Annotated in this window: 47 protein-coding genes, 3 tRNA genes and 1 pseudogene (2 of these 51 running past the window's edge); 14 read left to right on the plus strand and 37 right to left on the minus strand. The window is 68.6% G+C overall.

Going from position 1 to position 57,671, the window contains the following annotated elements; all coding sequences use genetic code 11:
- The 4 genes from clpP2 to BST44_RS00680 form a co-directional block, all read right to left on the minus strand.
- Positions 1-62: the start of an ATP-dependent CLP protease proteolytic subunit ClpP2 gene (clpP2, locus tag BST44_RS00665; RefSeq protein WP_065445937.1), read on the minus strand. The gene continues 583 nt to the left of window position 1, outside the view; 62 of the gene's 645 nt are visible here — the first part of the coding sequence; its start codon is at positions 60-62; the stop codon falls past the left edge of the window.
- Positions 59-649 (minus strand): ATP-dependent CLP protease proteolytic subunit ClpP1, encoded by a 591-nt coding sequence (gene clpP1 / locus BST44_RS00670; protein ID WP_066958374.1) that lies wholly within the window; start codon positions 647-649, stop codon positions 59-61. Before clpP1 ends, clpP2 begins: the two co-directional genes overlap by 4 nt.
- Positions 650-766: 117 nt before the next feature.
- The gene (gene tig / locus BST44_RS00675; RefSeq protein WP_083174355.1) at positions 767-2,158 is read right to left on the minus strand and encodes a trigger factor; all 1,392 of its coding nucleotides are present in this window, start codon (positions 2,156-2,158) and stop codon (positions 767-769) included.
- Positions 2,159-2,224: 66 nt separating this feature from the next.
- Positions 2,225-2,301 (minus strand) — tRNA-Pro (locus BST44_RS00680).
- A 148-nt stretch (positions 2,302-2,449) separates the two neighbouring features.
- On the opposite strand from BST44_RS00680, the gene BST44_RS00685 reads away from it, so the two are divergent.
- A tRNA-Gly gene (locus tag BST44_RS00685) sits at positions 2,450-2,520 on the plus strand.
- Between the two features lie 32 nt (positions 2,521-2,552).
- Positions 2,553-3,731: a serine hydrolase domain-containing protein gene (locus BST44_RS00690; RefSeq protein WP_083174357.1), complete on the plus strand. Its 1,179-nt coding sequence runs from the start codon at positions 2,553-2,555 to the stop codon at positions 3,729-3,731.
- Positions 3,732-3,788: 57 nt separating this feature from the next.
- Here the strand turns inward: BST44_RS00690 and BST44_RS31775 are convergent, their stop codons facing one another.
- The 4 genes from BST44_RS31775 to BST44_RS00710 all read right to left on the minus strand — a co-directional run bounded on the left by BST44_RS31775 (position 3,789) and on the right by BST44_RS00710 (position 6,200).
- Positions 3,789-4,088, minus strand: a complete 300-nt coding sequence (locus tag BST44_RS31775; protein WP_500684505.1) for an Mtp family mycobacterial-type pilin — start codon at positions 4,086-4,088, stop codon at positions 3,789-3,791.
- Positions 4,089-4,175: 87 nt separating this feature from the next.
- On the minus strand, positions 4,176-4,976 hold the full coding sequence (locus BST44_RS00700) for an Fpg/Nei family DNA glycosylase (protein WP_083174360.1): 801 nt from the start codon (positions 4,974-4,976) through the stop codon (positions 4,176-4,178).
- A 6-nt stretch (positions 4,977-4,982) separates the two neighbouring features.
- A complete protein-coding gene (locus tag BST44_RS00705; protein WP_083174727.1) occupies positions 4,983-5,462 on the minus strand; it encodes a ribose-5-phosphate isomerase in 480 nt (159 codons plus the stop codon).
- Positions 5,463-5,576: 114 nt separating this feature from the next.
- Positions 5,577-6,200: a mycothiol-dependent nitroreductase Rv2466c family protein gene (locus tag BST44_RS00710; RefSeq protein WP_083174361.1), complete on the minus strand. Its 624-nt coding sequence runs from the start codon at positions 6,198-6,200 to the stop codon at positions 5,577-5,579.
- 105 nt (positions 6,201-6,305) lie between these two features.
- Between BST44_RS00710 and pepN the strand changes: the two genes are divergently transcribed.
- On the plus strand, positions 6,306-8,882 hold the full coding sequence (gene pepN, locus BST44_RS00715; protein ID WP_083174363.1) for an aminopeptidase N: 2,577 nt from the start codon (positions 6,306-6,308) through the stop codon (positions 8,880-8,882).
- Between the two features lie 97 nt (positions 8,883-8,979).
- Here pepN and BST44_RS00720 read toward each other — a convergent pair whose 3' ends face one another.
- From BST44_RS00720 to BST44_RS00730, 3 genes are all read right to left on the minus strand, one after another.
- Complete coding sequence (locus tag BST44_RS00720) at positions 8,980-9,447, minus strand: DUF5130 domain-containing protein (RefSeq protein ID WP_083174365.1); 468 nt, start codon at positions 9,445-9,447, stop codon at positions 8,980-8,982.
- A complete protein-coding gene (gene ctaJ, locus BST44_RS00725) occupies positions 9,434-9,661 on the minus strand; it encodes an aa3-type cytochrome oxidase subunit CtaJ (RefSeq protein WP_083174729.1) in 228 nt (75 codons plus the stop codon). Before ctaJ ends, BST44_RS00720 begins: the two co-directional genes overlap by 14 nt.
- Positions 9,662-9,725: 64 nt before the next feature.
- On the minus strand, positions 9,726-10,373 hold the full coding sequence (locus BST44_RS00730; RefSeq protein ID WP_083174366.1) for an HNH endonuclease: 648 nt from the start codon (positions 10,371-10,373) through the stop codon (positions 9,726-9,728).
- 142 nt (positions 10,374-10,515) lie between these two features.
- On the opposite strand from BST44_RS00730, the gene BST44_RS00735 reads away from it, so the two are divergent.
- From BST44_RS00735 to BST44_RS00750, 4 genes are all read left to right on the plus strand, one after another.
- Positions 10,516-10,911, plus strand: a complete 396-nt coding sequence (locus tag BST44_RS00735) for a globin (RefSeq protein ID WP_083174730.1) — start codon at positions 10,516-10,518, stop codon at positions 10,909-10,911.
- Entirely contained in the window at positions 10,898-12,502 is a 1,605-nt protein-coding gene (locus tag BST44_RS00740) for a glycoside hydrolase family 13 protein (RefSeq protein ID WP_244184694.1), read from the plus strand. The genes BST44_RS00735 and BST44_RS00740 overlap by 14 nt, the downstream gene beginning before the upstream one ends.
- A gap of 128 nt (positions 12,503-12,630) precedes the next feature.
- Positions 12,631-13,263: a DUF5134 domain-containing protein gene (locus tag BST44_RS00745; protein ID WP_083174369.1), complete on the plus strand. Its 633-nt coding sequence runs from the start codon at positions 12,631-12,633 to the stop codon at positions 13,261-13,263.
- 91 nt (positions 13,264-13,354) lie between these two features.
- Complete coding sequence (locus tag BST44_RS00750; RefSeq protein ID WP_083174732.1) at positions 13,355-14,368, plus strand: NAD(P)/FAD-dependent oxidoreductase; 1,014 nt, start codon at positions 13,355-13,357, stop codon at positions 14,366-14,368.
- Positions 14,369-14,377: 9 nt separating this feature from the next.
- Here BST44_RS00750 and BST44_RS00755 read toward each other — a convergent pair whose 3' ends face one another.
- The 10 genes from BST44_RS00755 to lipQ all read right to left on the minus strand — a co-directional run bounded on the left by BST44_RS00755 (position 14,378) and on the right by lipQ (position 31,905).
- Positions 14,378-15,052 (minus strand): DUF8185 domain-containing protein, encoded by a 675-nt coding sequence (locus BST44_RS00755; RefSeq protein WP_083174371.1) that lies wholly within the window; start codon positions 15,050-15,052, stop codon positions 14,378-14,380.
- Positions 15,040-15,453: an acyl-CoA thioesterase gene (locus BST44_RS00760; RefSeq protein WP_083174372.1), complete on the minus strand. Its 414-nt coding sequence runs from the start codon at positions 15,451-15,453 to the stop codon at positions 15,040-15,042. The genes BST44_RS00755 and BST44_RS00760 overlap by 13 nt, the downstream gene beginning before the upstream one ends.
- Positions 15,450-20,303, minus strand: a complete 4,854-nt coding sequence (locus BST44_RS00765; protein ID WP_083174374.1) for an NAD-glutamate dehydrogenase — start codon at positions 20,301-20,303, stop codon at positions 15,450-15,452. The genes BST44_RS00760 and BST44_RS00765 overlap by 4 nt, the downstream gene beginning before the upstream one ends.
- 121 nt (positions 20,304-20,424) lie before the next feature.
- On the minus strand, positions 20,425-22,101 hold the full coding sequence (ettA, locus tag BST44_RS00770; RefSeq protein WP_083174375.1) for an energy-dependent translational throttle protein EttA: 1,677 nt from the start codon (positions 22,099-22,101) through the stop codon (positions 20,425-20,427).
- 118 nt (positions 22,102-22,219) lie between these two features.
- Positions 22,220-22,699 carry a single-stranded DNA-binding protein gene (locus BST44_RS00775; RefSeq protein WP_083174377.1) on the minus strand — a complete coding sequence of 160 codons (480 nt, stop codon included), beginning with the start codon at positions 22,697-22,699 and terminating at the stop codon, positions 22,220-22,222.
- A 154-nt stretch (positions 22,700-22,853) separates the two neighbouring features.
- Positions 22,854-24,890 carry a bifunctional copper resistance protein CopD/cytochrome c oxidase assembly protein gene (locus BST44_RS00780; RefSeq protein ID WP_083174378.1) on the minus strand — a complete coding sequence of 679 codons (2,037 nt, stop codon included), beginning with the start codon at positions 24,888-24,890 and terminating at the stop codon, positions 22,854-22,856.
- A 30-nt stretch (positions 24,891-24,920) separates the two neighbouring features.
- On the minus strand, positions 24,921-27,278 hold the full coding sequence (locus BST44_RS00785; RefSeq protein ID WP_083174380.1) for a glycerol-3-phosphate 1-O-acyltransferase: 2,358 nt from the start codon (positions 27,276-27,278) through the stop codon (positions 24,921-24,923).
- Positions 27,275-29,041, minus strand: coding sequence for an HAD-IB family hydrolase/lysophospholipid acyltransferase family protein (locus BST44_RS00790; protein ID WP_083174381.1), 1,767 nt, complete (start codon positions 29,039-29,041; stop codon positions 27,275-27,277). Before BST44_RS00790 ends, BST44_RS00785 begins: the two co-directional genes overlap by 4 nt.
- Positions 29,038-30,507 carry a WS/DGAT/MGAT family O-acyltransferase gene (locus tag BST44_RS00795; RefSeq protein ID WP_083174383.1) on the minus strand — a complete coding sequence of 490 codons (1,470 nt, stop codon included), beginning with the start codon at positions 30,505-30,507 and terminating at the stop codon, positions 29,038-29,040. Before BST44_RS00795 ends, BST44_RS00790 begins: the two co-directional genes overlap by 4 nt.
- Before the next feature lie 150 nt (positions 30,508-30,657).
- Positions 30,658-31,905 carry an esterase LipQ gene (gene lipQ / locus BST44_RS00800; protein ID WP_083174385.1) on the minus strand — a complete coding sequence of 416 codons (1,248 nt, stop codon included), beginning with the start codon at positions 31,903-31,905 and terminating at the stop codon, positions 30,658-30,660.
- 187 nt (positions 31,906-32,092) lie between these two features.
- On the opposite strand from lipQ, the gene BST44_RS00805 reads away from it, so the two are divergent.
- A tRNA-Arg gene (locus BST44_RS00805) sits at positions 32,093-32,169 on the plus strand.
- 104 nt (positions 32,170-32,273) lie between these two features.
- Here BST44_RS00805 and BST44_RS00810 read toward each other — a convergent pair.
- The 4 genes from BST44_RS00810 to BST44_RS00825 form a co-directional block, all read right to left on the minus strand.
- Positions 32,274-35,459, minus strand: a complete 3,186-nt coding sequence (locus BST44_RS00810) for an ATP-binding protein (RefSeq protein WP_083174386.1) — start codon at positions 35,457-35,459, stop codon at positions 32,274-32,276.
- 189 nt (positions 35,460-35,648) lie between these two features.
- On the minus strand, positions 35,649-36,827 hold the full coding sequence (locus tag BST44_RS00815; protein ID WP_083174388.1) for a serine hydrolase domain-containing protein: 1,179 nt from the start codon (positions 36,825-36,827) through the stop codon (positions 35,649-35,651).
- The gene (locus tag BST44_RS00820) at positions 36,824-38,305 is read right to left on the minus strand and encodes a biotin carboxylase (RefSeq protein ID WP_208619703.1); all 1,482 of its coding nucleotides are present in this window, start codon (positions 38,303-38,305) and stop codon (positions 36,824-36,826) included. Before BST44_RS00820 ends, BST44_RS00815 begins: the two co-directional genes overlap by 4 nt.
- Positions 38,306-38,406: 101 nt before the next feature.
- Positions 38,407-39,099 (minus strand): type 1 glutamine amidotransferase domain-containing protein, encoded by a 693-nt coding sequence (locus BST44_RS00825; protein WP_083174389.1) that lies wholly within the window; start codon positions 39,097-39,099, stop codon positions 38,407-38,409.
- 307 nt (positions 39,100-39,406) lie between these two features.
- Here BST44_RS00825 and BST44_RS00830 point away from each other — a divergent pair, with 307 nt between their 5' ends.
- The 3 genes from BST44_RS00830 (at position 39,407) to BST44_RS00840 (ending at position 41,500) form a co-directional block, all read left to right on the plus strand.
- Entirely contained in the window at positions 39,407-39,820 is a 414-nt protein-coding gene (locus BST44_RS00830) for a hypothetical protein (RefSeq protein WP_083174391.1), read from the plus strand.
- A gap of 516 nt (positions 39,821-40,336) precedes the next feature.
- Positions 40,337-41,107 (plus strand): enoyl-CoA hydratase, encoded by a 771-nt coding sequence (locus tag BST44_RS00835; RefSeq protein ID WP_083174392.1) that lies wholly within the window; start codon positions 40,337-40,339, stop codon positions 41,105-41,107.
- A 102-nt stretch (positions 41,108-41,209) separates the two neighbouring features.
- Positions 41,210-41,500, plus strand: coding sequence for an Mtp family mycobacterial-type pilin (locus tag BST44_RS00840; RefSeq protein ID WP_083174394.1), 291 nt, complete (start codon positions 41,210-41,212; stop codon positions 41,498-41,500).
- 4 nt (positions 41,501-41,504) lie between these two features.
- Here the strand turns inward: BST44_RS00840 and BST44_RS00845 are convergent, their stop codons facing one another.
- From BST44_RS00845 to BST44_RS00890, 10 genes and pseudogenes are all read right to left on the minus strand, one after another.
- Positions 41,505-42,668 (minus strand): dihydrolipoamide acetyltransferase family protein, encoded by a 1,164-nt coding sequence (locus BST44_RS00845; RefSeq protein WP_083174395.1) that lies wholly within the window; start codon positions 42,666-42,668, stop codon positions 41,505-41,507.
- Entirely contained in the window at positions 42,665-43,720 is a 1,056-nt protein-coding gene (gene bkdB / locus BST44_RS00850) for a 3-methyl-2-oxobutanoate dehydrogenase subunit beta (RefSeq protein WP_083174397.1), read from the minus strand. The genes BST44_RS00845 and bkdB overlap by 4 nt, the downstream gene beginning before the upstream one ends.
- A pseudogene (gene pdhA / locus BST44_RS00855) lies at positions 43,721-44,821 on the minus strand (pyruvate dehydrogenase (acetyl-transferring) E1 component subunit alpha).
- Positions 44,822-45,060: 239 nt separating this feature from the next.
- On the minus strand, positions 45,061-45,882 hold the full coding sequence (locus BST44_RS00860) for an HpcH/HpaI aldolase/citrate lyase family protein (protein WP_083174398.1): 822 nt from the start codon (positions 45,880-45,882) through the stop codon (positions 45,061-45,063).
- Positions 45,879-46,376, minus strand: coding sequence for a MaoC family dehydratase (locus tag BST44_RS00865; RefSeq protein WP_083174400.1), 498 nt, complete (start codon positions 46,374-46,376; stop codon positions 45,879-45,881). Before BST44_RS00865 ends, BST44_RS00860 begins: the two co-directional genes overlap by 4 nt.
- Positions 46,373-47,536, minus strand: a complete 1,164-nt coding sequence (locus BST44_RS00870; RefSeq protein ID WP_083174401.1) for an acyl-CoA dehydrogenase family protein — start codon at positions 47,534-47,536, stop codon at positions 46,373-46,375. Before BST44_RS00870 ends, BST44_RS00865 begins: the two co-directional genes overlap by 4 nt.
- Entirely contained in the window at positions 47,533-49,539 is a 2,007-nt protein-coding gene (locus tag BST44_RS00875; protein WP_083174735.1) for an acetyl/propionyl/methylcrotonyl-CoA carboxylase subunit alpha, read from the minus strand. Before BST44_RS00875 ends, BST44_RS00870 begins: the two co-directional genes overlap by 4 nt.
- A 5-nt stretch (positions 49,540-49,544) precedes the next feature.
- Positions 49,545-51,116: a carboxyl transferase domain-containing protein gene (locus BST44_RS00880; RefSeq protein WP_083174403.1), complete on the minus strand. Its 1,572-nt coding sequence runs from the start codon at positions 51,114-51,116 to the stop codon at positions 49,545-49,547.
- Between the two features lie 11 nt (positions 51,117-51,127).
- The gene (locus BST44_RS00885) at positions 51,128-51,778 is read right to left on the minus strand and encodes a CoA transferase subunit B (RefSeq protein WP_083174404.1); all 651 of its coding nucleotides are present in this window, start codon (positions 51,776-51,778) and stop codon (positions 51,128-51,130) included.
- A 48-nt stretch (positions 51,779-51,826) separates the two neighbouring features.
- Complete coding sequence (locus tag BST44_RS00890) at positions 51,827-52,570, minus strand: CoA transferase subunit A (protein WP_083174406.1); 744 nt, start codon at positions 52,568-52,570, stop codon at positions 51,827-51,829.
- Positions 52,571-52,763: 193 nt separating this feature from the next.
- Here BST44_RS00890 and BST44_RS00895 point away from each other — a divergent pair, with 193 nt between their 5' ends.
- Both BST44_RS00895 and BST44_RS00900 read left to right on the plus strand, forming a co-directional pair.
- Positions 52,764-53,423: an SACE_7040 family transcriptional regulator gene (locus BST44_RS00895; protein WP_083174407.1), complete on the plus strand. Its 660-nt coding sequence runs from the start codon at positions 52,764-52,766 to the stop codon at positions 53,421-53,423.
- Between the two features lie 68 nt (positions 53,424-53,491).
- Positions 53,492-54,265 (plus strand): MmpS family transport accessory protein, encoded by a 774-nt coding sequence (locus BST44_RS00900; protein ID WP_142274311.1) that lies wholly within the window; start codon positions 53,492-53,494, stop codon positions 54,263-54,265.
- A gap of 4 nt (positions 54,266-54,269) precedes the next feature.
- Here the strand turns inward: BST44_RS00900 and BST44_RS00905 are convergent, their stop codons facing one another.
- On the minus strand, positions 54,270-55,607 hold the full coding sequence (locus BST44_RS00905) for an MFS transporter (protein ID WP_083174410.1): 1,338 nt from the start codon (positions 55,605-55,607) through the stop codon (positions 54,270-54,272).
- 298 nt (positions 55,608-55,905) lie between these two features.
- Here BST44_RS00905 and cmrA point away from each other — a divergent pair, with 298 nt between their 5' ends.
- Positions 55,906-56,712 (plus strand): mycolate reductase, encoded by an 807-nt coding sequence (cmrA, locus tag BST44_RS00915; RefSeq protein WP_083174738.1) that lies wholly within the window; start codon positions 55,906-55,908, stop codon positions 56,710-56,712.
- 3 nt (positions 56,713-56,715) lie between these two features.
- Here cmrA and BST44_RS00920 read toward each other — a convergent pair whose 3' ends face one another.
- Positions 56,716-57,671 carry the 3' portion of a helicase HerA-like domain-containing protein gene (locus tag BST44_RS00920; protein ID WP_083174412.1) on the minus strand. The gene runs 610 nt beyond the window's last position, so 956 of the gene's 1,566 nt are visible here — the last part of the coding sequence; the start codon falls outside the window, past its right edge; the stop codon is at positions 56,716-56,718.

Consider the following 57,671-nt stretch of genomic DNA (forward strand, 5'->3'; position numbering starts at 1 on the left):
TCGATGAACGACGGCAGGATGTAGCGCGCCTGCGGCTGGATGTTGGGGTGCTGGGTGCTCACTGGGCTTCTCCGTTGGTGATGTGGGCGGCGCGGGTGATGATGTGGTCGACGAACCCGTATTCGAGGGCCTCCGGGGCGGTGAACCAGCGGTCGCGGTCGGAATCCGCCTCGATGCGTTCGATCGACTGCCCGGTGAACTCGGCGTTGAGCCGGAACATCTCCTTCTTGATGACGTGGAACTGCTCGGCCTGGATGGCGATGTCGGCCGCGCTTCCGGTCACCCCACCCAGCGGCTGGTGCATCAGGATGCGGGCGTGTGGCAGCGCGTAGCGCTTGCCCTTGGTTCCCGCGGCCAACAAGAACTCACCCATGGACGCGGCCATGCCCATCGCGTACGTGGCGATGTCGCAGGGCGCCAGCACCATGGTGTCGTAGATCGCCATCCCGGCGCTGATCGATCCGCCTGGCGAGTTGATGTAGAGGGAGATGTCCTTGTCCGCGTCCTCGGCGGCGAGCAGCAGGATCTGCGCGCACAGCCGATTGGCGACCTCGTCGTTGACCTCCGAACCCAGGAAGATGATGCGCTCGGAGAGCAAGCGCTCATAGACCGAGTCCGTGAGGTTGAGACCCTGCGAGGGCGAACGCATGTCAGACACGACTGGGTTACCTGCTTTCTCGAGTTCTTCTATGCACCGACACTAACCAACCGAGCCCACCGTTTCGCGTCCACGCTCCCCCTCAATTGGGCGCTTTCGCTTACAGCGTCACTCGGCTTCGTCGTCGGGGGCCTCGGCGTCGTCGGCGTCGTCGGCGTCTTCGGCTGCGCTTTCGTCCGCACGCTTGCCGAAGAACTCGCCGGTGTCGATGGTGTTCCCGGCGGTATCGGTGACCGTCGCCGCCCGCACCACCTCGGCGATCGCCAGACCGCGCCGCACGTCGGCGAACATCGCCGGTAGCTGGTTGTTCTCCTGCAGGTAGCCCAGCAGCTGCTGGGGCTCGATGCCGTATTGGCGAGACGTCGCCACCAGTCGCTCGGTCAGGTCGTCCTGGCCGACCTGGACCTCCAGCTGGTCGGCGAGCGTATCCAGCAGCAGCTGCCGCTTGACGTCCGTCTCCGCGGCGGCGCGGGTCTCGGTCTCGAACTCCTCGCGCGTCTTGCCCTGCCCCGCGAGCGCCTCGTCGAGCTTGGCGTCGTCGTGGTCGAGGCCGTGCAGCGCGCCGTGCATGGTGCTGTCGTACTGGGCCTGGACGATCGCCTCCGGCAGCGGCACGTCGACCTGTTCGAGCAGGGTGTCCAGGGCGGCGTTACGGATCTGGTCGGCCTGCTGAGCGCGCTTGACCTGGCCCACCTGGTCGCGCAGGTTGGACCGCAGTTCCTCGATGGTGTCGAACTCGCTGGCCAGTTGGGCGAATTCGTCGTCGGGCTCGGGCAGTTCGCGTTGCTTGATCGACCTGACCGTGACGGTCACCTGGGCGTCTTGACCGGCGTGGTCGCCGGCGGCCAGCTGCGCGGTGAACTCCCGGGACTCGTCGACGGACAGACCGACCAGCGCGTCGTCCAGGCCCGCGATGAGCCGGCCCGAACCGACCTCGTGGGACAGTCCCTCCGCGGCCGCCCCGGGCACCTCTTCGCCGTCGATGGTGGCCGAGAGGTCTATCGAGACGAAGTCGCCCGTGGCCACGGGCCGGTCGACCCCGGTCAGCGTGCCGAACCGCGCCCGCAACGACTCCAGTTCGGCGTCGACGTCCTCATCGCTGACCTCGACGGGCTCCACCGAAATCTTCAGCGCGCCCAGATCCGGAAGCTCGATCTTGGGGCGGACGTCGACCTCGGCGGTGAACGCCAGCCCCTGGCCGTACTCCTTCTTGGTCACCTCGATGTCGGGCTGACCGAGGGGCTGCACTTCCGAATCCACGACCGCCTGCCCGTACCGCGCGGGCAGCGCCTCGTTGACGACCTGGTCGAGCAGCGCTTCCCGGCCGAACCGCGCCTCCAGCAACTTCGCCGGCGCCTTGCCCGGCCGGAATCCGGGCAACCGCACCTGCTTGGCCAGCTCCCGGTAGGCGCGCTGGAAGTCGGGCTCGAGTTCGGCGAACGGCACCTCCACGTTGATGCGGACCCGGGTGGGGCTCAGCTGCTCGACGGTGCTCTTCACGGGGGTGCTCCTCGGTGGTCGTTCCTGGCGTTCGGTGGGCCGCATGCATGCGGCACGGGGTCGTGCTGGTCGGGGTGACAGGATTTGAACCTGCGGCCTTCCGCTCCCAAAGCGGATGCGCTACCAAGCTGCGCTACACCCCGCGCTGACCTCGATGATCCTAAGGCCCCGCGGGGCGGGGTTGACCACAGGCTTCGCGGCGGCCTCGGAGACCCTCACGGAGCGATCACAAGACCGCGTCGATTAGATTTGATCTTCGTCGACAGCTACAGTCACGCTCGACTAACACATGCGGGCGTAGCTCAATGGTAGAGCCCTAGTCTTCCAAACTAGCTACGCGGGTTCGATTCCCGTCGCCCGCTCGGGGTGAGGATCTGCTCCACAGAGAGGCGCCATGAGCGACGTCAAAATCCTCGGCTCATGCGCGTCGGACTTCGCCGGAGTGCGCGACGCGTTCGAGCGGAACTTCACGCTGGGCGACGAGGTCGGCGCTGCCGTCGCGGTGTGGGTGGACGGGACCCTCGCCGTCAATCTCTGGGGCGGCTGGGCCGACGCCGCCCACACCCGGCCCTGGCAGCAGAACACCCTGACCACGGTGTTGTCCGGCACCAAGGGACTGTCGGCCACCTGCGTCCACCACCTCGCCGACCGCGGCGAGCTGGACCTGCAGGCCCCGGTGGCCCACTACTGGCCGCAGTTCGCGCAGGCGGGCAAAGAGGACATCACGCTGGCGATGGTGATGAGCCACCGGTCCGGCGTGATCGGTCCCCGCACCCGGATGCGCTGGGAGGACGTCGCCGACTGGGACTTCGTCTGCACGCAGCTCGCCGCCGCCGAACCCTATTGGGCGCCGGGCACCGCCCAGGGCTACCACATGACCACCTTCGGATTCATCCTCGGCGAGGTGTTCCGCCGCGTCACGGGCCGGACGATCGGCCAGTACCTGCGCACCGAGATCGCCGAGCCGTTCGGGGCCGACGTGCACATCGGGCTGTCCCTGGCCGAACAACAGCGCTGCGCCGATCGGGTGAACAAGCCGCACGCCCGCGACCTGCTGGCCGACGCTCAAGCCCCCGGCTGGCCGGCCAGCCTGGCCGAGCACCCCAAGGCGGGGCTGTCGATCTCGATGGGCTTCGCCCCCGACGACGAGCTCGGCTCGCACGACCTGCAGCTGTGGCGCCAGCTCGAGTTCCCCGGCACCAACGGGCAGGTATCGGCGTTGGGGCTGGCCACCTTCTACAACGCGCTCGCCCAGGAGAAGGTGCTCAGTCGCGAACACATGGACCTGGTGCGGGAGTGCCAGGGCGGCTTGGAGACCGACTTGGTGTTGGGCCCACGGGTCGCCGATCACGGGTGGGGCCTTGGCTACATGCTCAACCAACGATGCGTCAACGGGCCCAACCCGCGGATCTTCGGCCACGGCGGCCTGGGCGGCTCGTTCGGGTTCGTCGACCTGGAACACCGGATCGGCTACGCGTACGTGATGAACCGCTTCGACGCCACCAAAGCCAATGCGGACCCGCGCAGCCTCGCCCTCAGCAACGAGGTCTACGCCGCGCTGGGCGTCATCTAGTCCGCACGCACAACGCGCCCCGCCGGAGGTTCCGGCAGGGCGCGTCGCGGTTGTCCATCAGGGGTGCCAGCCGGGCGGGGGCGGCGGCCCCGGGGGCCCCGGCGGGCCCCACGGACCACCGGGCGGAGGCGGCGGTCCCGGATGTCCCCACCCCTGAGGGCCGGGCGGCCCCCCGCGCCAGTCATGGCAGCTGTTCCAGTCCCAGTTGTTGCCCCAGCCCGGGTCCCAATACTGACCCGGACACCATTGCGGGAAGGGCCCGGGGTGCGCCTGCGCCTCAGCGGCGACGCCCAAGCCCGCCAATCCCAACCCGCCGATCGTGAGAGCCGTTGCGGCCAAACGAGGAATTGCTTTCATAACCTAACCAATACCCGCCCGGCGGTCGCTTCTAAACAGTAGACGCGAGCGTTTACTGCCAGAAATCTCCCGCCGATCGGGACGGCATCATCTCTGGCAGGTCGGACACCAGAACACGTTGCGGCCCTCGAGCACCGTCGTGCGGATGGTGTCCCCGCACACCCGGCAGGCCTCCCCTGCGCGCCGGTACACGTACGTCCGGGGTCGCCCGGCCCGGTACGACGGCGGCCCGTGGTCGTGCTCGGGACGCACGACGATGATCTTGCCGCGACGGAAGCCCACCTTCATCAGCGCCACCAGGTCGGTCCACGCCGCGTCGAACTCGTCCCGGCCGACGTCGCGGCCGAGCCGGAACGGGTCGATGCGGTGGCGGTACAGCAGTTCGTTGCGGTACACGTTGCCCACGCCGGCGACGACGGTCTGGTCCATCAGCAGTGCGCCGATGGGCCTGCGGGACTTGGCGATTCGGCTCCACGCCCAGGACGGATCGGCGTCGTTGCGCAGCGGGTCGGGACCGAGCCTGGCCAGCACGCCGGAGACCTGACCCTCGTCGATCACCTCGCACACCGTGGGCCCGCGCAAGTCGGCGCCGTATTCGGAGCCGACCATCCGCATTCGCACCTGCCCGACCGGCTCCGGCAGCACGGCGTCGTCGCGCCGCCATTCGGTGAAGGCGCCGTAGAGGCCCAGATGCACATGCACGATCGGGCCGCCGTCGTAGTGATGGAACAGGTGCTTGCCCCAGACGCTGGTGCGGCGCAACACGCGGCCATTTACTACGGCCGAATCGGCGAAGCGCCCCTGCGGGCTCGACACCGCGACGGGCGCCCCGCCGAAGCGGCGCTGGTGCAGCCGGGCCAGCCGGTGCAGGGTATGCCCTTCGGGCATACCTCCTCAGCCCTGCGAGCCGGGCACCAACGGCGCCTGGTGAGTGCGTTCGTATTCGGTGAGAATGTCGATACGTCGTTGGTGGCGTTCGGCTTTCGACCATTGCGCCGTCAGGAAGGCGTCGACGATGGCCAGCGCCTCTTCGACGGTGTGCATGCGTCCACCGATCCCGATCAACTGGGCGTTGTTGTGTTCGCGGGCCAACGTCGCGGTTTCGACGCTCCACGCCAGCGCGCAGCGGGCTCCCGGCACCTTGTTGGCCGCGATCTGCTCGCCATTCCCCGACCCGCCCAGCACGATGCCCAAGCTCTCGGGGTCGGCCACCGTGCGCGCCGCGGCGGCGATGCAGAACGCCGGGTAGTCGTCCTCGGCGTCGTACGTGTAGGCGCCGCAGTCGACGGGCTCGTGCCCGGACGCTTCGAGGTGCTCGATGATCCGTTGCTTGAGCTCGAATCCGGCATGGTCAGAGCCGAGGTAGACGCGCATGCCCGCCATCCTTGCACAGCGCCCGGCCGCGGCGAGCGGCGATCGCGAGCGCAGCGAAACCGGACGCTGTGGGCGCCCCCCGCGGAGCCGGGGGGCGAATCGCCGCCCGACGATCTAGTCGAATTCGGGCTTCTCGGTGCGGGTCCGCTTGAGCTCGAAGAAGTGCGGGTAGGACGCGAAGGTCACCGATGCGTCCCACAGCTTGCCGGCCTCCTCGCCGCGCGGAATCTTCGAGATCACCGGCCCGAAGAACGCCACACCGTTGACGTGAATGGTCGGCGTGCCGACGTCGTCACCGACCGCGTCCATGCCGGCGTGGTGGCTCTTGCGCAGGGCGTCGTCGTAGGCCTCGCTGTTCGCGGCCTCGGCGAGTTCCGCGGGCAGGCCGGCGTCGGCCAGGGACAGCTTGATGACCTCCTCGAGGTTCTTGTTGTCCTCGTTGTGAATCCGCGTGCCCATGGCCGTGTACAGCGGGTCGAGCACGCCGGCGCCGTGGGCTTGCTCGGCGGCGATCGCCACGCGCACCGGCCCCCACGCGTGCTTCATCATTTCGCGGTATTTGTCGTTCAGGCCTTCGCGGTTCTCGTTGAGGATCGCCAGGCTCATGACGTGGAAGTGCACCTCGATGTCGCGGACCTTCTCCACCTCGAGGATCCAGCGCGACGTGATCCAGCACCACGGGCACAGCGGATCGAACCAGAAATCGGCTTGGTCTTTCTCGGCAGCCTTCGCGGGCATAGCGCAATCCTCTCGTCGGTCGACACACCGTTCAGCACAACCGTAGGCGCCCCACCCCTGTTCCCGCAGTGCCCGAGATGGGAGCGGGACACGTAAGTTGGACGCGTGGCCCTTCCTAATCTCACCCGGGACCAGGCCGTCGAACGCGCCGCCCTGGTCACCGTCGACAGCTACCAGATCGACCTCGATGTCACCGACGGCAAGGGAGGCCCGGGCGAACGCACGTTCCGGTCCACGACCCGGGTGGTGTTCGACGCGCTGCCCGGCGCCGACACCTACATCGACCTCGCCGCCGAGACGGTGCGCGGCGCCACCCTCAACGGCCGCGAACTGGATGTGTCCGGGTACGACGAATCGACCGGCATCCCGCTGGCCGGCCTGCAGAAGCACAACGTTCTGGTGGTCGACGCGGACTGCCGATACTCCAACACCGGCGAGGGGCTGCATCGCTTCGTCGACCCGGTCGACGACGAAACGTACCTGTACTCACAATTCGAAACCGCGGACGCCAAGCGCATGTTCGCCTGCTTCGACCAACCCGACCTCAAGGCGACGTTCGACCTGCGCGTGACGGCGCCGCGGCACTGGAAGGTGATCTCCAACGGTGCCACGGTGTCGAACGAGGACGGAGTGCACACCTTCGCCACCACCCCACGGATGAGCACCTACCTGGTGGCCCTGATCGCCGGCCCGTACGCCGAGTGGACGGACTCCTACACCGACGAGCACGGGGAGATTCCGCTGGGCATCTTCTGCCGCGAATCGTTGGCACGCCACATGGACGCCGAGCGGCTGTTCACCCAGACGAAACAGGGATTTGGCTTCTACCACAAGAACTTTGGGCTGCCCTATGCGTTCGGGAAATACGATCAACTCTTCGTCCCCGAATTCAACGCGGGCGCAATGGAAAACGCGGGCGCGGTGACCTTCCTGGAGGACTACGTCTTCCGCAGCAAGGTCACCCGGGCCTCCTACGAGCGGCGCGCCGAGACGGTGCTGCACGAGATGGCGCACATGTGGTTCGGGGACCTGGTCACCATGACCTGGTGGGACGACCTATGGCTCAACGAGTCGTTCGCGACGTTCGCCTCGGTGCTGTGCCAGGCGGAGGCAACCGAATTCACCGAGGCGTGGACCACATTCGCGACGGTCGAGAAGTCGTGGGCGTATCGCCAGGACCAATTGCCGTCGACACACCCGATCGCCGCGGACATCCCCGACCTGGCCGCCGTCGAGGTGAACTTCGACGGCATCACCTACGCCAAGGGGGCGTCGGTCCTCAAACAGCTCGTCGCCTACGTCGGGCTGGAGCACTTCCTCGCCGGGCTGCGCGACTACTTCCGCACCCACGCGTTCGGCAACGCCACGTTCGACGACCTGGTCGCCGCGCTGGAGCAGGCGTCGGGCCGTGACCTGTCCGACTGGGGTCAGCAGTGGTTGAAGACGACCGGGTTGAACACGCTGCGCCCGGATTTCGACGTCGACGCCGACGGCCGGTTCACCCGGTTCGCCGTGACACAGAGCGGCGCCGCCCCGGGAGCCGGCGAGACTCGCGTGCACCGGTTGGCGATCGGGATCTACGACGACGACGGCGCAGGCAAGCTGGTGCGGGTGCGCCGGGAAGAGCTCGACGTCGAGGGTCCTGTCACGGAAGTGCCCGCGCTGGTTGGCGTTCCGCTCGGCAAGTTGGTCCTGGTCAACGACGACGACCTGACCTACTGCTCGCTGCGGCTGGACGGCGAGTCGCTGCGGACGGCGCTGACGCGAATCGCCGACATCGCCGAGCCGCTGCCGCGGTCGCTGGTGTGGTCGGCGGCGTGGGAGATGACGCGCGAGGCCGAGCTGCGGGCCCGCGACTTCGTGGCCCTGGTCTCGGGCGGCGTCCAGGCCGAAACCGAGGTCGGGGTGGCGCAGCGGCTGCTGATGCAGGCACAGACGGCGCTGGCCTCCTACGCCGAGCCGGGCTGGGCGCACGAGCATGGCTGGCCGCAGTTCGCCGACCGGCTGCTGGAGCTGGCGCGCGCCGCGGAGCCGGGGTCGGATCACCAGCTCGCGTTCGTCAACACCCTGTGCTCGTCGGTGCTCTCGACCCGGCACGTCGTGACGCTGGCGGACCTGCTCGACCACCACCCGGCCGAATTGGGCCTGGCCGGCCTCGAGATCGACACCGACTTGCGGTGGCGCATCGTGACCGCGCTCGCCAGCGCCGGGGAAATCGATGCCGACGGACCCGCGACACCTTTCATCGACGCGGAGGTGCAACGCGACCCGACCGCGGCCGGCAAACGGCACGGCGCCCAGGCGGCGACGGCGCGCCCGCAGCCACAGGTCAAGGAGGAAGCGTGGACGACGGTGATCGAGGACGACGCACTGGCCAACATCACCGCGCGCTCCATCATCGCGGGCTTCGCCCCACCGGGGCAGCACGAACTGCTTAAGCCCTTCACGGACCGCTATTTCGAGGCGATCCCGGGCGTGTGGGCACGGCGTTCCAGCGAGGTCGCCCAAACGGTGGTGATCGGCCTGTATCCGCACTGGAACATCAGCGAGGCCGGCATCGCGGCCGCCGACACTTTCCTGTCCGACCCGGAGGTGCCGCCGGCGCTGCGGCGGCTGGTGCTGGAGGGTCAGGCCGGCGTGAAGCGGGCCCTGCGGGCCCGCACCTTCGACGCGGCGGTCTGATAGCGCCTTCCGCGAGCGCGCGTGTTTGTACGGCGACACGCCGCGTCCGGCGTACATTTGCGCACCCTCGCGCGCGCTGGGCGGAACTAGGCCGCCACTAAGCCGGGGAGATCCCGGCGCTGAGGACGCGGATCGCGCTGACCAGCCCGTCCACCAGGTCGTTGCGCTCGAACGCCGACGACGCGGCGGCGACGCCCAGCGGTGCCGACGACTCGGCGCCGCGTCCGCGGAGCTGGGAGCCGTAAACCACCTCGATGACCTTCTGGTCGGGCGAGACCGCCAGGAGCACGGCGTTGTCCGGCGTGGGCACCTTGGCCAGGATCTCGCGGGCCCGGGCGGCAGTGTCGCTGCCCAGGTCACCGAGGTAGATCGCGAACCGCGCCTTCGATGCCCGCGACCCGAACTTCAGCGCGTCGTCGATGGCGACGAGGTCCTTGATCGGGAACGGGAAATGAACGGACAACTCGCCCGGCTCGGTGACCCCTGAGATCCGTCCACTGGTGGTGATCACCCAGCCGTTGGGGAGCTCGGCGGGCTCGATCGTCGCTACCTCACCACGTGCCACTGGCGCCACCTCCGACTGAGAACTCGTGTCCGCCGTGCCCGCCATGCTCGTGGCCGACGTCTTCGTCCGTGGCCGCCCACAAGATCGGCGGGTGCGTCCACTTGTCCGGCAATTTGTAGGTCGCCGGGTGCGGTCCCTTGTGGGACCAGATCATCACCGCCAGCACCACCATCAGCAGCAACGGGATCCCGATGAAGTACAGGTGAATCTGCAAAAGGCTCACGCCCAAGACCGTATCCCACGGGGTGCTCCACCGGCACACTCGGACACGAGATTGGTCAGGCCGCGCCTTCGCCGAGGTAGCGCGCCCATGCCGGGTCGAGCTCCTTCACCGTCGACAGCAGCCGCCAGTGCTGGCCCGTCGGCGGCACCGGCGGCCGGCGCAGCACCCAGCCGAGCTCGGTGAGCAGTTTGTCGCCCTTGCGGTGGTTGCAGGTCGAGCAACAGGCGACGCAGTTTTCCCAGGAATGGTCGCCACCGCGGCTGCGGGGCACGACGTGGTCGACGGTGTCGGCCTTCGCCCCGCAGTAGGCGCACGAGAACCGGTCCCGGTGCATCAGCGCGGCCCGGGTCATCGGCACCCGAGCCCGGTAGGGAACGCGGACGTACGAACGCAGCTGGATGACCGAGGGCACCACGATCGAGCTGGTGGCCGAGTGGATCACCGGCCCGGCCGGGTCGTGGTGGACCACGTCGGCCTTGCCGCAGATCACCATCACGATGGCCCGCCGCATCGGCAGCGCGGTCAGCGGTTCGTAGGTCGAGTTCAGCAGCAACACCCGCCGGCGACTCCACAAGGACGCGCCGTCCTGGCGGGTGGGCGGATGGGTATCGACGCTATGCAGGCACGACGCGGTTGGGGGCCCGGTTAACCCTGCCGCGGCACCAGAACTGCGGTGGCTGCGGCGTCTTTTGCCCTGCGCCATAGATCCTCCGCGGATAGTCCACCATGATTCGCCGCCAATCGCACCCCTATTGCAGGTGAACGGCATGTCGTCCGGGTGAACAGGGGGATCGACGTCGGCCCGGCTCGGCCGGACGCCGCCGCGATGGACCACAATGGAGGCGATGGATTCCGAGCCCCAGTCGTTCTATGACGCCGTCGGCGGTGCCGACACCTTCCATGCGATCGTGTCCCGCTTCTATGCCGAGGTGGCCGAGGACGAGATCCTGCGCCAGCTGTACCCCGAAGACGACCTCGCGGATGCCGAGGAACGCTTGCGCATGTTCCTCGAGCAGTACTGGGGCGGTCCGCGCACGTACTCCGACCGGCGAGGCCATCCCCGATTGCGGATGCGCCACGTCCCCTTCCGGATCACTCCCATCGAGCGCGACGCCTGGCTGCGCTGCATGCACGTCGCCGTCGCCTCGATCGACTCTGAGACCCTCGACGACGAGCACCGACGCCAGTTGCTCGATTACCTGGAGATGGCCGCCCACTCACTGGTCAATGCCCCTATCTGATACCCGGCGAACTGAACGGAGCAGGATGAGCCCCGGAGCATGGTGGTCTAACGCGGTCTTCTATCAGGTCTACCCCCGGTCTTTCGCCGACAGCGACGGCGACGGCGTGGGCGACATCGACGGGCTGCTGGCGCACCTGGATCACCTCGAGCGCCTCGGGGTCGACGCGATCTGGCTCAACCCGGTCACCGTGTCGCCGATGGCCGATCACGGCTACGACGTCGCCGACCCCCGCGACATCGACCCGTTGTTCGGCGGGATGGCCGCCATCGAGCGGCTGATCCCGGCGGCGCACGCCCGGGGCATCAAGGTCACCATGGACGTGGTGCCCAACCACACCAGCTCGGCGCACCCGTGGTTCCAGGCCGCGCTGGCCGCCGGGCCGGGCACCGAAGCGCGGGACCGCTACTACTTTCGCGACGGCCGCGGTTCGGCGGGGGAGCTCCCGCCGAACAACTGGACCTCGGTGTTCGGCGGGTCCGCCTGGACGCGGGTGGTAGAGCCGGACGGCAACCCTGGCCAGTACTACCTGCACCTTTTCGACACCGAGCAGCCGGACCTGAACTGGGAACACCCGGACGTCTTCGACGATTTCGAGAAGACGCTGCGTTTCTGGCTGGAGCGCGGCGTGGACGGTTTCCGCATCGACGTGGCGCACGGGATGGCCAAGCCGGCCGACCTGCCCGACGCGCGGGACGACGTCAAGGTGCTGAGCCACAGCGACGACGACCCGCGTTTCAACCACCCGAGCGTGCACGAGATTCACCGTGGGATCCGCAAGATCGTCGACGACTATCCCGACGCGGTGACCATCGGCGAGGTATGGGTGCTGGACAACCTGCTGTGGGCCGAATATCTGCGGCCCGACGAACTGCACCTCGGGTTCAACTTCCGGCTGACCAAGATCGACTTCGACGCCCGGGAAATCCAGGACGCCATCCAGAATTCGATGGAGGCGATCGCGATCGAAAACGCGATCCCGACCTGGACGCTTTCCAACCACGACGTGGGCCGCGAGGTCACTCGCTACGGCGGCGGCGAGACCGGGCTGCGGCGGGCACGCGCGATGGCGATGGTGATGCTGGCGCTGCCCGGGGCGGTGTTCGTCTACAACGGCGAGGAGCTGGGGCTGCCGGACGTGGAGCTGCCCGATGACGTGCTGCAGGACCCGACGTGGGAACGCTCCGGGCACACCGAACGCGGCCGCGACAAGTGCCGGGTCCCCATCCCGTGGTCTGGCGACGCTCCCCCGTTCGGCTTCTCCTCGTCGCCCGAAACGTGGCTGCCGATGCCGCCGGAATGGGCGGCGCTGACCGTCGAGCGCCAGATCGCCGACCCGGAATCGACCTTCGCGTTCTTCCAGCACATCATCAAGGTGCGCAAGGGGCGCGCGGAATTCGACGGTGATGGGATCGACTGGTTGGACGCGCCGCGCGGCGCGCTGATCTTCCGGCGCCGCGGCGGCGGGGCGGTGTGCGCGGTGAATGCCGGAAGCCGGCCGATCCCGCTGCCGCCGGGAGAGCTTCTCATGGCCAGCGCCCCACTGGTCGACGGCAAGCTACCGCCGGACGCCGCGGCCTGGCTGGCTTGAGCACCCAAAGACACCGCGGAGCAAGCGTTTCCGCATGGCTTGCCGGGGTGTCACTTGCCGGCGCCATACCCGGCGGGGGTACTGTCGTGCCATGGCCGACATGGAGAAACCCGGCGGAGGGCGGGTAGGTGGATAACACCTTGCGCTGGGTGGTGACGGCGCTGTTCGCCGTCAGCTTCGCCGCCTACGCGTATTTCCTTGTCGCTCAACGCCGCTGCTGGACAAGCATGGTCAGCCAGCTGCTGCACCTGGCGATGTCGGCCGTGATGATCTTGATGGCCTGGGGCGTGGGAATGACTCTGCCGACGGCCGCGGCCACGTTGGGCTTCCTGCTGGGCGGCGCCTGGTTCGTCGGCATCGCCCGCCGCGCGCCGCGGGCCGGCGACGGCCCGCTGACGAGCTATTACTACGCCGCGATGATGGCGGCGATGGCCTGGATGTACGTGGCGATGACCGGCAGCCTGCCGGGCCGGTCCGAGCACCCGGGCGGCGACGCGATGGGCATGGCCGCCCATGGCGCCGCGCCGGGATCGCCGCACGCGGCCCACCACATGTCCCAGGGCACGCCGGGCTGGGTCAGCGTCGTGAACTGGACCGCGGCCGTGGGGTTCGCCGCGGTGGCGATCTACTGGGCGTACCGCTGGATGGCGCGGCGCTGGACGCGCCTGATGCCGCGGGCGGTTCCCCTCGCCTACGCCCAAATCGCAGCTCAGACGGTCACCGCCGCCGGCACGGCGTTGATGTTCGGCGCCATTGTATGAGCCCGGGCGGGGTCGGCTCGCCCCGCCTTCCGCCTCGGCGCGTGGCTCGGCGCTCCTCTATACCTAGTACATGGCGACCTACGCGTGGACAGTGATCGGAGCCGGGCCCGCGGGAATTGCCGCGGTGGGAAAACTGCTCGATCAGGGCATCCCGCCCGACAAGATCGCCTGGGTCGACCCGGCCTTCGCCGCGGGAGATTTGGGCGGCAAGTGGAGGTCGGTGTCCAGCAACACCATCGCCGGGACATTCATGAGTTTCTTGAATAGCTCTGCGGCCTTTCGGTTCTCACAGGCCCCGCCATGGCCGCTCGCCGAAGTCGACCCGGAGGAAACCTGCGCCCTGGCCCTGGTCGCCGATCCGTTGGTGTGGGTGACCGGCCAGCTGCGCGAACGGGTACGGGTGTTCGAAACGACGGCCACCAGCCTGACCCTGCGGCGCCGGCAGTGGTACATCGAGACGCGGGACCCGGAACTGACTTCAGACAACGTCATCCTCGCCGTCGGCGCGGTACCCCGCAGGCTCGACTATCCAATCGATGAGATTCCGGTCGAGGTCGCCCTGGATGCAGAGCAACTCGCCGAGGTACCGCTCGAGGGCGCGACGGTCGCCGTCTTCGGCTCGTCGCACTCGTCGATGATCGCCTTGCCGCACCTGCTGCGGCACCCGGTCCGCAAGGTGATCAATTTCTACCGCAGCCCACTCAAATACGCTGTCTATCTGAGGGATTGGATCCTTTTCGACGACACCGGCCTCAAGGGGCGAGCCGCCGTGTGGGCCCGCGAGAACATCGACGGCGTGTACCCGGAGCGGTTGGAGCGCTGCCTGGTTTCCGGCCCGCAATTCGACGAGAAGGTGGCCGAATGCGACCGCGTCGTCTACACCGTCGGTTTCGAGCAACGGAAGCTGCCCGAGACGCCGCAGTGGGGCCCGCTGCCGTACAACCGGATGAACGGGATCCTGGCCCCCGGATTGTTCGGGCTGGGCATCGCGTTCCCGGAGTACGCCGAGGATCCTTACGGTTACGGCCAATACCGCGTCGGCCTCCAGAAGTTCGTGGATTACCTGGACGCGGTTCTTCCGCTCTGGATGGCCTACGGGACGTGAAGGTATCCGTCAGCGCAACACCAGCGCCGGGTCGCCGCGACGGCGATACACCGAACCGAAACGGGCGTCGATACGCAGCCAGGTCGGCAGGATCCGGACCCGGATCATCTCGTCGGCGCCGACGGCGTCCGGCGACTGCGGCAGGAAACCCATCGCCGTCAGGGCGAACACACACCGCATGGGCAGCCCGACGCTGCCGTCCGGGGAGCTGACCTGGATGACCTCCTGGTCGAGCAGCGACACCGGCGGGCCGTGAGAACTGCCGTGTTCCTTGGCAAGTCGCGCGCCACGCTGCGCCAGGTCGAGCATCACGCGGGCGGGGATGTCATCGAGGTGGGTGAAACCGGAGTCCGGCGGCAGGGCGCCTCGCCACGCGGAATCCATCGCGAAGCCGGGATCGACATAGCCGGAGTCGTCCATCGCGGACAGCCCGCGCCCCAACGCATCCGCACCCACCGAGAGATCCTCGGGCCGCACCTGGCCACCCACCACCCGGCTGGCCAGCACGTCGAAACCCGTTGCCATCCAAGCCGTCAGCAGTCCGGGCGACCGGGTGCGCAGTCGAATGATCGCGGCGTCATCGAGTCGCAGCGCGCGATCGACGAACGCGGCCAGCTCCCTGCGTTGGGCGGCCGGGTCGGCCGGCCCCAGCCAAAGCCCGCGGTCAACTACTACCGGATCCACCGTTGCAGATACTCCCGATGATGTGGGGAGAGGCGCACCAGGCGCTCCTCCTCGATATGGACGGCGGCCAGCTGCGACTCGGCGACGACGGCGGGCTTGGACTCGGGATCGGCATTGATTGAACGCACTTCGTAGCCCAGCGTGAAGTCCACCGCCCGCAACCGCTTGGTCCACATCGTCACCTGCAGCGGCGAATCGACCAGCCGCAGTTGACCTTTGTAGGTCACCTTGACTTCGGCGATCAGCAACCCGATGGTCAAGATATCGACCTCGAACGCTTCACGCAGAAACTGGACCCGCGCCTCCTCCAGGATCGTGACCATGGTGGCGTGGTTGACGTGCTGGTACATGTCGATGTCCGACCACCGTACCGGGACGGGGGCCACGAAGCCGACGCTCAACTCGACGACCCTCTTCCGCTGGTGCGGGTCATGCGCCGGATCTGCCGCGCGGCCACCGACAACGTCGCAAGGTCCTTCTCCCCGCTTTCCTGGATTTCGATCAGGGTGCGGCGGGCCCGCTCGACCCGCGATGCCGACAGGTGCTCCCACTCGGCGATCTTCTCCTCGCCGCTTTCGTCCGGCTCACCCACCGCGAGCACGTCGAAGCACAACGACCGCAGCGAGGCGTAAATGTCGTCGCGAATCGCCAACCGCGCCAGGGAATGCCAGCGATCGTTGCGGGGCAGCTCGGAAACGGCCGTCAGCAAACCGTCGGTGCCCAGCCGGTCCATCAGGGCGAAGTAGGTGTCCGCGACCTCGGCGGCGTCGATGTCGTTGATGTCGCCGATGTCGATGATGTCGAGCAGGCTGAACCGGTACAGACCGGCGGCGATCATGTACGCCAGGTCCTCGGGCGCTCCCTGCGAGGCGAACTCGGCGGCCTCCTTCTCGACGATCGCCTTGTCGTCGCCCCGTAGCCACTCCGACATCCGCGGGGTGAGGTCCTTGACCTTCGCGGCGAACCGGTTGATCTCGGCGCCGACGGCCAGCGGCTGGGGACGGTAGTTGAGCAGCCACCGGCTGGCGCGGTCGATCAACCGCCGGGTGTCCAGTGTGAGCCGGTCCGACAGCGCGACCGGCAGATTCGCCGCGCGGATCCGTCGCCAGATGTCCCCGACGCCGAAGATCGCGTCGGTGGCCACGTAGGTCCGCACCGCGTCGACCGGCCCGACACCGACGTCCTCGACGATCCGGAAGGCGTAGCTGATGCCGGCGGTGTCGACCAGATCGTTGATCAGCATGGTGGTGACGATCTCCCGGCGCAGCTGGTGGGTGCGGATCTCCGGGGTGAACCGGTCCCGCAACGGCGTCGGAAAGTATTGGGGCAACCGGGATGCGAACACGTCCTGCTCGGTCAGCTCGGTGTTCAGCATCTCCTCTTTGAGCCCGAGCTTGACGTGCGCCATCAGGGTGCACAGCTCGGGCGACGTCAGACCGATGCCGGCCTCACACCGCCGGTCGATCTCCTTCTCCGAGGGCAGCGCTTCCAGTTCGCGGTTGAGCCCCCGCTCGTCGACCAGGTACTGAATCTGCCTGCCGTGCACGGGCAGCAGGCTGGCCGCGTTGGCGCGGCTGGTGCCGATCAGGTCGTTCTGATCCTCGTTGTCGGTGAGCACCAGCTGCGCGACCTCGTCGGTCATCGACTCCAGCAGTTCTTTGCGCTCGTCGGGATCGACCCTGCCGGCGGTGACCAGCGAGTCGATCAGGATCTTGATGTTGACCTCGTGGTCCGAACAGTCCACGCCGGCGGAGTTGTCCATCGCGTCGGTGTTGATGCGACCGCCGGACAGGTCGAATTCGACCCGGCCCAGGGCGGTGACCCCCAGGTTCCCACCTTCGCCGATCACCTTGGCGCGCACCTGACTTGCGTTGACCCGCACCGGATCGTTGGCGCGGTCGCCGACGTCGGCGTCGGACTCCGACTCGGCCTTGATGTAGGTGCCGATGCCGCCGTTGAACAGCAGGTCCACCGGCGCCTGCAGGATCGCCTTGATCAGGTTGGGCGGGGTCATCTCGGTGACCTCGCCGTCGATGCCCAAGGCGTCGCGCACCTGCGGGCTGACCGGGATGGACTTGTGCTCGCGGCTGTACACCCCGCCGCCCTCGCTGATCAACGACTCGTCGTAGTCCTCCCAGCTGGACCGCGGCAGGTCGAACATCCGCCGGCGTTCCTCCCACGAGGCCGCCGGGTCGGGGTCGGGATCGAGGAAGACGTGCCGATGGTCGAAGGCGGCGATCAACCTGATGTGTTTGGACAGCAGCATGCCGTTGCCGAACACGTCGCCGCTCATGTCGCCGATGCCGACCACGGTGAAGTCCTCGGTCTGGGTGTCCACGCCCATCTCCCGGAAGTGGCGTTTGACGGCCTCCCATGCGCCCCTGGCGGTGATGCCCATGGCCTTGTGGTCGTAGCCCACCGATCCGCCGGACGCGAACGCGTCGCCCAGCCAGAACCCGTAGGACTTCGCGACGTCGTTGGCGATGTCGGAGAAGGTGGCGGTGCCCTTGTCCGCGGCCACCACCAGGTAGGCGTCGTCGCCGTCTCGTCGGAGCACCTCGGGCGGCGGACTGACCTTCTTCGTTTTGTGGTCGACGTTGTCGGTGACGTCGAGCAGCCCGGAGATGAACAGCTGATAGCAGGCGACGCCTTCGGTGCGGGCCGCCTCCCGGTCCTGGGCCTGGTCGCCGGTGGCCATCGGTGGCCGCTTGACGACGAAGCCGCCCTTGGCCCCGACCGGCACGATGACGGCGTTCTTCACTGCCTGCGCCTTGACGAGGCCGAGGATCTCGGTGCGGAAATCGTCGCGGCGATCCGACCAGCGCAGCCCGCCGCGCGCCACCGGACCGAACCGCAGGTGCACGCCCTCGACGCGGGGCGAGTAGACGAAGATCTCGTATTTGGGACGCGGCAGCGGCAGCTCGTCGATCAGCTGGGCATCGAGCTTGAGCGCCAGCACATTTCGCGCGCGGGCCGAACCCTCCCGGGTCACGAAGTAATTGGTGCGCAGCGTCGCCTGAACCAGGGAGGCGAAGGCCCGCAGGATGCGGTCGGTGTCCAGGCTCATCAGCGCGTCGATGTCGGCGGCGACCGCGGCCGCCGCGGCCTGGGCGTCGCGGTTCGCCGAGGGACCCGAGGGCCGGGGATCGAACAGCGCCTCGAACAGGGCGACCAGGGAACGCGCGGTGGACGGGTGCTCGCCCAGCACCGATTCGATGTAGGACTGACTGTAGGGAAAACCGGCCTGCCGCAGGTATTTCGCGTAGGCGCGCAGCAGCACGACCTGCTGCCAGGTCAGCCGCGCGCGCATGACCAGCTCGTTGAACCGGTCGATCTCGACGCGCCCTTGCCAGATCGCCGTGACCGCGTCGGCGAAGCGCTGCGCGGTCGCTTCGCGCTCGGCCGCCGTGGTGGCCGGCGCGATGCTGGGATGCGTCGAGATCTTGAACTGGTAGATCCACACCGGTAGCCCGTCGGGCCGGGTCACCGTGAAGGGGCGTTCCTCGAGCACCACCACGCCCATGCTCTGCAGCATGGGCAGCAGCTGGCTCAGCGACGCGGTGCGCCCGCCCAGGAACCAGGTGAGTTGGGCGGCACCGTCGTCGCCGCGTTCGGAGAACACCAGCTTGACCGAATCGTCTTGCAGCTCTTCGATGATGGCGATGTGGTCGATGGCGTCGGCCGGGGCGACGGCCTGCTTGTAGACCTCGGGGAAAGCGTTCGCGTAATGCTCGACTTCGGCGTGGTCGACGGAGCTGTCCGCCGCGGCGCCCATCAATCGGTCGGTCCAGGTCCGCGCGGCCTCGCTCAGCATCCCCTGGATGCGGACCCGGTTGTCCTCGGAGACGTCGACCGGCGCGGCGGCATCATCCTTCTGGGGCAGCCGCACCATGAAATGCATCAGGGCCCAGGGAGATTCGCTGACGCGAGCGGTGAATTCCAGTCGCGTTCCGCCGAACTCGCGGACCAGGATGTCCTCGATCTGCAGCCGGACCTGCGTGGTGTAGCGGTCCCTGGGCAGGTAGACCAGGCACGAGACGAAGTATTGGAGCCGGTCGGCACGCAAGAACAACAACGCCTGCCGCTGAGATCCCAGATCCACCACCGCTTTGGCCATCGCCAACAGCTGTTCGGCGCCCAACGTGAACAGCTCGGAGCGGGGCACGGTCTGGATGACATCGAGCAGCAGCTGGCCGGGGTGGATCGGATCGCTGTCGGCCAGGGCGAGCGCGTCGCGCACCCGGGTGGAGATCATCGGGATCTCCAGGACGTCGGCGTTCATGGCGGCGACCGTGAAGAGCCCGACGAAGCGGTGCTCGACGACGCCGTCGTCGCCGTCGAGGTTTTCCCGAACGGCGATCGCGTACGGGTAGGCGCCGTAGCGCAGGTAGCTGCCGACGACCGACTGCGCCAGCACCAGCAATTTGTCGTCGTCGGTCAACCGCGGCCGGGACCCGGTGCGGTTGCGCAGGACGCCCAGGCCGGGTGAGCCGTCGCCGGAGACCAGGCGCTCGTGCACGCGGCACCGCTGGTAGCCGAGCAGCAGGAAGTTGCCGTCGCCCAGCCAGCGCAACAGGGCCGCGACGTCGTCGCGGTCCGGGGCCGAGAAGTGACCTTGCGCATTGGTCTCGACCTCCGCGGCCAGGCCACCCAGCGTGGCGATCAGCGCGCCCGCGTCGCTGGCGACCTGCTGCACGTCGGACAGCACCTTGGGCAACAGCCGTTCGACCTCGGCGAGGCCCTTGCTGTCGACGGACGGCAGCAGCTGCACGTGTATCCACGCTTCGCCGACGTATTGCGGGGCGCCCGGCGGCTTCGGTTCGACACTGAGCAGGTCACCGTTCGGGTCGCGGTTGACTTCGAACACCGGCGTCATGATGGCCGCGTAGGGCACACCGAGCCGGTGCAGCAGCACCGTGACCGAGTCCATCAGCATGCCGCCGTGGTCGGTGACGACCTGCAGGGCGGGCCCGAATCCGGCGGGGTCGTCCGGAGCGTAGACCGCGACCCGGCTTTGGCCGGCCGGCCGGTGCTGGCCCAGTCGATAGTGCGCGGCGAGCATCGCGGGCGTCACGATGGCGGCCGGCACGGTCAGGCCGATCGGCCCGGATTCCGCCACCCCGGATCCGTCGCCGTGCGGACCGCGATAGCTCTCGATGTAGGCCTTCGCGATCCAGTCCGGAATGTCACGCTGCTGGCCGAAGGCGGTCCACGGCTTGAGGGCCTGCTTGGCTCCGGGATCGATCGTCATGCCGATAGCTCCCAACTCGTGACAACTGCCGCTGTGCTCAACCGCCCACTCTTCCCCCGCCGCGGGGTGCCCCCCGCAGCGGCCCTCGGGGCCACATCGTCGCGGGGCGTGGCAGCTGACACTAGTCGCGCGTGAGCTTCCGGTGGGTCACTCGGTGCGGCCGCGCCGCGTCGGCGCCGAGCCGTTCGACCTTGTTCTCCTCGTAGGCACCGAAGTTGCCCTCGAACCAGAACCACTTGGCCTCGTTGTCCTCGTCGCCCTCCCAGGCGAGGATGTGCGTGCATGTGCGGTCCAGGAACCAGCGGTCATGCGAAATCACCACCGCGCAGCCCGGGAACTTCTCCAGGGCGTTCTCCAGCGAACCCAGCGTCTCGACGTCCAGGTCGTTGGTCGGCTCGTCGAGCAGGATCAGGTTGCCGCCTTCTTTCAGCGTGAGCGCCAGGTTCAGCCGGTTGCGCTCGCCACCGGACAGCACGCCCGCCGGCTTCTGCTGGTCGGGCCCCTTGAAGCCGAACGCCGAGACGTAGGCGCGCGACGGGATCTCGTTCTGGCCGACCTCGATGTAGTCGAGGCCATCCGAGACGACTTCCCACACGGTCTTCTTCGGATCGATACCCGCGCGGGACTGGTCCACGTAGCTGAGCTTGACCGTTTCTCCGACCTTGACCGTGCCGCTGTCCGGCTGTTCGAGCCCGACGATCGTCTTGAACAGCGTCGTCTTGCCGACCCCGTTGGGACCGATGACCCCGACGATGCCGTTGCGGGGCAGGGTGAAGGACAGGTCCTTGATCAGGGTGCGCCCGTCGTAGCCCTTGTCCAGGTGGTCGACCTCGACGACCACGTTGCCCAGCCGCGGCCCGACGGGGATCTGGATCTCCTCGAAGTCGAGCTTGCGCGTCTTCTCCGCTTCGGCGGCCATCTCCTCGTAGCGCTGCAGCCGGGCCTTGTTTTTCGCCTGCCGCGCTTTGGCCCCCTGCCGCACCCAGGCCAGCTCCTCGGTGAGCCGCTTCTGCAGCTTGGCGTCCTTGCGGCCCTGCACCGACAAGCGCTCGGCCTTCTTCTCCAGATAGGTCGAGTAGTTGCCCTCGTAGGGGTACGCGCGCCCGCGGTCGAGCTCGAGGATCCACTGGGCGACGTTGTCCAGGAAGTAGCGGTCGTGGGTCACCGCCAACACCGCGCCCGGGTAGGCGGCCAGATGTTGCTCGAGCCACTGCACGCTTTCGGCGTCCAGGTGGTTGGTCGGCTCGTCGAGCAGCAGCAGGTCGGGCTTGGACAGCAGCAGCTTGCACAGCGCCACGCGGCGCCGCTCACCACCGGACAGGTTCGTCACCGGCTCGTCCGCCGGTGGGCAGCGCAGGGCGTCCATGGCCTGCTCCAGCTGCGAGTCGAGGTCCCAGGCTTCGGCGTGGTCGAGCTCCTCCTGCAGCCGGCCCATTTCCTCCATCAGCTCGTCGGAGTAGTCGGTGGCCATCAATTCGGCGACCTCGTTGAAGCGGTCCAGCTTGACCTTGATGTCGCCGAGTCCCTCCTCGACGTTGCCGCGCACCGTCTTCTCTTCGTTCAGCGGCGGCTCCTGCTGCAGGATGCCGACGGAGGCGCCGGTGGCGAGGAAGGCCTCGCCGTTGTTGGGCTTGTCCAGCCCCGCCATGATCCGCAAGACGCTCGACTTGCCGGCGCCGTTGGGGCCAACGACACCGATCTTGGCGCCTGGATAGAAGCTCAACGTGACGTCGTCCAGGATCACCTTGTCGCCGTGCGCCTTGCGGACCTTTTTCATCGTGTAGATGAACTCAGCCATTCCGCGGTTATGCCTTTCTGGTCGTCAAGTGATCTCGCGGACCATCCTAGGCACCGGCCGACGGCCACCGGCCCGCCCCTAAGCCGACCGTCGGGCGGGAACGGACAGCGGGGCGCGGTCAGGCAGCGGCGTTGGCGGAATCGGCCGGGCCGTCATCGGCCTTGAGGTCCTCGTCACCACCAACGTCGGCGGCCGCCACCGAAGTTCCATCGGCGGCCGGGTGCTCCGCGCTCGGGCCCGTATACCCGGGCTTCTCGATCCGCACGATCGCGCGGGACACGTCGGGCCCGACGGAGGTGGCACGCATTTCCAGCGACGAGCGGCGGTTGCCGTCGCGATCTTCGTACTCGCTGGTGTAGACGTGGCCGACCACGATCACCGGTGCGCCCTTGCCCAGCGCGGCACCCACGCCGGTGACCAACTTGCCCCAGCAATTGACGTTGATGAACAGCGAGTTACCCGGCTCCCAGCCGCCGTCGGCCGTGCGCCGCCGGGAATTGCTGGCCACCCGGAACTTGATGACCTCCTGAGTGCCGACCTGTCGACGTTCGGGGTTGTTGACGATGTGGCCTACCACGGTAAGCGGGGTTTCGAACATGGGCCTGATCCCTTCCTGGTTGCGATTGGGCGCTGAACGCATCACCGCCCGTCCTGGCAGCCAGTGAGCCCGGCGGCACCGACGGGCCGGCGGGTGGGAAGGCCTTCGACCCGGCGTCGCCCGCCGGCCCTGTGGAAAGACTCACGACTGTGGATCAGTCCGCGGGTTGATGCGAGCGCTTCGGCGCGTCTCGCTGGGCGAGTTCGGCGAGCATGGCGTTATAGGCGACCAGCTCGGCGTCGTCGTCGCGGTCGGCGGCGCGGTCCAACCGCCGCGCGGTGCGGTCGTCGCTGCGCGCCCACTGCACCAGCAGCGCCATCATGACGATCACCAGGGGCAGCTCCCCCGCCGCCCAGGCGATGCCGCCACCCAGCCGCTGGTCCCCCAGCAGGTCGGTGTGCCAGCTCAAACCGAGCGAACGGTAGTAATCGGCGCCGAGCACCCTGCGGGTGCCCATCAGCACCACCCCGAAGAACGCGTGCAGCGGCAACGACGCGAACACCACACCCACCTTGGCCAGCGGCGGGATCGGCCGCGGGGTGGGGTCGACGCCGATGACGATCCAATAGAACAGGTAGCCGCTGAGCAGGAAGTGCACGTTCATCGCGAGGTGGCCCGCGTGACTGCTCACTGCGGTGTCGAACAGGTTCGACAGGTACAGCCCGTAGAAGCCGGCGACGAAAAGCACCGTGGCGACCACGGGGTTGGTGAGGAACCGCGACAGCCGGCTGTGCAACGCGGCGAGCAACCATTCCCGCATCCCCGGCGGGCCGTCGCGGCCCGCTGCGGGCAACGCCCGCAGGGCCAGGCTGACCGGGGCGCCGAGCACCAGCAGGATCGGCACCAGCATCGACAGGCCCATGTGGGCGATCATGTGCACGCTGAACATCGCCGGCATGTAGCGGCCGACCCCCGACGAGGTGACGAACAGCAAGGTCAGGCAGCCGAGCAGCCAGGCCACGGTCCGCCCGGGCGGCCAGGCGTCGCCGCGGCGGCGCAGGCGCACCACAGCGGCCACGTAGAGGGCGGCCAACACGATCGCGGCGCTGCCGAAGATCAGGTCGAAGCGCCAGTCGAACAGGATGCGGGCCGGCGTCGGCGGCCCGCTGAAGTCGTAGCCGATCTCGGCTTCGGGAATCGAGGGCAGCCGGCTCGGCGGCGGGGGCGGCGGGGTGCGGCCCAGCCCGACGGCGACACCGAAGGTCAAGCCGAAGACGGCGGCCTCGGCGAGCGCGAGCCGGAGCAGGGCGCGGCGCGCCGCGGGTGCTTCCGGTTCCGCCTGCAATCGGGCGACCGACGAGCGCCGCTGACGCCACCCGATGACGCCCAGCACGCACAGGGCGACGAACTTGGCGATGACCAAGCGCCCGTACTCGGTGGTCAACAGGTCGCCGGGCGCCACCCGCACCACGGCGTTCATCACGCCGCTCAGCGCCATCGCGACCCAGCACCACAGCGCGATCGCCGAGAACCGCCGCGCCGCCAGGGCGATGTGCCCACCCCCGCGCAGCCCGTACGCCGCCAACGCCAGCAGCCCCCCGGCCCACAGGGCGGCGGCTACCAGGTGGATCAGCAGGCTGTTGGTCGCCAGGTCGTGCGACCCACCGGCCGACGAGTGGCCGGTCAGTGCCAGCGGGATGAGCGTCAGCACCGAGCCGGCGAACAGCAGCGGCGTCCACGACCAGCGCAGCACCGGCAGGCTGGCCAGCATCACCAGCGCGGCCAGCGCCGCGGTCCAGCGCCACGCCGAGGCGGTGGCGACCAGGCCGGCAACCGACCAGAGCCGCACCGGGTTCAGCAGCGCGCTCAACGGTCGGCCCGACACATCGGAGATAGTCAGCGGCACCAGCAGCGCCGCGCACACGGCCCACACGCCCGACGCCACCGTCCCCAGCCGAAGCGCCCGGTAGCCGTCGGCGTCCAGGACGCCGCTGCGTTGCGGCGGCACGAAGAACGCCGCGAACAGGAACGAGCCGACGGCCAACACCGCGGCGATCTCCCCCGCCGCCCGGACGAACGGCAACCCCAGCGTGGTCGCCGAGCCCGGGTCGGGCAAACCCGTGGCGGTCAGCGCGTCGGCCAGCGACAACGCCCCGATACCGGCCGCCGTGCAGCCCGCCAGCACCCCGACGCCGATCAGCAGCGGCCACGCGAGCGCGCGGGGGGTGGTCACAGACCGGTCGACCGTCATACAGCCAGGGTATGGGGCGCCGAGCGCGGGCTACCGAGCCAGGCGCTCCTGACGGGCCCTGGCCTCGCGGGCGACGAACTGGTTGCGCGCCATCCGCCCGGCGTAATCGGAATCCCGCAGGATGTCGCGCAGCTCCCGCAGAAAAGCGAGCCGCCGTTCGGCGAGGTCGGGGGAGGCCGCTATCAGGTCCTGGTCGACCACGACCTGATAGGCGGTGGCGAACAACAGCGTCGACACCGATTCGCTGCTGCGGACCCGCGTCTGCGCCACGTACTGGCGGCCCACGCCGAGCGCCGATTCCGTCAGTTCCTTGTGCCCGACGTCGGTCGGCGCGTCCCGCAACACGTCGGCGACGATCTCGTAGGCCTCGAAGAACACCCGCAGCATCGCGTCCGCCATCAGCGGCCGCTTGGCGAACAGCAGCGCATCGATCTCCTCGCCGCCGGCGATCACGTGGGCTTCCCAGTCGTCGTGCCAGGCCATCTCTTCGGCGATGTTGGCCCGGAACGCCGCCGAGTCCGCGAAGTAGAAGTCGAACTTCAGCAGGTCGCGCAGCCGCATCGCCTGACCCCAGAAGGCTTGCATGCGGTCGCCGTCAATGTGGCGGGCGTGCGCCAACGCGAGTTCGACGATCGAGGTCTCCAGGAAGGCGTGAATCAGTGAGTTGCGGTAGAACGCGGCCGCGTGCTGTTCGTCGGGGCCGATGCGCCACACCGGTTCCCACCCGCCGTCGACGCGGGTGATGGGGTGTCCGTTGGACAACGCGTCGACCGCCGCCCGCACCCCGTCGCGGGAGCGCAGCCTCAGCGCGCTCGTCGACATCGGCGTGTGCTTGCGCTCCAGATAGTCGAGCGAATCCTGCAGGGTGTGGTGCAGCTGATCGAGCGTCAACGCCGCGCCCCGCGTGGTGAGCAGCAGCGCACACACCAGACCTGTCGCCGTCACCGGTGTCGCCTGCAGTATGCGCCACGCAACCTCGAACGACATCTTCTGCAGCGCAAGCCGTTTGGAGTCCTGGTCGAGGGTCAGCGGGCCGTGCGCCGGGCCCAGGTACTGGCGCATCGACACGGCCTCCGGGAAACGGACGTAGATCTTGCCGTAGTTGCGTTCGCCCTGCGCCCTGATGAAGTTGTACAGCCAGCCGACGCCTTCGGGTGTCTTCTCGCCGCCGCGGGCGTAGGCCGCGTACTCGGCGGTCTCGTGCAACTGATCGAAGCTGATGGAAACCGGCTGCAGCAGAATGTCTTCGCTGCGGCCGTCCAGGTACGCGTCCGCGACGTAGGCCAGCAGGCCGAGTTTGGGGGGCAGCATCTTGCCGGTGCGCGAGCGCGTGCCCTCGATGGACCAGCTCAGGTTGAACCGCTTTTCGACGATGTAGCCGACGTATTCGCGCAGCACGTATTTGTAGAGCGGGTTCGCGCCGATGTTGCGGCGGATGAAGATGACACCGGCCCGGCGCAACAACGGACCCATCGCGCCGAACGACAGGTTGATCCCGGCGAACACATGCACGGGCGGGAGCCGGTTCTCCTGCATCGCCACCGGCACCACCGCGCCGTCGATGTAGGACCGGTGCGAGAACAGCAGCACCGCCGGGTGGGCTTCCAGCGCGGCACGCATCGCGGCCACCTGATACCCGTCGTAGTCGATCTCCGGATCGAAGCCACGGCTGATCGCCCTGCCGAGGACGGATACCAGGTCGACGGAGACCCGGCTCCAGCCGGTGGAGAGTTCGTCGAGCATCTCGCCGGCTTCTTCGACGGTTGCGCCGGGGATCTTCTCCAGCCCGGCACGAAACCGGCTGGATTCCAAGATCTCGGGCTTCACCAGCCGCGGAGACTTGTACTGCGGCCCCAGGATGCGGTACTCGACGCGTTCGAGCGCCAGCAACGCGCGGCGGATGACGAATCGGGCGAAGTCGCTTTCGTTCTCGCCGACGGTGATGTCGCGCCACTGCTGGCGCAGCTCGGAGACTTTCGCCGCTTCCCCGGCCACCACTCGCGCCCGCCGCGGGGCGCTGCGCACGATGTGCAGTTGCTGACGTTCGTTGGGGTGGTAGGGATCCCGGCCCGGGAGCAGCCCCGCCAACTTCGCGATCCTGCCGCGATCCGGTGCCGGCAACCAGAACACCCGCACCGGCACGATGGAACGGTCGTCGGTGGGCTCCGCGCCGGCCGCGAGTCGCTCGATGAGCGCGGTCAGCGCGTCCGGCGGCGCATGGGGCGGCGGCAGTTCCAGGACGTCGAATCTCGCCCCCGGCCTGTCGGCGCGCTGTTGCGCCATCCACGCGGACACCAGTTCCCTCTCGACCGGCGAGGCCATGGACGCCAGCACCAGCGAGTCGTGGCCGGTGAGGACCGCGGTGGTATCCGCGGCCGGTTCGGTCACGGCTGCCCTTCGGGCGGGGACTCCGGCGGCTCGGCGCGGACGGTGGCATCGGCGGACCGTTGTGCCTCACCGTCTTTGAGAGCGGCCCGGGACTCGTGCGGATTCACCTTGGCCGACGGGGATTTCGGCGCGGCCTTCTTCGCTGGCGCCTTCTTTGCGGGCGCCTTCTTTGCCGATGCCTTCGAAACGGCTTTGGCCGCGGTCTTTTTCGCCGGGGCCTTCGCCTTGGCGGCCGCCTTCTTTTCGGCGTACAGGTCGACCTTGGGCAGCTCCCCCGTTTCTTTGGGGGGCCAGTCGGCCAGCGTGTCCAGGTACAGCTGCCGGACCTCGGCGATGCGTTCCGCCAGGTTCTCGACGGTCCAGTCCTGCACCGAGATCGGCGGGAACACCGCGACGTCGACCGTGCCGGGATTGACGACGGTGGAGTTCCTGGCGGCGACGAGCTCCGCATTGCGGATCACGATCGGGACGATCGGAATTCCGGCCGCCATGGCGAGGCGGAACGGCCCCTTCTTGAACGGCCCCACTTCGGTGGTGTCGACCCGGGTGCCTTCCGGGGCGATCACGATCGACAGGCCCTTCCTGGCACGGTCTTCGACCTCGTGCATCGTCTCCACCGCGGCGGCGGGATCGTCCCGGTCGATGAACACGCCGTCGAGCAGCCTGCCGAGCGTGCCCATGACCGGGTCTTTCTGCAGCTCCTTCTTGCCCACGCCGATCCAGTTGTCGCGCACCAGCGCACCCGCGATCACGGGGTCGACCTGGTTGCGGTGATTGAAGATGAACACCGCCGGACGCTGCGCGGTCAGGTTCTCCTTGCCGATCACGTTGAGCTGCACGCCGGCGATCGCCAGCGACAGCTGGGAGAACGTCGAGGTGAAGAAGTTCACCCCGCGCCGTCGGTTCCGGGTCAGCACGCCGATGCCCACGGCGCCGGCGGCGACCGGAAACATCGAGCCGAAGCCGGCGAGCGTGCGGATCTGGCGCCGCAGGCCCACCGGACCCCGGCTGTTGAACCGCAGGATCGGCCAGCCGCGGCGCTTGGCCACGGCGGCCATCTTGCCCTCGGGATTGGTCGGGCGCGGGTTGCCGACCAGATACATCAGGGCGACGTCCTCGTCCCCGTCGGCGTAGAAATAGCTGTCCTTCAGGTCGATGCCGTTCTCCGCCGCAAATCGTTGCACCGCAGCCGCTTTGCCCGGCCCCCACAGGATCGGCTTCTGCACGCCGCCGGTGAGTATGCCGTCCTCGGTGGTCTCGAACTTGTTGGTGAGCATGTTCGAGATGCCCAGGAACCGCGCCACCGGGTTGACCTGGATGGTCAGCGCCGACGAGCTGAGCACCACGGTGTGCCCGCGAGCCACGTGCGCCCGCACCAACTCCCGCATCTCGGGGTAGATCCGCGACTCGATCCGCTGCACGAACAGCCGTTCGCCGATCTCCTCCAGGTCGTCGAGCAGGCGGCCGGCCAGCGCGGCGGCGGCCTTGCCGATGAGGTCCTCGAACTCGATGCGTCCCAGCGTGTGGCTCAGGCCGGCCTGGACCATGCCGAGCAGCTCGCCCACGCCCATGTCGCGGCGCAACAGCCGCTCCTGGGTGAGGATCACCGCCGTGAAGCCGGCCACCAGGGTCCCGTCGAGGTCGAAGAACGCTCCGATCTTGGGACCCGGTGGGCTGGCCATGATTTCGGCGACCGAGCCGGGCAACCGCATGTCCGTCCCTGCCGCTCCACGCCCGTCTGCCTGGTCTTTGGCGGCGCTCATGAGCCCGACCCCGTCCGCGCGGAGGTCGCCGGTTCGGTGAACGAGGCGGGCACCGCGCGGGGCGCTCCTTCACCGGCCAAGGCCAGGATCTCGTCGAAGCCCTCAAGCAGGCATTGGGCGAACAGGGGCTCGTTGCGCACCGACGCCCTGTCGTAGCGCACGGTGATGGTGCACCACCCGCCCCGCGAGATCAGCACCACCATCATCGCCACCCCGGGAAGCGGGCCGATACCATACTGCCGCAACACTTTTGCGCCGGCGATGTAGGTGTCTCCGGGATACACGGGGACGTTGCTGGCCTGCACGTCGGAGCCGATCACCGAGCCCGTGATGCCTTCGAGCACCGCCGTGGGCAGGACGCTGAGCAGGGGCGCGACGGAGCCGATGATGTTCATCGCGGGCTCGTCGCGGCGTTGGGTCATCTGCGCGCGGATCTTCTTCATCCGCGAGACCGGGTCGACGGTGCCCACCGGCGCGGCCAGGTTGACCCCGGTGAACCGGTTGCCCCCGGCCGTGTCGGCCTCGGCCCGCAGGTTCACCGGCACCGCCATGGGCAGCGTGCTGATCGGCACGCCGAGCGCCTCGTGGTAGCGCCGCAGGGTGCCGCACAGGCCGGCGAGGTAGGCGTCGTTGATCGAGCCCCCGCCGGCCTTGGCGGCCCGGTGCAGGTCGGAAAGCGGGATGTCGATCGCCTCGGTGCGGGTGGCCAGGCTGCGCCGCCGCAGCAGGGGCGACGGCTCGGCCGCCCGGTTCAGCACCCGCATCCCCGACATGGCGTAGCCGACGATCCCGGAGACGGTGGACGTCGGTTCCAGGACCGCGCGTCCGGCCGCCGACACGGCTCCGGACACCGCGCTCAGGACGCCGCCGATCACCGCGGTGGGCAGGTGGTTGATGCCTTGCCGCATCAGATCGTTGGCCGTGAGGTCCTGCGGGATCGGCAGCGGGGGTGTCGGCTTGGGCGGCGGGTTGCGTTCGAGGTCATAGATTTCCGCGAACATCTGCACGCCGCCGACGCCGTCGGTGACCGCGTGGCTGACGTGCAGCAGCGTCGCGGCCCTGCCGTCGGCCAGACCCTCGACCAGGGTGGCCGTCCACAGCGGCCGCGAGATGTCCATGGGCGACTGCAGGATCACCTCGGCGAGGTTGAAGACGTCGCGCAGCGTGCCGGGCTCGGCCACCCGCATCCTGCGCACGTGGAATTCGAGGTTGAAGTCCGGGTCCACCACCCAGCGCGGTGACGCCGTCGGCAGTGTCGGCACGACGACCTTCTGCCGCAGCCGCAACACCCGTCGGGAAGCGTTTTCGAATCGGCTCAGGAACTTGTCCCAGTCCGGCGTGGTGTCCAGGAGTTCCAGCGCCATGATCCCCGAACGAGTCCGGGGATTCGCCTCCCCCCGATGCATCAGATAGTCGACCGGTCCAAGCTGGTCGGACAATTTCACGACCCCATCGGACTCAGTCATGGCCCTCCGCCCGACGCGCCAACCCTGTCACCGAAGATCAAGCCTCCTGCCTCGGACCGCCGCCAACCCCATCGCCAGCACAACGCTAGTCGGGTTGCCGCGCTGGTGAAAGGAGCGGTCGGGGCCGGACGCCGGTTAGCGAGGCCCGGATCAGCTGGCCGACGTGGCCGCCAGCGGGACGAAGTCCAGCAACGGGCTGACGCGCCGGCCGTAGACGACACCCAGGAAGTCGGCGACGGCGTTGGCGGCCAGCCGCGACCGCACCGTCGAGAGGATGTCGAACGCGTGGTGCGCATTGGCGAGCTCGGCGTGCGCCACCGTCGGCGCGCCGGCCGCGCGCAGCGCCGCGCAGAAGGACCGGGCCTGGCCGCTGGGAACCAATTCGTCCTTCTCGCCGTGCAGCACGAAGAAGGGTGGCGCGTCGCCGTGCACGTGCGAAACCGGTGACGCCGCCGCGAACCGTTCGGGCTCGTCGGCGTAGCGGGCCTTGACCACGAACTGCTCCAGGAACGGCAACATCAGGCCGTGCATGTTCTCGAAGTCGGTGAAGTCGTAGACGCCGTAATAGGGCACCACGGCCTGAACGGTCGTGTCGGCGCCCTCGAATCCGGGCTGGAAGGCCGGGTCGTTCGGGGTGAGGGCGGCCAGCGAGGCCAGGTGTCCACCCGCGGACCCGCCGGTGATCGCGATGAAGTCGGGGTCGCCGCCGTAGTCGGCAATGTTCTGGCGGACCCACGCGATGGCCCGCTTCACGTCGATGAGGTGCGCGGGGAACGTCGAGCGCGGGCTCTTGCAGTAGTTGATCGAGACGCAGATCCAGCCGAGTTCGGCCATGCGGCTCATCAGCGTGTAGGCCTGCACGCGTTTGTCGCCGACGGTCCACGCGCCGCCGGGGACCTGGATCAGCACCGGCGCGCGCCGCCCGGGTGCCAGGTCATGGCGCCGCCAGATGTCGAGCAGGTTGTCGCGTCCGCCCGGGCCGTAGGCGATGTCGGACGTCTGCGCGGCGTAGCGGCGATGCGGCCCGGGCCTGCTCAGCAGGCCACCGCGCGTGACGCAGACGGGCTTGATGCCGGCCGGGTGGCACACCTGCTCCCGGAAGTCGGACCCCAGAGACTCTTCGAGCGCCGTGGTGAGCGCCTGATCCGCCCGCTGAGCCGCCCAGGTGGTGCCGACGCGGCCGATGGACGGGTGCGAAACCCGCGACAACGCGTGCCCGGTCAGGACGTGCGGCGGGAATTCCGTGGAAAGCCAGCCGGCCAGGCAGCCCAGCGCGAACGGCGAGCCCCGCAGCAACAGCGTGCCAGCCCGGTAGGCATCCACCGCATCGGCCGCCAGGCGTGCTGCCTGGGTCGAAGCCCACGAGCACCGTGAAGCCAGGTGCATGGTCACGCTCATAGCAACGCCACCCCTCGACGGTATGCACACGCCTCGTTGCGGTAAACGGCCGATTACCGGCCGGTGTTCTACGTGTGTCGAGGTTCCCAACCATAGCCGATACTTACGGCGCGGGAACGCTTTTCGCGCGCGCCGCCGCGGCGAGTCGTGTCGCGACACGCCGTTGGAATAGACTGACCTGCACATTGCCTCCGTAGCTCAGGTGGATAGAGCAAGGGCCTTCTAATCCCTAGGTCGCACGTTCGAGTCGTGCCGGGGGCACCAACCAGTGTGTATGGCGACGGGTGATGCGTGACAGCGGTTTCGGTTGATCCTTGACACTCCCTGGATGAGGGAGTCGGGCATGGCGAAGCAGCGGTACCAGGCCGTTACGGCATCGCCTCCGCCCAGTCGCTATGCCCCTCGAAGCCAAGAGTTTTCGCCATGTCTCGGTAACGGTCCCGGTATTTGCGATAGCCCGCCTCGTTACCGTGTGCCCGCGCCAGAGCGGCGCGGATGCGCACCAGCCAGATTTCGCGGGTCACCGACCCCTCCTCGGCCGACGCGGCCGCCAACCGCTCGAAGGCCGCCTCGGCTTCAGCTAGGTCAGCCTCTTGGTCGCCGTCGGCCCCCCGGTCGACCAGGGTCTCCACCAGAACGCCGGTCGCCGCGCTGCCGAGCGCCTGCAGCCGTCCGCCACGGAGCAGTTCGTCGGCGGCCGCGCGCAGCAGTGGGATCGCCTCGTCGCGGTCCCCGCGCCGAACCATCTCACGCGCCCGGCACACGTTGATGGCCGGCAACAGGCCCACGTTCTGTCCCCGGCGGTTGTACATCTCGATGACCTTGTCCAGCAGCTTCTGTCCGCGTTCGCGGTCGGCGGCCGTGGGGCGGTTCAACAGCGCGACGCTGAACGTCATGCACGCGAAGGCCAGCGCCACGTCGTCCCCGGACCGCTCGGCGATCCGCACGGCATCCTCGATCTCGCGCATCGCGGTGTCGTCGGGCCTGAGCATGCCGCTCATGACTCCCGGGAAGTAGACGTAGGCGATGACGCCGGTGTAGGACAGGGAATCGGCGTGGCGGGACATCTCCACGGCCTGCCGCTGATCGTCGCGCCAGCCGGGAAGACCCAGCGAATAACGGGCGATACCCCGCACCGCCAGGGCGTTCGCCAGCGGACATCCGATGATGAAGTTGCCATAAGACGGGTCACCGCCCGCCAGGTCGATGACCCGCTGGGTCCACCGCAGCAACACCGACCATTCGGAGGTAGCGGTCTTGCCGCGGATCGGCAGGGGCGACAGGCCCACCGTCACGATCGGGTTGTCGAGCGACTCGAGGAGGGCCCAGGCCTCCGACGCCAGTTGCGAGGCCTCGGCGATCCGCCCCTGATAGAGGCAATCGTGTCCCAGCCCCGCCGTGGCGATGGCCAGGGACGCCTTGTCGCCCGCTGCTTCGCACAACTCCCGCATTTCCTCGAAGCGAGCACCGGCGACCTGTTCGTGCACGCGCCAGGCGATCGCGCAGAGCATCGTGCGCGGGGCGATGCGCATGGCCGCCCTTTTCGGGTCACCGGCAGGCAGAGCATCGGCGATCATCCGGGCGCGGTCCCAGCTCAGGCGCGCAGCGGCGATGTCCCGGTTGGTCAACCACTTCGCGGCCCGCATGTGCCAGCCGTAGGCGTCGTGCAGGTCACCGGCGGCTTGCAGATGTTCGGCGATCAGCGCCGCGTTCTGGTCGGCCGCTTGCGGCTCGCGGGCTTCGATCGCGGCCGCCAGCCGCCGATGCGACTCGGCGCGATCGGATTTCAGTTGCGCTTCGTAGGCCACGGTCCGGATCAGCGGATGGTGGAACTCGAATTCCGCCCGCGGTGCGAACCGCACCTGCTCGATCAGCTGGGCGGCCAGCAGCTCCTCCACACGGGCGTCGATGCCCAGGCTGGCCAACAGCTCGCAGTCGAAGCGCGACCCGATGACCGCCGCGGCCGCAAGGGTGCGTTTGGCCGCCGCGGGCAGCCGGTCGATGCGGGCGGCGACGGCGGCCTGCAGCGTGGCCGGTACCCGCACGTCGGCCACATCGGCGTGGCAGGAGTAGCTGGTGCGCTCGCCGACGAGCACGCCCCGCTCGGCGAGCTCGCGGGTGATCTCCTGGGCGAAGAACGGGTTGCCGGCCGCCCGTGCGGTGATGATCGGCCGGATGGCGGCCACCGACGGGTCGGAGCCCAGCAGTTCCCCGACCAGCGTGGCGGTCTCCGCATCACTGAGGGGCGTGAGGGCGATGGATTCCGCACCGGCCACCCGGCGCAGCGTGCCACGGTATTCGGGGCGATAGCTGACCAGCACCAGCGAGCGCGTCTGCGGGATCACCTTGAGGAAGTCGGCCAGCATCGACTCGCTGACCGCATCGATCCAGTGGACGTCCTCGACGATGTAGAGCGCGGGCGAGCGGCGGGCCAGCGATGCGGCGTTGACCATGGCGGTCAATCGTCGCCGCCGCGCGTCGGCGTCGATCTTGGGCAAGAAAAACTCGGGATCGGCGATGCCCAGCAGGTCGTCGAAGAGCGCCAGGTCCTCGGGGTCCGCGTCGCGAACTTGGGCATGGACCTGTGCGCGGGCCGCCTCCGCCTCGACGCCCTCGACCCCGGTGGCCGCGCGCAACAGCCGGGCCACGACCCGGAACGGAACGTCCGTGGCGTGCGATTCGCAGAAGGAGGTGAACACCTCCTCGTCGCGGCCACGTGCGATCGCGGCGACCTCCTGCACCAAGCGGCTTTTCCCGATGCCGGGTTCCCCCATGACGGTCACCACACCGCCGTGACCGCCGGCCGCGCGGTCCAGGAACCGCTCGACGGTGGACAACTCGCAGCGTCGACCGACCAGGCTGGACTCACCACGCCCGAGGGCGCGATGCCCGTCCACCATGCCCAGCAGCCGATAGGCCGGGACCGGCTCCAGCGCACCCTTGATCCGGACCAGCTCGGCTTCGCCCAGACTGGCGGCGCCCTCGACGAGTCGCTGTGTCGACGCGGTGAGCATCACCCCGCCCGGTGGGGCCGCCGATTCCATCCGTTGGGCCATGCCGACTTGCTCGCCGACGGCGGTGTAACCGGCTGTGCCAGAACCGATTTCACCGGCGATCACCTGACCGGAGTTCAGGCCCACCCGCAGCCGGAAGGCCACGCCGTCGCGTTCTTGGATGTCTACGGCCAGCCGCTTCGCCGCCTCCTGCACGCCCAGGGCCGCCAGGCTGGCACGGATCGCGTGGTCCTCCAACGCCGCCGGTGCGCCGAACACGGCCATGACGCCGTCACCCGTGAACTTGTCGACCGTTCCGCCGTACCGCTTGACCACCGCCGAGCAGCGGTCGACGAGGTTGGTCATGATCTCGCGAAGCCGTTCCGGCCCTACCGCCGCCGCGATCTCCATGGAGTGCACCACGTCGGCGAACAGGACGGTTACCTGCTTGTACTCGGCGCGGGTGCCGTCGTGCGTGACGGGCGCGCCACAGCCGTCACAGAATCGTGCCCCAGTGCGCGGCACGCGCCCACACGTGCAACACGCGGTCGCTGCGGTCATCCGACGCTCCGCCGCTTCCGGCCCCCGACGTTTCCCGGTTAATCAGCATAGGCGCTAGACGACTTCCAGCAAATGGTGATCTGCCGACCGCGGTCGCCTTCACCGGCACCGCCCTTCGACAGGTCGGCACCTTCCGGACAGCCGAATCCTCTTCGGGCGATGCCCCAGCGGGCCCATTACGGCCTCGCACTAACCGGCGATTCCCGCCAGTTGCTGCGCCACCGCGTCGAATGCCCGCAACGTGTCCAGCATGTGCGGCTCGTGGGAATGCGGCTGGGCGGACAGCTTGGCGGCGACCATCTGCGCGGCGCGGTTCACGTAGATCATCTGGCCGCACATGCCCAGGCACAGCACCACATTGGTGCCCGGATAAGGAAACCACATCTGGTTGCGGTACATCCCGCCGGGCAGGTCGGTGTCGCGGTCGGGGCTGGCGGCGAACGCCCGCCGCGAGTCGGGACCGCCGTCCAGCGTGTCGGCGATCCACGCCGCGGGCACCACTTGCTGACCGGTCAACGAGACGCCGTCGCGCAGGAACAGCGAACCGAACCGGACCATGTCGGTGAGGCAGGCGTTGACGCCGCCGTCGAAAAACCCGGTGCCGGCGGAGTCGACGGCAATGGTGGCGTCGTGTTGGCCGCCGATCCGGCTCCACAGGAGTTCCGACATCAGTTCGGGCATCCGCTGGCCGCCGGCGACCTCGCAGACCCAACCGAGTACGTCCGTTTCACACGAGCGATATTCGAACGGGCCGCCGTGATCCGACTTCTGCCGCAGGGTCACTAGGAAGTCGCGGAGCGTGGCTTGGGCGTCCGGACTCCTCCTGGGCGCCCACCCCATCGCCTGGTCGAGCAGGTGGATCTCTGCCGACGGGTCGTCGTAGTTCTCCGAAAACCTGATGCCCGACCGCATGTCCAGCAGGTGGCGCACCGTCGCACCGGCATAGCCGCAACCCGCCAACTCCGGCACGAAATCGGTGACCGGCGCGTCCAGCTCGATCGCACCGGACCCGTGCAGCGCGCCGACGACGGCGCCCACCAGCGACTTGCTCACCGAGAACAGCAGGTGCCGCCGGTCGGCGCGGAGGTGGTCGAGGTACTCCTCGGCCACCAGGGATCCGCGGTGGGCGACTGCCCACCCGTCGGTGACGGTCGCGGCCATCACCGCGCCGACGGTGGTGGCCGCCCCGTCGGTGTTGGTCAACGGGAGCTCGGCGACCGGGGCGTGGGCCGCGGGCAGCTCCGCGACCGGCCCGGTCCCGCGCGGGATCACGGCCGTCGGCACCATGTCTTCGACGTGCTGGAACGACCACCGCGAATACGGCGTCGCCAGCCAGTTGTCCAGAGAAATGCCGGCCGGGACGCTCACGCCCGTGCGACGAGTCGCGAGACGATCGGCGCGGCGGGCGTCAGAGGCGTCGAGGTGAACTTCGCCTTCATGCCCCTGACCCAGCGCTGGCAGCGCTCGCTGAGCTGATAGTCGTCGGTCTGCAGGTGTGAGCGAGTGACGAGCACGCCGAGTTGGGCGCCCTCGGAACGTAAGTCGCCGGGCGCGGCCACCCGCAGGTAGAAGGCCTCGGAGCCGTCGAGCAGCGTGGCCCAGTCGTTGGCGGTACGCGAAAAGGAGACCCGACCGTCGTCGTCGATGCGCCATACCCCGGTCCGCGGCGTCGCGGTGAAGAGCTCGATATCCGGCGAGGTCTCGGTGAGTATCACCTGGCCCCAGACCTCGTCTTCGCCATACCCCCGCTCCCAGCGCGCGTTGATCTCATCGATGTCGAGCTCGTAGTCGACGTCCATGTACTCGAGCAGGTGGAACAGGAACAGCGGCATGTCGGCATAGGCCTCGGTGGTCAGGTTGGTCATCGGACTTGCGCCGCTCAGGCGCGGATTCACCTCGCCGAGGTAGAGCTCGTCGGAGTCGAGGTCATGCAGCAGGTCCACCTCGAAGTAGCCGAGGTAACCCTCGCGGCGCATGACGTCGCCCAGCTTTGTCACCATTTCTCGCGCGGCGTGGGTCTGAGCGGGCGGCAGCACCTCGCGCCAGATGTCGTTGCCGCACCAGCTACCCCGGCTCGGAGTCAGCTCCGAATAGCCGACGAGACTCGTCATGGCGGGGCCGACCACGGTGCCGTGGCGGGTCACGGCACCCTCGAGGCACACCTCGACGTTGCGGATCCGCTTCATGACTTTGAGGTCCTGCCCGACCAGGTCGCCGGCGTGCTGGTCCCAATCACGCTGACCGTGCACGAAGAACGTGCCGCTGCCGGCGTTGCCGTAGGCGATGGAGATGACGAGGTCATCTCCCAAGCCGGCGTCTTGCGCGAGCGTCAGCAACTCGTCGTAGGAACCGGCCCGTCCGATCGTGTTGGGCACACTGGGGACCCCCGCCTCGTCGGCCAGGCGCGTCATGACGATCTTGGAGCCCAGGCGATTGCGCAGCTCGATCGGCGGATGCATGACCTCGAGGCCCGCCGACCGCGCGAGTGCCTGGATTTCCTCGTTCATCATCACGAAGCAGCACTTGCCGCCGGGGCCCTTACCGGCGATGAACTCGAGCGTCTCGGGGTCGGACAGGAGGTGGCTGCACACCTCGTCCATGGAGTCGAAGTCACGGCGGTCGCGCCGCCGTGGCACGAACACGCGCGAGTGGGTGCCCTCGAAAGAGTCAAAGTAGGTCAGGTAGAAGAAGTTTCGTATCCAGCGGTCAACGCCGAGCAGATTGAACGGGGTTGGCGAGATGAAGAACAGCGGCACCTTGTTCGTGTGGAAGAACGCACGTATGTCCGAGAGGCCGTTCAGCACGCGGCGCGGCCCTGGCGCGGACCCACCGGAGGACACGATCACGCCATCCGCGCTGGCGTCGACGGCGCGATCGGCGTGCCCGCGGTCAAATCACATACCTTCATTCCCCAAGTGTGGACCCGCCATGGCCGCGCGGCAGTGCGTTAACCGAGTTCCGTCATGAACTCTTTGGCCAACGGTCCGGCGGAGGCGGGGTTCTGGCCGGTGAAGAGATTGCGGTCTCTGACCGTGTAGGGCTTCCACATCTCCCCGCGAGAGAAGTCGACGCCCATCTTCACCAGCTCGTCCTCGGCGGTCCAGCGGGCCTTCTCCCGCAGGCCGACGGCGTCCTCTTCGTCGTTGGTGAACGCCGTGACCCGGTAGCCGGCGAAGGGCGACGCCCCGTTGTGCCGCGTCGCCATCATCGCGACGGGCGCGTGGCAGACGATGGCCAGCGGCTTGCCGGACGCGAGCGCCGTGGCCAGCAGCCGGCCGGAGTCCGCGTCCTGCCACAGGTCCTCCATCGGGCCGTGCCCGCCGGGGTAGTAGACGGCGTCGTAGTCCTCGAGACGAGCGTTGGCCAACTCGATCGGCCGGCGCAATTCCTCGGCGGAGCGCAGGGTGTCCTCGAGCTCCCGGGCGACCTCTTCACCCCCGGCCATCGACGGGCGCAAGCTCATCACATCCACATGCGGGACAACGCCTTTCGGCGTGGCCACCACGATTTGATGGCCGGCGGTGGTGAGCTCGCGGTACGGGGCCGCGAACTCCTCCGCCCAGTAGCCGGTCGGGTGTCTCGTGCCGTCCTCGAGGGTCCAGTAACTTGCGCCGGTCACCACGAACAAAACCTTCGCCATCGCGCTTCCCCTCGCTCCCCGCACCGAATCGACCTGCCCCAGCGTCACCCATCTCGTGGCCGATATGCAACACCTTGGGCCGGGATGCGAACCGCGGTCACCACGCCGGTGCGAGCTGCCACGCCAGGCCACGCGCGCACCGAAGACCCGCGGCGCAAATGGCTCTTAACAGGCGCTGCGATGGCGGCCGTCGCGCAGAGTTTGCCAATTAGACGGGCAGGGAACAACAATTGGCGTGTCGTGCGAGCAGATGACGCCAGTAGGGGGATCATGACTTAGGGCGTCTCTATTCGAGGGGTGGTCGATGATGACGTCGGACGACTGGCAGCCGGTGGTGCGAGTTGGAGAACCAAAGTTCGTAGCCGGCTTGGGAAATAGGATCAAAGTTGAGGTCAAGACTCGGGGCTGGCTAAGCCGGGACTGGCGCGGCTACTTCGGTCTGCAGGTATCGCAGCAACGGCTGGATGCCAGATACTCCTCCTATCCCTGTTGGGACGAAGTCCAGCGCATCGAGGGCACGTGCGCCCTTGACGAGGCGGAGCGCTACATCGAAATGATTGATGCGGCAATCCACTACGCGAACACACGGTTGCGCTGTGAAACGTTGCCAACCACAGTGATCCAGGGGACGCAGCGGGACCAGCGGGCGTGCGCGGTAAAACGTCGCCAGGCCGCGCTCGATCAACTGGCGAAGAAATTGGCAAAACCCGAGGTCAGGTAAAAACATCCGGGTGGAGGCCGCGCCTTAACGCGGGACGATTCCCTTCCGTGGCGCGCCGAAGCGGTGGCGTGTCACCACAATGAATACATTCGCGTAATTCACCTGGGTCCAGTTCGGGTTGTCACCTCGGGCACCCGAACGCAACCGTATTCGCGTTTGCGCAGCCATTCTTTGGAAATGCCGGCGCGGCCGGCAATGGCGTTCGCGTCGGCGAGCCAAGCAAATCCCCGCCCGAACCGCCGCAATATGAAGGCAATTCGAGGCGGCACCGGGGCGAGCGTCACGATGCCCGCCCGGACCCGCCGCGGTTTCCGCCGCCGCCCGCCGCCGCGCGACGGTTTCGTGCGGGAAGGGCTTGCTGGTGCCGACTTGGGAGAATCCTCCATTGACCGGCTCACACCGGCCACCGTCGGCGAGTGCGCCGCGCAGTACCCTTACCGTGCCCCGGAGTCCCGGGCCGCGGCCCATCCGTCGTGCGTCGCCCGGGCCCGCCAACCCAAGCCGCGGAGGTGCCCGATGGCCCGATCCGACCTCGTCCTCTTCACCGTCGACAACCGCATCGCCCTCATCACCGTCAACGACCCCGATCGGCGCAACGCGGTGACCGCCGACATGTCGGCGGGTCTGCGCGCCGCCGTCGAGCGGGCCGAGGCCGACCCCGACGTCCACGCCGTGGTGATCACCGGCGCCGGCAAGGCGTTTTGCGCGGGCGCGGACCTCAGCGCGCTCGGCGCCGCCGGCGGCGACAAAGCGGAGACGGGCCTGCAGCAGCTCTACGACGGCTTCATGGCGGTCGGCGCTTGCCGCCTACCCACCATCGCCGCCGTCAACGGCGCGGCCGTCGGCGCGGGTCTGAACCTCGCCTTGGCGGCCGACGTGCGCATCGCCGGGCCGGCGGCGTTGTTCGACGCCCGGTTCCAGAAGCTGGGGCTGCATCCCGGTGGGGGGGCGACGTGGATGTTGCAGCGGGCGGTGGGGCCGCAGGTCGCCCGCGCGGCCCTGCTGTTCGGTATGCGTTTCGACGCCGACTCCGCCGTGCGCCACGGCGTGGCGCTCTCCGCCGCCGACGATCCGGTCGCCGCGGCGATGGAGCTGGCCGCCGGGCCCGCGGCCGCGCCGCGCGAGGTCGTGCTGGCGACCAAGGCCACCATGCGCGCCACCGCCAGCCCGGGGTCGCTGGATCACGAGCAACACGTCTTCGCCATGCGCACTGAGCTCGGGCCGCAGGCGTATTCGATCCAGTCGCCGGAGTTTGCTCAGCGACTGGCTGCGGCGCAACGCAGGTAGTGCCATCATGGGCTTGCAGGTTGGGATCGGTAGCCGAGCGAACATTGTCTGCTTGCTGCGAAGACGCCGACCGACCTGGCGCATGAGTAAAGGACATACCGCGTGCACATCACCCGCACCGTCGCCCGCATCGTCGCCGGGGCTCTCCTCTCCAGCGGCCTCGCCATGGCCGGATTGGCCCTGGCCGCCGGCACCGCCCACGCCCACCCCGGCCCCGCACCGCGGGTGCATTGGTGCCCGAACCAGCCGTGGAATCCAGCCTGGGGGGAGAACAAGTACTGGAATCAGTGCTGGGATACCGACAACCCGCCGCCGTACCCGCCGCCGCCTCCGTTTCACCAGCCCAATTTCAACTGCGGCCTGTTCTGGTGCCCCGTACCGCCGCACAATTGAGCCATTATAGGTCGAGCACCGCGCTGACGGGTGACTCGACCAAGTCCCTCAGTTCGGTGACGAACTGGGCAGCCTGGGCACCGTCGGCGACGCGGTGGTCGAACACGCACGTCAACGTCATCGTCGGGCGGACCACGACCTGATCACCGACGGCCACCGGGCGCGGCTTGATGGACCCCATCCCCAGGATGGCCGCTTCGGGATGGTTGATGACCGGCACGCCGTCGTCGGCGCCAAGCGCCCCGAAGTTGGACACGGTGAACGTGGAGCCGCGCAACTCCCCCGGCGTCAGCGTTCCCTCGCGCGCGCCGGCGATCAATTCCGCCGTGCGGCTTGCCAGTTCGCGGGTGGTCTGCTGGTGCGCGTCGGTGATCACCGGGATCAGCAGGCCCCGGGTGGTGGCCACTCCGAACCCCAGATGCACCCGATGCTCGACCCGAATCCGCGGCCCGTCGGGCGCTTCGATCCATGTCGAGTTCAGGATCTCGTTGTGGCGCAGGGCGATCAGCATCAGCCGCATGGTCAGGACGAACGGCGTGATCCTCGGCTCCGTCGACGCGCGGTCGGCCAGCCGCAGCAGTTCGGTGCAGTCGACCACGACACTCACTTTGGCCGCCGGGATCTCGCGGTGCGACAGCGTCATCTTCTCGGCCATCCGCGCCTGCACGCCGCGGACCGGTCGAACGTCGACCCCGTTTTGATCCGCCGCCGCCAACACGTCCGCGCGGCTGATGATGTTGTCGGGGTCGCGCTGGACCGAGCGCAAGTCGACCATCAGCTCCTTGGCCAGTTTCCGCACCGGAGGGGCGGCGCGTGGGCGCCCGCGCCGCCGGCTGGCGTCGATGCCCGCGTCCGCGCCATAGCCGACCAGCGTGGGGACCACCCCGCCCGTCGCGGGGGCCTCGCCGTTGGCCGGTGCGGTGTCGATGCGGACCAGCACTGCCCCGACCGCGAGCACATCGCCTTCGGCGCCGTGTGTTTCGACGATCCGACCCGCATACGGGCTGGGCAGCTCCACTTCCGCCTTGGCGGTCTCCACCGAGCACAACACTTGGTTGAGTTCGACGTCGTCGCCCGCGGCGACGTTCCAGCGCGTCACCGTCACTTCCTGCAACCCCTCGCCGAGGTCGGGAACGCGGAACGCCTTGACGCGCCCGTCGGCATTCATGGCTGACCCAACGCACGCTCGACGCAGTCCAGCAAGCGGTCGGGCCCCGGTAGCCACAATCGCTCCAGCCGCGCCGGCGGGTAGGGCGTATCGAAGCCGCACGCGCGCAACACCGGCGCCTCCAGCTCGTAGAACATGTCTTCCTGGATCCGCGCTGCCAAACCGGCCCCATATCCTAGGCTGCGGGGGCCTTCGTGCATCACCACGCAGCGTCCGGTCCGACGAATCGACGCGGCCACGGTGTCGAAGTCCAGCGGCACCAGTGACCGCAGGTCGATGACTTCCAGGCTCCAACCATGTTGCCGCTGGGCCTCTTCCGCGGCACCCACCGCGGTACTGACCAGGCTGCCGTAGGTCACGACGGTGACATCGGTGCCGGGCCGGCGCACCCCCGCCCGCCCGATCGGCGGCTCGGGCCGGCCGGTGTCGACCAGGCCGCGGACCTGGTAGCGCCGCTTGGGTTCGAGGTACATCACCGGGTCCGGACAGGCGATCGCATGACGGAGTAGCCAGTACGCGTCCGCGGGATTGGACGGAACGACCACCTTCAGGCCGGCGGTGTGGGCCCAATACGATTCGGTGGAGTCCGAATGATGTTCGGCCGCCCCGATTCCGCCGAATGAGGGGATCCGCACCGTCACCGGCATGTTGATCTCGCCCCGGGTGCGGGTACGGTACTTCGCCAGATGGCTGACCACTTGGTCGAAGGCCGGATAGGAAAACCCGTCGAACTGGATCTCCGGCACCGGCACGAATCCGCGTAACGCGAGTCCCACCGCGATCCCGATGATGGCGGATTCCGCCAGGGGCGTGTCGAAACAGCGTTGCTCACCGAACTTTTCGGCCAGACCCTCGCTCACCCGGAATACCCCGCCCTCGGCCGAGACGTCCTCGCCGAACACCAGCACCCGTTCGTCGGCGGCCATCGCATCGTGCAGGGCATGGTTGAGCGCCTGCACCATGGTCAGCTGGTCCGCACCCCGCGCGGTCGGTTCCGAGGCGGCGGTGCGGGTTTCGTCGGAACTGGCGGGGCGGTCGGCGAGCTGAGTCATTCACGCCTCCTGATCGCTGCGTTCGAGCTCGGCGCGCAGTTGTTGCAGCTGCGCCCGCAGCCCGGGCGTCATCTCGGCGTACACCGTGGTGAACACCTCCTCGATGTCGAAATCGGGCGCGCCGAAGACCGCGTCGCGCAGTTCGGCGCGCATCCGCTTCGAGCGGGCGGCCACGCGATCCTCGAGGCGGTCCGTCCACAGGCCCTGCTCCCGAAGGTAAGTGCGGTAGCGCGGGATCGGGTCGAGTGCCGCCCAGCGGTCCACTTCCTACTGGGTGCGGTAGCGGCTGGGATCGTCGGACGTGGTGTGCGGGCCCAGCCGGTAGGTGACCGCCTCGATCAGGGTCGGGCCGTCGCCGGCCCGGGCGCGGGCGGCGGCCTCGGCCATCACCGCGTAGCAGGCCAGCACATCGTTGCCGTCCACCCGTATCCCGGGCATGCCGTAGCCGATTGCCTTGTGCGCGATGGACAGCGCCTTGGTCTGCTTGTGGACGGGCACCGAGATGGCCCACTGGTTGTTCTGGACGAAGAACACGCAAGGCGTGGCGAACACGGCCGCGAAGTTCAGCGCCTCGTGCACGTCTCCCACGCTGGTGGCGCCGTCGCCGAGGAAGGCCACCGCCACCGAGTCCTCACCGAGACGTTGCGCGGCCATCGCCGCCCCGACGGCGTGCAGGGCCTGGGTGCCGATCGGAATCGAGGTCGGGGCGCAGCATTTCTTGGTGAATTCCAGTCCCCCGTGCCAAGTTCCGCGCCACACGGCGCCGACGTGCCCGGGTGGGATACCGCGCACCAGATACGCACCGAGCTCCCGGTATTGGGGAAACAACCAGTCGGTCTTGCGCAGACACGCCACCGCGCCCACCTGGGCGGCTTCCTGACCGAGGCACGACGCGAACAGGGCCAACTCGCCCTGACGCTTCAGGTTGACGAACTCGGTGTCCAGCTCGCGGGTGACCACCATCATCTCGTAGAGCCAGCACAGTGTCTCCGCGGGAAGGTCGCGGCCATACCGGAGTTCGGGCGTCGGGGTGCCGTCCGCGGCGACGAGTTGCACCGGCTCGAGATCGACGGTCATCGGCAGTTGAGGCACCTTCGCCATACCGTCTCCCTACTTCGGTGCCGCAGGGGTCACAGCAAGAGCTCAGCCGGAACCTGCCGCGAGCCGAAGTCGATCGCCAGCTTCACGAAAGGCTCCGCTCGCCGCGACACTGGCGTACTGCCCATTATGCGCTCAGATGCGAAGAGACCGCGGTGATCGCGAACGTGTCGCGCCCGCCGTCGACCCGGTCCGTCGGGGTTCCGGTTTCGAGGTCGCGGGTGACATCGGTTTCGCGGACGTCATCCGTCGGCCGACTGCCCCGCCCTGCGCACCAGCATCTCCGCGTGCTTCAGCACGGGAGAGTCCACCATCTGCCCCTCGAACGCGAAAACGCCGCGCTCCGTGCGGGCGGCGGCCAATACTCTTCGCGCCCAGTCGACTTTCTCCGCGCTGGGCCGGTAGGCGTCGCGCACGACCGGGATCTGGGTCGGGTGGATGCAGACGGTCCCGTGGAAACCCACCGCGACCGCGTCGTACGCCTCCGCGCGCAGGCCTTCGATGTCGCGGATGTCCAGATGCACCGCGTCGAGCGCGATCCGGCCGAACGTGGACGCCGCCAGCAGCACCGTCGAGCGCACATGGCGCGCGACGTCGCGATAGGTGCCGTCGGCCAGGCGGCTGGAGCTGCCGCCGAGGCTGGCGACCAGGTCCTCGGCGCCCCACATCATCGCGACGGTCCCGTCGGCGGCGGCGATCTCGGTGGTGAAGACGGCGCCGCGGGGCGTCTCGATCAGCGCGATGACGTCGCGCGGCGCCAGCGCCGACACCTGCGCGGCAGATTCGGTCTTGGACAGCATCACCGTCGTGTAGGGCGTGTCGGCCAGGGCGTCCAGGTCGCGGCCGTGCTCCTCGGTATCGGCCGCGTTGACGCGCACCACGGTGCGCGCGGGATCCAGCGGGGTCTCCCGTAGCGCCTTGCGCGCCGCGGGCTTGTCGGCTTCGGCCACGCCGTCCTCGAGGTCGAGGATCACCACGTCGGCCGCGGCGGCCGCCTTCGCGAAACGCTCGGGACGGTCGGCCGGGCAGAACAGCCAACCCGGGCCGGCGGTCTGCAAGTTCACTTGGCCTCCTGGTCGCCGGGGCACTTCTGCACCAGCGTCGTGCGCACGGCCCGTGCCACTATGTCGCCGTGCTGGTTGCGACCGGTGTGCTCGAGGGTGACGATCCCTTCGCCCGGCCTGCTCTTCGACTCCCGCTTGGCGGTGCACACCGTCTCCGCGTACAGGGTGTCGCCGTGAAACACCGGCTTGGGGAACGACACCTCGGAGAAGCCCAGGTTGGCGACGATGGTGCCCAGCGTCAGCTGCGAGACCGACAGCCCGACCAGCGTGGACAGGGTGAACATCGAGTTGACCAACCGCTCGCCCCGAAAGCCCGGCTGCTCGGCGGCCCACGCCGCATCCAGGTGCAGCGACTGGGTGTTCATCGTGAGCGTGGTGAACAAGACGTTGTCGGCCTCGGTGATGGTGCGACCCGGCCGGTGCAGATACCTCGTGCCGATCTCGAACTCCTCGAACCACAGGCCGCGCTGGACGACCGATTTGCCTTCGGTCATGACAGCCCCAGCGATCGCGCGATGAGCATCAGCTGGACCTCGGTGGTCCCCTCACCGATCTCCAGGATCTTGCTGTCGCGGTAGTGACGGGCTACGGGGTACTCGTTCATGAAGCCGTATCCGCCGTGGATCTGGGTGGCGTCGCGCGCGTTGTCCATGGCCGCTTCCGAAGCGATCATCTTCGCGATGGCGGCCTCCTTCTTGAACTGCTTGCCGGCCAACATCTTTGCGGCCGCATCGTAATACGCGGTGCGGGCGACGTGCGCGCGTGCCTCCATCCGCGCGATCTTGAAGCTGATCGCCTGGTAGGAGCCGATCGGCTGACCGAACGACTGCCGTTCCTTGGCGTACTTGACGCTCTCGTCGACGCAGCCCTGCGCGGCACCAGTTGCGAGCGCGGCGATCGCGATACGCCCCTCGTCGAGGATGGACAAGAAGTTCGCGTAGCCGGTGCCGAGGGGGCCCAGCAGGTTCTCCTCCGGGACGCGGGCGTCGGCGAAGCTCAGCGGGTGGGTGTCCGAGGCGTTCCAGCCGACCTTGCTGTAGACCGGCTCGACGGTGAATCCCGGTGTGCCGTTAGGCACGATGATCGTCGAGATCTCCTTCTTGTCGCCCACCGTGCCGGTGACCGCGGTGACGGTGACCAGCTTCGTGATGTCGGTGCCGGAGTTGGTGATGAACTGCTTGCTGCCGTTGATCACCCACTCGCCGTCGTCGAGCCGCGCCGTGGTCCGGGTGGCGCCCGCGTCCGAACCTGCGCCCGGCTCGGTGAGCCCGAAACCGGCCAGAGCCCGCCCGGCCGTCAGGTCCGGCAGCCACTTGGCTTTCTGTTCCTCGGAACCGAAGCGGTAGATCGGCATGGCGCCGAGGCTGACGCCGGCCTCCAGCGTGATCGCCACCGACTGGTCCACCTTGCCGAGTTCCTCGAGCGCCAGCGACAGCGCGAAGTAGTCGCCGCCCATGCCGCCGTATTCCTCGGGGAACGGCAGGCCGAACAACCCCATCTCGCCCATCTTGGCGACGACCTCGTACGGGAAGCTGTGCTCTTCATCGTGTTTGGCCGATACCGGCGCGACCACGGTGCGCGCGAACTCAGCCACCGTGTCGCGAAGATCCTGGTATTCCTTGGGTAGCGTTCCCGCGGTAATCGATGTCGTCATGTCTCGTCCTTACTCGAATCAGCCTCTGCGTCAGTATCTTCGGGCACCAGCCGGGCCAGCACCTGGTCGACGGTGACCTGATCGCCAACGGATACCAAGAGCTCCACTCGTCCCGAAATCGGCGCGGGGAGCGAGTGTTCCATCTTCATCGCCTCCACCACTACGACCACGTCACCCTCGGATACCTCGGCGCCGGAGGCGGCCTGCACCGCGATCACGCTTCCCGGCATCGGGCTGAGGATCTCGGCCTGCTGCGCGCCGGCCCCGCGATGGATCTTGTGCTCCTCGGCCTCTCGCAGGTGCCAGGCTCCCCGCTCGTCGGCGATCCACAGGTGGCGGTCAGCCTCCGCCCATCGGTATTCGCGGCGCAGCCCGCCCAGCGTGACATCCAGGCGGGAACCGTCGACTTGCACACTCGCGGTCTGGATCTCGTCCGCGCCGACCTGCACGCGGGCGGCGTCCGGTGGTCCCCATACCGACACGGTCTCGCTGCGCAGCGGCGTCTGCATCTCGGTCCGCACGGGTGCGGGCGCACCCCCGACCCGCCATCCGGTCGGCGCGGCCCATGGGTTGCCCGCAGCCCGGCGGTCCAGGGCCCACTGGCGATAAAGACCCCCGGCCGCGAGCACGTCGTCGGGCGCCGGCAGCGGCGCGAAATCCGCCACCCGCTCGTCGAGCAGCGCCGTGTCGAGGTCACCGGCTTGCACTCGCTCGTCGGCCAGCAGGAACCGAAGGAACTCGATGTTGGTCTGCACACCCAGGACTGCGGTCTGCGCCAGCGCGCCGTCGAGTTTCGCCAGCGCCTCGGCGCGGTCCCCGCCGTGCGCGATCACCTTACTCAACATCGGGTCGTAATCGCTGCCGACCACCGTGCCCGCCAGCAGCGACGAGTCCACCCGCACGCCGGCGCCGGCGGGTTCGGCCACCTGCAGGACGAGGCCGCCGGTAGGCAGGAACCCCCGCGCCGGGTCCTCCGCGTACACCCGCGCCTCGATCGCGTGGCCGTGCAGTTCGACGTCGTCCTGCGCGAATCCCAGTTTCTCTCCGGCCGCCACCCGGAGCTGCCACTCCACCAGGTCCAGGCCGGTAACCGCCTCGGTGACCGGGTGTTCCACCTGCAGTCGGGTGTTCATCTCCATGAAGAAGAACTCGTCCGGCCGGTCGGCGGAGACGATGAACTCCACCGTGCCCGCCCCGACGTAGTCGACGCTGCGGGCGGTGTTGCACGCCGCGGCACCGATGCGGGCGCGGGTCTGCGGGTCGAGCAGTGGCGAGGGCGCCTCCTCGATCACCTTCTGGTGCCGGCGTTGCAGGCTGCACTCGCGCTCGCCGAGGTGCACGATGTTGCCGTGGGTGTCGGCGAGCACTTGTACTTCGATGTGCCTGGGCCGCAGGACGAATCGCTCCAGGAACAGGGTGTCGTCACCGAACGACGAGGCGGCCTCGCGCCGGGCGCCCAGTAGGGCGTCGCGCAGCTGGCTCGGGTCATCCACCAGGCGCATGCCCTTGCCGCCGCCGCCGGCCGACGGCTTGATCAACACCGGGTAGCCGACTTCGTCGGCGGCCGCGACGAGTTCGTCGTCGCTCAGCCCTGGCTTGGCCACCCCGGGCACCACCGGCACGTCGAAGGCGGCGACGGCGTTCTTCGCGGTGATCTTGTCCCCCATCACCTGGATCGCCCGGGCCGGCGGGCCGAGGAACACCACGCCGGCGCGCTCGCAGGCGGCCGCGAATTCGGCGTTCTCGGAGAGGAATCCGTAGCCCGGATGGATCGCCTGGGCTCCGGTGCGGGCCGCCGCATCGAGCACCTTGACGATGTCCAGGTAGCTCTCCCGGGCCGCGGCGGGACCGAGGCGAACGGCGGTGTCGGCCTCCAGGACGTGACGGGCGCCGGCGTCGGGGTCGCTGTACACCGCGACCGACCGGATGCCCAGCCGGCGCAGGGTGCGCATCACCCGGACCGCGATCTCGCCGCGGTTGGCCACCAAGACTGTCTCGAACATGTTCGTCACATCCGGAAGACGCCGTAGGAGACCGGCTCCAGCGGTGCGTTGGCACACACCGAAAGAGCCAGCCCGACAACCGTTCTGGTGTCGGCCGGGTCGATGATGCCGTCGTCCCACAGGCGCGCGGTGGAATAGTACGGGTTGCCCTGGTCCTCGTATTGCGCGCGGATGGGCGCCTTGAACGCCTCCTCTTCGTCGGGCGGCCACGGTTTGCCGGCCGCGGCGAGCTGCTCGCCGCGCACCGTGGCCAGCACCGAGGCGGCCTGCTCGCCGCCCATCACCGAGATGCGCGCATTCGGCCACATCCACAGAAAGCGTGGCGAGTACGCCCGGCCGCACATCGAGTAATTGCCCGCCCCATAGGATCCGCCGATCACGACGGTCAGCTTGGGCACCCGGGCGCAGGCCACGGCGGTCACCATCTTGGCGCCGTGCTTGGCGATGCCGCCGGCCTCGTAGTCGCGCCCGACCATGAATCCGGCGATGTTCTGCAGAAACAGCAACGGGATCTTGCGTTTGTCGCAGAGCTCGATGAAATGGGCCCCCTTCAAAGCGGATTCGCCGAACAGGACGCCGTTATTGGCGATGATCCCGACCGGATGGCCGTGGATGCGGGCGAAGGCGGTCATCAGTGTCTTGCCGTAATTGACCTTGAATTCGCTGAACTCACCGCCGTCGACCAGGCGCATGACGACCTCGTGCACGTCGTAGGGAACGCGAGGGTCGGGTGGCACGACGTCGTAGAGCTCGCTCTGCGGGTGCGTGGGCTCGACCGTGGGCAACACGTCCCATTGGGTGGGCTCGCGCGGGCCGAAGGTGGCCGCGATGGCGCGCACGATGCGCAGCGCGTGCTCGTCGTCGTCGGCGAGGTGGTCGGTGACGCCGGACACCTTCGAGTGCAGGTCGCCGCCGCCGAGGTCCTCGGCCGAGACGATCTCGCCGGTGGCCGCCTTCACCAGCGGCGGGCCCCCGAGGAAGATCGTGCCCTGCTCGCGCACGATGACGGCCTCGTCGCTCATGGCCGGCACGTAGGCGCCGCCCGCCGTGCACGAACCGAGAACGGCGGCCACCTGGGGGATTTCCTTGGCGCTCATGGTCGCCTGGTTGTAGAAGATCCTGCCGAAGTGCTCGCGGTCGGGAAACACCTCGTCCTGGCGCGGCAGAAAGGCGCCGCCGGAGTCCACCAGATAGATGCAGGGCAGGCGATTCTGCAGGGCGACTTCCTGTGCGCGCAGGTGCTTTTTGACTGTCATCGGGTAGTAGGTGCCACCCTTGACGGTGGCATCGTTGGCGACGATCACGCACTCGCGCCCGGACACCCGGCCGATCCCGGTGATGATCCCGGCCCCGGGGGACTCGTCGTCGTACATGCCGTTGGCGGCCAGCGGGGCCAGCTCCAAGAACGGGCTGCCGGGGTCGAGCAGCCGATCAACCCGTTCCCGGGGCAGCAGCTTGCCACGGCTGACGTGGCGTTCGCGCGCGCGTTCGTTGCCGCCCAGCGCCGCGACCGCCAGCCGGGCGTTCAACTCTGCAACCAGCCGCCGGTGCTCGTCGGCGAACGATGGCGCCGTCATCACGGATGAACTCACGAATGCCTCCCGGTTGTCGCCGACGCAAGCGGCGGTTCGGTCTTGTCGCGAACCTCGTCGACCGAGACGCCGGGGGCGGTCTCGACCAGGTGCAAACCGTCGTCGTGAACGTCGATGACGCCCAGGTCGGTGATGATGCGGTCGACACACCCCGCGCCGGTGAGCGGAAGCGAGCACTGCGCAACGATTTTCGGGCTACCGTCGCGCGCGGTGTGCTCCATCATCGCGATCACCTTGCGGGCGCCGTGAACCAGATCCATCGCACCGCCCATGCCCTTCACCAACTTGCCGGGAATCACCCAGTTGGCGAGGTCGCCGGTGGCCGAGACCTGCATCGCCCCCAGCACCGCCACGTCGAGGTGGCCGCCGCGGATGATCCCGAACGAGGTCGAGGAGCTGAAGAAGGCCGCGCCCGGCATCGTGGTGACCGTCTCCTTGCCCGCGTTGATCAGATCCGCGTCGACATCCTCGGGCCGGGGATACGGTCCGACGCCCAGGATCCCATTCTCCGAATGCACGACCACGGTGACGCCGGCCGGGATGTGGTTGGGGACGAGCGTGGGCATCCCGATGCCGAGGTTGACGTACTGGCCATCCTCCAACTCGGCGGCCACCCGCGCGGCCAAACCGTCTCTGCTCCACGCCATCAGGCGCCACTCCTCATCACTTCGTTCTGCATCGTCGTGGCGCGGCCATCAGCTGACCGTCATCTTCTCGATAGGCTTGACCGGGTCGGGCGCATGCACGACCCGGTGCACGAAAACGCCCGGGGTGTGCACCGCGGCGGGGTCGATCTCGCCCGGCTCGACGAGGTGTTCCACCTCGGCGATGGTGATCCGGCCGGCCTGCGCGCAGTCCGGGTTGAAGTTGGCGGCGGCCCGGCGATAGACGAGGTTGCCATGCCGGTCACCCTTCCAGGCGTGCACGAGCGCGAAGTCCGTGCGGATCGCCCGTTCCAGCACGTAGGTGACGCCGTCGAAGTCGCGGGTCTCCTTCGGCGGGGACACGACGGCCACCGCGCCCGAGGCGTCGTAGCGCCACGGGAGCCCGCCGTCGGCGACGGCGGTCCCGACCCCTGCCGGGGTGTAGAACGCAGGAATCCCCATCCCGCCGGCGCGCAGCCGCTCGGCCAAAGTGCCCTGCGGTGTGAGCTCGACTTCGAGCTCGCCGGCGAGGAATTGGCGCGCGAATTCCTTGTTGTCTCCGACGTAGGAGGCGACGGCCCGGCGAATTCGCTTGTGTTTCAGAAGGTGAACCAGTCCGACGCCGTTTCCCCCGCAATTGTTGGACACGGTTTCCAAGCCACCCACCCCGGTGGCCACGAGCGCGGCGATCAAAGCCTCAGGGATGCCGCAGAACCCGAAGCCCCCGACCGCCAAAGATGACCCGTCGGTTATGTCGGCCACCGCCTCGGCCGCCGTCGCCACCACCTTGTCCATCGCCGCAGCAGCCTCCTTGCCGTCGGGCGGGGCGTTTTGAGTTAATGCTCATTAACTCAGGGCGAGGATACCATCGTCGATGCCGCCGGTCCAGGGACGACGGCCCCCGGGGGCCGTCCCGCGTCGGAGCGAGTTAATTGTGACTAACCCATGCTAAGTTAGTGGCGATTAACCAAAAGGACGGGGGTTCGCCATGACAACGTCCACCTCCGACGGCCGGCCCGGTCCCGCCGACACCCCAAATCGCCGCAGCCAGTTGAAGTCCGACCGGCGTCTGCAACTGTTGTCGGCCGCCGAGCGACTGTTCGCCGAGCGCGGCTTTCTCGCCGTGCGCCTGGAAGACATCGGCGCCGCCGCCGGTGTGAGCGGTCCGGCGATCTATCGGCACTTCCCCAACAAGGAGTCGCTGCTGGTCGAATTGCTGGTCGGCATCAGCGCCCGTCTGCTGGCCGGCGCCCGCGACGTGCGGGCCCGCAACTCCGACGACGCGGCCGCCGCCCTGGACGGCCTGATCGACTTCCACCTGGACTTCGCGCTGGGCGAACCGGACCTGATCCGCATCCAGGACCGCGACCTCGCGCACCTGCCCGAGGCGGCCGAGAAGCAGGTGCGTAAGGCGCAGCGCCAATACGTCGAGGTGTGGGTCGGGGTGCTGCGCGAGCTCAACCCCGCCCTGGCCGAGGCCGACGCCCGGCTGACCGCGCACGCGGTGTTCGGTCTGCTCAATTCGACGCCGTACAGCATGAAATCCCCCGACACCTCGCGCAGTAAGTCCGCCCGCGCCGCACGGTCGCGCGCCGTCATGCGGGCGATGACGGTCGCCGCGCTCGCCGCCGGCAACGAATGCCCCTGAGCCGCCGCCCTGAGGTGATTCGCCGTTCGGGCCCCCGACGCAGGTACTCTGCACTCCATGAGGTGGACATGAACGATTCACGTCCCACCGACCGGTTCAGTCCCCCTTTGCCGGGCTCGGGGCCGCAGGGTTCGTGGTACCCGCTTGCCGACCCCGCCTACGCGGACCAGGCGGCGTACGCGCCTACCTACGGGGGCCAGGCTCCGCCCTGGGCGCCCGACATGACCGACACCAACACGACCAGGGAGCTGCCGGCGTACTGGCAGCACGAGCTTCCCGCGTCGGGCCAACTGCATCCCCAAGCAGCCCCCCCGCCGCGCGGCCCGAAGCCGCCACCGCGCTGGTTGTGGATCGTCGCCGGCGCCGCCGTGTTGCTGGTGGTGGCGTTGGTCGTCGCTCTGGTGCTGGTGAATGACGCGATCAAGACGCAGACCGCCGTCCCGCCGTTGCCCGCCATGCCCGAGACCACCCCGAGCGTGCCGACCCCGTCGACACGCACGTCACCGCCGCGCATCCCGGCGCCCGTGCCGCCGACGGGCGGCGCACCGACGCCCACCGAATCGACCGGCCCGGCCGCGATGCAAGACATCGTGTACAGCGTGGCCGGCGAAGGCCGCGCGATCAGCATCATGTACATCGACACCGGCGGCCTGATCCAAACCGAATTCAACGTCGCGCTGCCCTGGAGCAAAGAGGTCAGCCTGGCCAAGTCGGCCACGCACCCGGCCAACGTCACCATCGTCAACATCGGTCACAACGTCACCTGCTCGGTCACCGTCGACGGCGTCCAGATGACCAAGCGCGTGGGCGTGGGCCTGACGATCTGCGACACCAGGGGTTAGGCGCCTAGGACGGTTCGGCCGCCAGGGCGCCGCGCGTCGGGACCCGGACCGCCAGCATGGCCAGCAGCCCGGCGAGCAGCACCAGTGTGATGCCGCCCAGCCCGGCGCGCACGGCGCCGAAGATGTCGACGAAAACCGAGAACAGCCATGGCGCGACGAAGGCCACCGCCCGCCCGGTCATCGTGTACAGGCCGAACGCGACGCCTTCCCGTCCGTGCTTGGCCATCTGCAGCAGCAGGGCCCGCGAGGACGACTGCGACGGCCCGATGAACATGCACAGCAGCAGACCGCAGATCCAGAAGGCCACCGAGCCGGAGAGCAGCATCAGCGTGATCCCCACCACGAGGATGGCGGCCAGCGATCCCACGATGACGGGTTTGGACCCGACCCGGTGATCGACGAAGCCGCCCAGCACCGCACCCACCGCCGCCACCACGCTGGCCACCGCACCGAAGATGAGCACGTCGCCCTGCGAGATGCCGTACACGTTGACGCCGAGGACGGCGCCGAAAGCGAAGATCGCCGCCAGCCCGTCGCGGAAAAGCGCGCTGGCGAACAGGAAGTAGACGAGGTTGCGGTCGCGCCGCCATTCGGCGGAGACCTCCGTCCACAGCTTGCGATACCCCCCGAGCATGCTGGTCGGCTCGTGCACCTCGCCCGAGTCGGGGAGCCGGTGCGCGACGAACAGCAGTGGTAGCGCGAAGATCGCCAGCCATGCCGCCGCGACCAGCATCGCCTCTCGGACGTAGAGGCCGTCGTGCAGAGGCACCCGGAACAATCCGCGCGTCGCGTCCGGCCCGGAGCCCTTGCCGGATATGAATCCGGTGTAGACGACAAGCAGGAGCAGAACGCTGCCGACGTAGCCGGCCGCCCAGCCCAGACCGGAAATCCGGCCGGCCGTCTGCGGCGTCGAAAGTTGGCGCAGCATGGCGTTATACGGGACGCTGGCCAGGTCGCCGCAGGCCGCCGTTGCGCCCATCAGCACCAGCCCCGCCCACAGATAGCCGGGGCGGTCGTGGATGAAGAACATCGCGCATGTCAACGCGACGGCCACTGCGGTCAGCACGCTCAGGGCCACCCGTCTGCGATGCGGTGACTCCACCCAGACGCCGACGGCCGGCGCCAGCAGGGCGACGGTCAAGCCGGCAATGGCCGCGGCGCGCCCCAACCAGCTCGCCGGGGTGGTGCCGCCCGAGATGCCGACCCCCACGCTGCTCGTCAGGTAGACGGCGAAGACGAAGGTCGCCACGATCGCGTTGAGGCCGGTGGAGCCGCAGTCCCATAGCGCCCACGCCACCACCCGGGATGGCACCGGCGTGAGTGAACGCGACGGCTGCCTCATGCCCGGCAGCCTATTTGTTCGGCAGCCGACCCGCCGCGCCCGGCTTCGCCGCGCTCGCGATCGCTGCAATTTGTTCGGCAGCCGACCCGCCGCGCCCGGCTTCGCCGCGCTCGCGATCGCTGCAATTTGTTCGGCAGCCGACCCGCCGCGCCCGGCTTCGCCGCGCTCGCGATCGCTGCAATTTGTTCGGCAGCCGACCCGCCGCGCCCGGCTTCGCCGCGCTCGCGATCGCTGCAATTTGTTCGGCAGCCGACCCGCCGCGCCCGGCTTCGCCGAACCGGCTGTCTACGATTGGCTCATGCCGATCCCCGCTCCCAGCCCGGACGCGCGCGCCGTCGTGACCGGGGCTTCGCAAAACATCGGTAAAGCTCTGGCCACCGAACTGGCCGCCCGCGGGCACAGCCTGATCGTCACCGCCCGGCGCGAAGACCTGCTCAACCAGCTGGCCGCCCGGCTGACCGACAAGTACCGCGTCGCGGTCGACGTGCGGCCCGCCGACCTCGCCGATCCCGGCGAACGGGCCAAACTGTGCGACGAACTGGCCGCCCGCCCGATCTCGATCCTGTGCGCCAACGCGGGCACCGCGACCTTCGGTCCCGTGGCAACCCTGGACCCCGCGGGCGAGAAGGCCCAGCTCCAGCTGAATGTGCTCGGCGTGCACGACCTTACGTTGGCGGTGTTGCCGGGCATGGTCGAGCGCAAGGCCGGCGGCATCCTGATTTCCGGTTCGGCCGCGGGCAATTCGCCGATCCCCTACAACGCGACCTATGCGGCCAGCAAGGCGTTCGCGAACACCTTCAGCGAATCGCTGCGCGGCGAGCTGCGCGGCTCGGGTGTGCACGTCACGCTACTGGCGCCGGGGCCGGTCCGCACCGACCTCCCCGATGACGCCGAGCGATCGCTCGTCGAACGGCTGGTGCCGGATTTCCTGTGGATCTCCACCGAACACACCGCCCAGCTGTCGCTGGATGCGTTGGCGCGCAACAAGATGCGGGTCGTTCCGGGCCTGACGTCGAAGGCGATGTCGGTGGCCAGCGGGTATGCGCCGCGCGCCGTCGTCGCGCCCATCGTGGGCAGCTTCTACAAGAAGCTCGGCGGCAGCTAGGCGTCACTTCCGGCGGCGACGGCCGGTACCGAAGATGCCTTTCACCGCTTCGCGGACGGCCGTGTTGATGCCGCTTTTCACAGTGGGGTTGTTCAGCACCTCTTCCCACATCGCGGGACCCTTGGGCTCCGCCGGCTCTGGCATCGGCGGCACCGGCTCGTTCGCGGGGACCGGCGGGTAACCGGACTTAGCCTCCGGCGGCGAACCGGCTTGCCCGCCCCCGGGGCCGGCCTGCGGCTGCGCCGGTCGCTGAACGGTTTGGCCGTACTTGTCATGCAGCGGACTGGCTTTCGCCGCCTTCGAGATCTCGTCGGTGCCGATCGAGGCCATCAACGAGCGCGGCACCCGCATGCGGGTCCAGGCGACGGGCGTGGGTGCGCCCTTCTCCGACAGCACGGTGACAACGGCCTCCCCGATCCCCAGCGACGTCAGCGCCGATTCCAGGTCGTACACATCGGTTTTCGGGTAGGTGCGGACGGTCTTGCTCAGCGCCTGCTGATCGTCGGGGGTGAACGCCCGCAGTGCGTGCTGGATCCGGGCGCCCAGCTGGGAGAGCACGTCGTTGGGCACATCGGTGGGTAGCTGGGTGCAGAAGAACACCCCGACCCCCTTGGAGCGGATCAGCTTGACGGTCTGTTCGACCTGCTCGAGGAAGGCCTTGGATGCGTCGGCGAACAACAGGTGCGCCTCGTCGAAAAAGAAGACCAGCTTGGGCTTGTCGACGTCGCCCACCTCTGGCAGCACCGCGAACAGATCGGCCAGCAACCACATCAGGAAGGTGGAGAAGATCACGGGACGCAACGACTGACCGCTGAACTCCAGCAACGAAATGATTCCGCGACCCTGGTCGTCGGCGCGCAGCAGATCGTTCGGGTCGAGCTTCGGCTCGCCGAAGAACGTGTCCCCGCCCTCGCCCCCCAGGTTCACCAGCGCCCGCAGGATGACACCCGCCGTCGTCG

Origin of the sequence: Mycobacterium scrofulaceum, assembly GCF_002086735.1 — a bacterium.
GTDB classification, from domain to species: Bacteria; Actinomycetota; Actinomycetes; order Mycobacteriales; family Mycobacteriaceae; genus Mycobacterium; species Mycobacterium scrofulaceum.

What these genes read in the sequence shown, in the direction of transcription:
- clpP1 (WP_066958374.1), bottom strand. Translation starts at nt 649, where the DNA reads ATGCGTTCGCCCTCGCAGGGTCTCAACCTCACGGACTCGGTCTATGAG.
- BST44_RS00690 (WP_083174357.1), top strand. Translation starts at nt 2,553, where the DNA reads ATGAGCGACGTCAAAATCCTCGGCTCATGCGCGTCGGACTTCGCCGGA.
- BST44_RS31775 (WP_500684505.1), bottom strand. Translation starts at nt 4,088, where the DNA reads ATGAAAGCAATTCCTCGTTTGGCCGCAACGGCTCTCACGATCGGCGGG.
- BST44_RS00700 (WP_083174360.1), bottom strand. Translation starts at nt 4,976, where the DNA reads ATGCCCGAAGGGCATACCCTGCACCGGCTGGCCCGGCTGCACCAGCGC.
- BST44_RS00705 (WP_083174727.1), bottom strand. Translation starts at nt 5,462, where the DNA reads ATGCGCGTCTACCTCGGCTCTGACCATGCCGGATTCGAGCTCAAGCAA.
- BST44_RS00710 (WP_083174361.1), bottom strand. Translation starts at nt 6,200, where the DNA reads ATGCCCGCGAAGGCTGCCGAGAAAGACCAAGCCGATTTCTGGTTCGAT.
- BST44_RS00730 (WP_083174366.1), bottom strand. Translation starts at nt 10,373, where the DNA reads ATGGCGCAGGGCAAAAGACGCCGCAGCCACCGCAGTTCTGGTGCCGCG.
- BST44_RS00735 (WP_083174730.1), top strand. Translation starts at nt 10,516, where the DNA reads ATGGATTCCGAGCCCCAGTCGTTCTATGACGCCGTCGGCGGTGCCGAC.
- BST44_RS00740 (WP_244184694.1), top strand. Translation starts at nt 10,898, where the DNA reads ATGCCCCTATCTGATACCCGGCGAACTGAACGGAGCAGGATGAGCCCC.
- BST44_RS00765 (WP_083174374.1), bottom strand. Translation starts at nt 20,303, where the DNA reads ATGACGATCGATCCCGGAGCCAAGCAGGCCCTCAAGCCGTGGACCGCC.
- ettA (WP_083174375.1), bottom strand. Translation starts at nt 22,101, where the DNA reads ATGGCTGAGTTCATCTACACGATGAAAAAGGTCCGCAAGGCGCACGGC.
- BST44_RS00775 (WP_083174377.1), bottom strand. Translation starts at nt 22,699, where the DNA reads ATGTTCGAAACCCCGCTTACCGTGGTAGGCCACATCGTCAACAACCCC.
- BST44_RS00780 (WP_083174378.1), bottom strand. Translation starts at nt 24,890, where the DNA reads ATGACGGTCGACCGGTCTGTGACCACCCCCCGCGCGCTCGCGTGGCCG.
- BST44_RS00790 (WP_083174381.1), bottom strand. Translation starts at nt 29,041, where the DNA reads ATGAGCGCCGCCAAAGACCAGGCAGACGGGCGTGGAGCGGCAGGGACG.
- BST44_RS00795 (WP_083174383.1), bottom strand. Translation starts at nt 30,507, where the DNA reads ATGACTGAGTCCGATGGGGTCGTGAAATTGTCCGACCAGCTTGGACCG.
- lipQ (WP_083174385.1), bottom strand. Translation starts at nt 31,905, where the DNA reads ATGAGCGTGACCATGCACCTGGCTTCACGGTGCTCGTGGGCTTCGACC.
- BST44_RS00810 (WP_083174386.1), bottom strand. Translation starts at nt 35,459, where the DNA reads ATGACCGCAGCGACCGCGTGTTGCACGTGTGGGCGCGTGCCGCGCACT.
- BST44_RS00825 (WP_083174389.1), bottom strand. Translation starts at nt 39,099, where the DNA reads ATGGCGAAGGTTTTGTTCGTGGTGACCGGCGCAAGTTACTGGACCCTC.
- BST44_RS00830 (WP_083174391.1), top strand. Translation starts at nt 39,407, where the DNA reads ATGACGTCGGACGACTGGCAGCCGGTGGTGCGAGTTGGAGAACCAAAG.
- BST44_RS00835 (WP_083174392.1), top strand. Translation starts at nt 40,337, where the DNA reads ATGGCCCGATCCGACCTCGTCCTCTTCACCGTCGACAACCGCATCGCC.
- BST44_RS00845 (WP_083174395.1), bottom strand. Translation starts at nt 42,668, where the DNA reads ATGAATGCCGACGGGCGCGTCAAGGCGTTCCGCGTTCCCGACCTCGGC.
- bkdB (WP_083174397.1), bottom strand. Translation starts at nt 43,720, where the DNA reads ATGACTCAGCTCGCCGACCGCCCCGCCAGTTCCGACGAAACCCGCACC.
- BST44_RS00865 (WP_083174400.1), bottom strand. Translation starts at nt 46,376, where the DNA reads ATGACCGAAGGCAAATCGGTCGTCCAGCGCGGCCTGTGGTTCGAGGAG.
- BST44_RS00870 (WP_083174401.1), bottom strand. Translation starts at nt 47,536, where the DNA reads ATGACGACATCGATTACCGCGGGAACGCTACCCAAGGAATACCAGGAT.
- BST44_RS00875 (WP_083174735.1), bottom strand. Translation starts at nt 49,539, where the DNA reads ATGTTCGAGACAGTCTTGGTGGCCAACCGCGGCGAGATCGCGGTCCGG.
- BST44_RS00880 (WP_083174403.1), bottom strand. Translation starts at nt 51,116, where the DNA reads ATGACGGCGCCATCGTTCGCCGACGAGCACCGGCGGCTGGTTGCAGAG.
- BST44_RS00885 (WP_083174404.1), bottom strand. Translation starts at nt 51,778, where the DNA reads ATGGCGTGGAGCAGAGACGGTTTGGCCGCGCGGGTGGCCGCCGAGTTG.
- BST44_RS00890 (WP_083174406.1), bottom strand. Translation starts at nt 52,570, where the DNA reads ATGGACAAGGTGGTGGCGACGGCGGCCGAGGCGGTGGCCGACATAACC.
- BST44_RS00895 (WP_083174407.1), top strand. Translation starts at nt 52,764, where the DNA reads ATGACAACGTCCACCTCCGACGGCCGGCCCGGTCCCGCCGACACCCCA.
- BST44_RS00900 (WP_142274311.1), top strand. Translation starts at nt 53,492, where the DNA reads ATGAACGATTCACGTCCCACCGACCGGTTCAGTCCCCCTTTGCCGGGC.
- BST44_RS00905 (WP_083174410.1), bottom strand. Translation starts at nt 55,607, where the DNA reads ATGAGGCAGCCGTCGCGTTCACTCACGCCGGTGCCATCCCGGGTGGTG.
- cmrA (WP_083174738.1), top strand. Translation starts at nt 55,906, where the DNA reads ATGCCGATCCCCGCTCCCAGCCCGGACGCGCGCGCCGTCGTGACCGGG.